At 72.4% G+C, this 56,509-nt stretch carries 58 protein-coding genes and 1 tRNA gene (1 of these 59 only partly in view); 34 read left to right on the top strand and 25 right to left on the bottom strand.

Annotated features, from left to right (window positions below; all coding sequences use genetic code 11):
• From glgA to DEI84_RS04750, 3 genes are all read left to right on the top strand, one after another.
• On the top strand, nt 1-1,176 hold a 1,176-nt coding region (gene glgA, locus DEI84_RS04760), incomplete at its 5' end, for a glycogen synthase (RefSeq protein WP_258371696.1).
• A 125-nt stretch (nt 1,177-1,301) separates the two neighbouring features.
• Nucleotides 1,302-2,084: an ABC transporter ATP-binding protein gene (locus tag DEI84_RS04755; RefSeq protein ID WP_110889851.1), complete on the top strand. Its 783-nt coding sequence runs from the start codon at nt 1,302-1,304 to the stop codon at nt 2,082-2,084.
• 110 nt (nt 2,085-2,194) lie between these two features.
• Nucleotides 2,195-2,443, top strand: a complete 249-nt coding sequence (locus DEI84_RS04750; protein ID WP_017887280.1) for a type B 50S ribosomal protein L31 — start codon at nt 2,195-2,197, stop codon at nt 2,441-2,443.
• 114 nt (nt 2,444-2,557) lie between these two features.
• Here DEI84_RS04750 and DEI84_RS04745 read toward each other — a convergent pair whose 3' ends face one another.
• From DEI84_RS04745 to DEI84_RS04690, 12 genes are all read right to left on the bottom strand, one after another.
• Entirely contained in the window at nt 2,558-3,379 is an 822-nt protein-coding gene (locus tag DEI84_RS04745) for an HAD family hydrolase (RefSeq protein WP_110889850.1), read from the bottom strand.
• Nucleotides 3,376-6,045 (bottom strand): phosphoribosyltransferase domain-containing protein, encoded by a 2,670-nt coding sequence (locus DEI84_RS04740; protein WP_181420348.1) that lies wholly within the window; start codon nt 6,043-6,045, stop codon nt 3,376-3,378. The genes DEI84_RS04745 and DEI84_RS04740 overlap by 4 nt, the downstream gene beginning before the upstream one ends.
• Complete coding sequence (locus tag DEI84_RS04735) at nt 6,042-7,208, bottom strand: HpcH/HpaI aldolase/citrate lyase family protein (protein WP_110824998.1); 1,167 nt, start codon at nt 7,206-7,208, stop codon at nt 6,042-6,044. Before DEI84_RS04735 ends, DEI84_RS04740 begins: the two co-directional genes overlap by 4 nt.
• Before the next feature lie 3 nt (nt 7,209-7,211).
• Nucleotides 7,212-7,874, bottom strand: a complete 663-nt coding sequence (locus DEI84_RS04730) for a hypothetical protein (RefSeq protein ID WP_146236308.1) — start codon at nt 7,872-7,874, stop codon at nt 7,212-7,214.
• Nucleotides 7,875-8,125: 251 nt separating this feature from the next.
• Entirely contained in the window at nt 8,126-8,686 is a 561-nt protein-coding gene (locus DEI84_RS04725) for a TerD family protein (RefSeq protein ID WP_110889847.1), read from the bottom strand.
• The gene (locus tag DEI84_RS04720; RefSeq protein ID WP_110889846.1) at nt 8,683-9,255 is read right to left on the bottom strand and encodes a hypothetical protein; all 573 of its coding nucleotides are present in this window, start codon (nt 9,253-9,255) and stop codon (nt 8,683-8,685) included. The genes DEI84_RS04725 and DEI84_RS04720 overlap by 4 nt, the downstream gene beginning before the upstream one ends.
• A gap of 18 nt (nt 9,256-9,273) precedes the next feature.
• The gene (locus tag DEI84_RS04715; RefSeq protein ID WP_110824994.1) at nt 9,274-10,494 is read right to left on the bottom strand and encodes a toxic anion resistance protein; all 1,221 of its coding nucleotides are present in this window, start codon (nt 10,492-10,494) and stop codon (nt 9,274-9,276) included.
• Between the two features lie 69 nt (nt 10,495-10,563).
• Nucleotides 10,564-11,142 (bottom strand): TerD family protein, encoded by a 579-nt coding sequence (locus DEI84_RS04710; protein WP_110824993.1) that lies wholly within the window; start codon nt 11,140-11,142, stop codon nt 10,564-10,566.
• Nucleotides 11,143-11,171: 29 nt separating this feature from the next.
• Nucleotides 11,172-11,753, bottom strand: coding sequence for a TerD family protein (locus DEI84_RS04705; protein ID WP_110824992.1), 582 nt, complete (start codon nt 11,751-11,753; stop codon nt 11,172-11,174).
• A gap of 43 nt (nt 11,754-11,796) precedes the next feature.
• Nucleotides 11,797-12,381, bottom strand: coding sequence for a TerD family protein (locus DEI84_RS04700; protein ID WP_110824991.1), 585 nt, complete (start codon nt 12,379-12,381; stop codon nt 11,797-11,799).
• A gap of 48 nt (nt 12,382-12,429) precedes the next feature.
• Nucleotides 12,430-13,560 (bottom strand): DUF475 domain-containing protein, encoded by a 1,131-nt coding sequence (locus tag DEI84_RS04695; RefSeq protein ID WP_110889845.1) that lies wholly within the window; start codon nt 13,558-13,560, stop codon nt 12,430-12,432.
• A gap of 74 nt (nt 13,561-13,634) precedes the next feature.
• Nucleotides 13,635-14,393: a 3'-5' exonuclease gene (locus DEI84_RS04690; protein ID WP_375342308.1), complete on the bottom strand. Its 759-nt coding sequence runs from the start codon at nt 14,391-14,393 to the stop codon at nt 13,635-13,637.
• A gap of 88 nt (nt 14,394-14,481) precedes the next feature.
• Between DEI84_RS04690 and DEI84_RS04685 the strand changes: the two genes are divergently transcribed.
• Together DEI84_RS04685 and DEI84_RS04680 are read left to right on the top strand one after the other, a co-directional pair.
• Nucleotides 14,482-15,567 carry an alpha/beta fold hydrolase gene (locus DEI84_RS04685; protein ID WP_110889844.1) on the top strand — a complete coding sequence of 362 codons (1,086 nt, stop codon included), beginning with the start codon at nt 14,482-14,484 and terminating at the stop codon, nt 15,565-15,567.
• Between the two features lie 5 nt (nt 15,568-15,572).
• Nucleotides 15,573-16,655, top strand: coding sequence for a glycosyltransferase family 1 protein (locus tag DEI84_RS04680; RefSeq protein ID WP_110825211.1), 1,083 nt, complete (start codon nt 15,573-15,575; stop codon nt 16,653-16,655).
• An 83-nt stretch (nt 16,656-16,738) separates the two neighbouring features.
• Here the strand turns inward: DEI84_RS04680 and DEI84_RS04675 are convergent, their stop codons facing one another.
• From DEI84_RS04675 to DEI84_RS04665, 3 genes are all read right to left on the bottom strand, one after another.
• A complete protein-coding gene (locus DEI84_RS04675) occupies nt 16,739-17,503 on the bottom strand; it encodes a hypothetical protein (protein WP_146236307.1) in 765 nt (254 codons plus the stop codon).
• Nucleotides 17,504-17,595: 92 nt separating this feature from the next.
• The gene (locus tag DEI84_RS04670; protein WP_110824987.1) at nt 17,596-18,234 is read right to left on the bottom strand and encodes a histidine phosphatase family protein; all 639 of its coding nucleotides are present in this window, start codon (nt 18,232-18,234) and stop codon (nt 17,596-17,598) included.
• Nucleotides 18,231-19,157, bottom strand: a complete 927-nt coding sequence (locus DEI84_RS04665; protein ID WP_110824986.1) for an NAD-dependent protein deacetylase — start codon at nt 19,155-19,157, stop codon at nt 18,231-18,233. The genes DEI84_RS04670 and DEI84_RS04665 overlap by 4 nt, the downstream gene beginning before the upstream one ends.
• 128 nt (nt 19,158-19,285) lie before the next feature.
• Between DEI84_RS04665 and DEI84_RS04660 the strand changes: the two genes are divergently transcribed.
• Both DEI84_RS04660 and DEI84_RS04655 read left to right on the top strand, forming a co-directional pair.
• The gene (locus DEI84_RS04660; protein WP_110889842.1) at nt 19,286-20,101 is read left to right on the top strand and encodes an RNA methyltransferase; all 816 of its coding nucleotides are present in this window, start codon (nt 19,286-19,288) and stop codon (nt 20,099-20,101) included.
• A gap of 112 nt (nt 20,102-20,213) precedes the next feature.
• Entirely contained in the window at nt 20,214-21,473 is a 1,260-nt protein-coding gene (locus tag DEI84_RS04655) for a D-alanyl-D-alanine carboxypeptidase family protein (RefSeq protein ID WP_146236306.1), read from the top strand.
• Nucleotides 21,474-21,511: 38 nt separating this feature from the next.
• Here DEI84_RS04655 and DEI84_RS04650 read toward each other — a convergent pair whose 3' ends face one another.
• Nucleotides 21,512-22,297 carry an SGNH/GDSL hydrolase family protein gene (locus tag DEI84_RS04650; protein ID WP_110889840.1) on the bottom strand — a complete coding sequence of 262 codons (786 nt, stop codon included), beginning with the start codon at nt 22,295-22,297 and terminating at the stop codon, nt 21,512-21,514.
• Nucleotides 22,298-22,321: 24 nt separating this feature from the next.
• Here DEI84_RS04650 and DEI84_RS04645 point away from each other — a divergent pair, with 24 nt between their 5' ends.
• The 7 genes from DEI84_RS04645 (at nt 22,322) to DEI84_RS04615 (ending at nt 30,262) form a co-directional block, all read left to right on the top strand.
• A complete protein-coding gene (locus DEI84_RS04645) occupies nt 22,322-23,488 on the top strand; it encodes an acyl-CoA dehydrogenase family protein (protein WP_110889839.1) in 1,167 nt (388 codons plus the stop codon).
• A gap of 42 nt (nt 23,489-23,530) precedes the next feature.
• A complete protein-coding gene (dinB, locus tag DEI84_RS04640; RefSeq protein ID WP_110889838.1) occupies nt 23,531-24,793 on the top strand; it encodes a DNA polymerase IV in 1,263 nt (420 codons plus the stop codon).
• A gap of 96 nt (nt 24,794-24,889) precedes the next feature.
• Entirely contained in the window at nt 24,890-26,719 is a 1,830-nt protein-coding gene (locus DEI84_RS04635) for a DEAD/DEAH box helicase (protein WP_181420355.1), read from the top strand.
• A gap of 7 nt (nt 26,720-26,726) precedes the next feature.
• Nucleotides 26,727-26,933, top strand: a complete 207-nt coding sequence (locus DEI84_RS04630; protein ID WP_110824978.1) for a hypothetical protein — start codon at nt 26,727-26,729, stop codon at nt 26,931-26,933.
• A gap of 87 nt (nt 26,934-27,020) precedes the next feature.
• Complete coding sequence (locus tag DEI84_RS04625) at nt 27,021-28,349, top strand: NAD(P)/FAD-dependent oxidoreductase (protein ID WP_110824977.1); 1,329 nt, start codon at nt 27,021-27,023, stop codon at nt 28,347-28,349.
• A 147-nt stretch (nt 28,350-28,496) separates the two neighbouring features.
• Nucleotides 28,497-29,636: a zinc-dependent alcohol dehydrogenase gene (locus DEI84_RS04620; protein ID WP_110824976.1), complete on the top strand. Its 1,140-nt coding sequence runs from the start codon at nt 28,497-28,499 to the stop codon at nt 29,634-29,636.
• 20 nt (nt 29,637-29,656) lie between these two features.
• Nucleotides 29,657-30,262 (top strand): hypothetical protein, encoded by a 606-nt coding sequence (locus DEI84_RS04615; protein ID WP_258371695.1) that lies wholly within the window; start codon nt 29,657-29,659, stop codon nt 30,260-30,262.
• A gap of 118 nt (nt 30,263-30,380) precedes the next feature.
• Here DEI84_RS04615 and DEI84_RS04610 read toward each other — a convergent pair.
• Nucleotides 30,381-30,466 (bottom strand) — tRNA-Leu (locus DEI84_RS04610).
• Nucleotides 30,467-30,631: 165 nt separating this feature from the next.
• Here DEI84_RS04610 and DEI84_RS04605 point away from each other — a divergent pair.
• The 3 genes from DEI84_RS04605 (at nt 30,632) to mshC (ending at nt 34,058) form a co-directional block, all read left to right on the top strand.
• Nucleotides 30,632-31,930, top strand: coding sequence for a M20/M25/M40 family metallo-hydrolase (locus DEI84_RS04605; RefSeq protein WP_110889837.1), 1,299 nt, complete (start codon nt 30,632-30,634; stop codon nt 31,928-31,930).
• 62 nt (nt 31,931-31,992) lie between these two features.
• The gene (locus DEI84_RS04600; RefSeq protein ID WP_110825208.1) at nt 31,993-32,820 is read left to right on the top strand and encodes an undecaprenyl-diphosphate phosphatase; all 828 of its coding nucleotides are present in this window, start codon (nt 31,993-31,995) and stop codon (nt 32,818-32,820) included.
• Nucleotides 32,817-34,058 (top strand): cysteine--1-D-myo-inosityl 2-amino-2-deoxy-alpha-D-glucopyranoside ligase, encoded by a 1,242-nt coding sequence (mshC, locus tag DEI84_RS04595; protein WP_110889836.1) that lies wholly within the window; start codon nt 32,817-32,819, stop codon nt 34,056-34,058. The genes DEI84_RS04600 and mshC overlap by 4 nt, the downstream gene beginning before the upstream one ends.
• A 90-nt stretch (nt 34,059-34,148) precedes the next feature.
• On the opposite strand, the gene DEI84_RS04590 is transcribed toward mshC, so the two are convergent.
• Nucleotides 34,149-35,081, bottom strand: coding sequence for a proteasome assembly chaperone family protein (locus tag DEI84_RS04590; protein WP_110825207.1), 933 nt, complete (start codon nt 35,079-35,081; stop codon nt 34,149-34,151).
• Between the two features lie 152 nt (nt 35,082-35,233).
• On the opposite strand from DEI84_RS04590, the gene DEI84_RS04585 reads away from it, so the two are divergent.
• The 9 genes from DEI84_RS04585 to DEI84_RS04545 all read left to right on the top strand — a co-directional run bounded on the left by DEI84_RS04585 (nt 35,234) and on the right by DEI84_RS04545 (nt 45,510).
• Nucleotides 35,234-36,007, top strand: a complete 774-nt coding sequence (locus DEI84_RS04585) for an HAD family phosphatase (RefSeq protein WP_258371694.1) — start codon at nt 35,234-35,236, stop codon at nt 36,005-36,007.
• A complete protein-coding gene (locus DEI84_RS04580; protein WP_258371693.1) occupies nt 36,004-37,122 on the top strand; it encodes a tRNA (adenine-N1)-methyltransferase in 1,119 nt (372 codons plus the stop codon). Before DEI84_RS04585 ends, DEI84_RS04580 begins: the two co-directional genes overlap by 4 nt.
• Nucleotides 37,123-37,165: 43 nt before the next feature.
• A complete protein-coding gene (locus tag DEI84_RS04575) occupies nt 37,166-38,083 on the top strand; it encodes an FKBP-type peptidyl-prolyl cis-trans isomerase (RefSeq protein ID WP_110889835.1) in 918 nt (305 codons plus the stop codon).
• A 24-nt stretch (nt 38,084-38,107) separates the two neighbouring features.
• Nucleotides 38,108-39,208 (top strand): YafY family protein, encoded by a 1,101-nt coding sequence (locus tag DEI84_RS04570; protein WP_110889834.1) that lies wholly within the window; start codon nt 38,108-38,110, stop codon nt 39,206-39,208.
• The gene (locus tag DEI84_RS04565) at nt 39,201-40,172 is read left to right on the top strand and encodes a YafY family protein (protein WP_110889833.1); all 972 of its coding nucleotides are present in this window, start codon (nt 39,201-39,203) and stop codon (nt 40,170-40,172) included. The genes DEI84_RS04570 and DEI84_RS04565 overlap by 8 nt, the downstream gene beginning before the upstream one ends.
• Nucleotides 40,173-40,266: 94 nt before the next feature.
• Nucleotides 40,267-41,019 carry a twin-arginine translocase subunit TatC gene (gene tatC, locus DEI84_RS04560; RefSeq protein ID WP_110824970.1) on the top strand — a complete coding sequence of 251 codons (753 nt, stop codon included), beginning with the start codon at nt 40,267-40,269 and terminating at the stop codon, nt 41,017-41,019.
• Nucleotides 41,016-43,454: an RNA helicase gene (locus DEI84_RS04555; RefSeq protein ID WP_110824969.1), complete on the top strand. Its 2,439-nt coding sequence runs from the start codon at nt 41,016-41,018 to the stop codon at nt 43,452-43,454. Before tatC ends, DEI84_RS04555 begins: the two co-directional genes overlap by 4 nt.
• Nucleotides 43,455-43,465: 11 nt before the next feature.
• Entirely contained in the window at nt 43,466-45,046 is a 1,581-nt protein-coding gene (lnt, locus tag DEI84_RS04550) for an apolipoprotein N-acyltransferase (protein WP_258371692.1), read from the top strand.
• Between the two features lie 113 nt (nt 45,047-45,159).
• Nucleotides 45,160-45,510, top strand: coding sequence for an RNA polymerase-binding protein RbpA (locus DEI84_RS04545; RefSeq protein WP_110824968.1), 351 nt, complete (start codon nt 45,160-45,162; stop codon nt 45,508-45,510).
• Nucleotides 45,511-45,574: 64 nt separating this feature from the next.
• Here the strand turns inward: DEI84_RS04545 and DEI84_RS04540 are convergent, their stop codons facing one another.
• Together DEI84_RS04540 and DEI84_RS04535 are read right to left on the bottom strand one after the other, a co-directional pair.
• Nucleotides 45,575-46,780, bottom strand: coding sequence for an SPFH domain-containing protein (locus DEI84_RS04540; protein WP_110889832.1), 1,206 nt, complete (start codon nt 46,778-46,780; stop codon nt 45,575-45,577).
• The gene (locus tag DEI84_RS04535; protein WP_181420347.1) at nt 46,777-47,250 is read right to left on the bottom strand and encodes an NfeD family protein; all 474 of its coding nucleotides are present in this window, start codon (nt 47,248-47,250) and stop codon (nt 46,777-46,779) included. Before DEI84_RS04535 ends, DEI84_RS04540 begins: the two co-directional genes overlap by 4 nt.
• Nucleotides 47,251-47,457: 207 nt before the next feature.
• On the opposite strand from DEI84_RS04535, the gene DEI84_RS04530 reads away from it, so the two are divergent.
• The 4 genes from DEI84_RS04530 (at nt 47,458) to DEI84_RS15595 (ending at nt 49,454) form a co-directional block, all read left to right on the top strand.
• Nucleotides 47,458-48,219, top strand: coding sequence for an SDR family oxidoreductase (locus DEI84_RS04530; protein ID WP_110889830.1), 762 nt, complete (start codon nt 47,458-47,460; stop codon nt 48,217-48,219).
• Nucleotides 48,220-48,279: 60 nt separating this feature from the next.
• Nucleotides 48,280-48,732: an NUDIX hydrolase gene (locus DEI84_RS04525; RefSeq protein WP_110889829.1), complete on the top strand. Its 453-nt coding sequence runs from the start codon at nt 48,280-48,282 to the stop codon at nt 48,730-48,732.
• Between the two features lie 167 nt (nt 48,733-48,899).
• Entirely contained in the window at nt 48,900-49,178 is a 279-nt protein-coding gene (locus DEI84_RS04520) for a DUF4190 domain-containing protein (protein WP_110824963.1), read from the top strand.
• Between the two features lie 114 nt (nt 49,179-49,292).
• Entirely contained in the window at nt 49,293-49,454 is a 162-nt protein-coding gene (locus DEI84_RS15595; RefSeq protein WP_181419537.1) for a hypothetical protein, read from the top strand.
• A 33-nt stretch (nt 49,455-49,487) separates the two neighbouring features.
• Here DEI84_RS15595 and DEI84_RS04515 read toward each other — a convergent pair whose 3' ends face one another.
• Nucleotides 49,488-49,901 (bottom strand): arsenate reductase ArsC, encoded by a 414-nt coding sequence (locus tag DEI84_RS04515; protein ID WP_110889828.1) that lies wholly within the window; start codon nt 49,899-49,901, stop codon nt 49,488-49,490.
• A gap of 147 nt (nt 49,902-50,048) precedes the next feature.
• On the opposite strand from DEI84_RS04515, the gene DEI84_RS04510 reads away from it, so the two are divergent.
• Nucleotides 50,049-50,480: a MauE/DoxX family redox-associated membrane protein gene (locus tag DEI84_RS04510; RefSeq protein ID WP_110889827.1), complete on the top strand. Its 432-nt coding sequence runs from the start codon at nt 50,049-50,051 to the stop codon at nt 50,478-50,480.
• A gap of 46 nt (nt 50,481-50,526) precedes the next feature.
• On the top strand, nt 50,527-51,402 hold the full coding sequence (locus tag DEI84_RS04505; RefSeq protein ID WP_110889826.1) for a pentapeptide repeat-containing protein: 876 nt from the start codon (nt 50,527-50,529) through the stop codon (nt 51,400-51,402).
• A gap of 102 nt (nt 51,403-51,504) precedes the next feature.
• Here the strand turns inward: DEI84_RS04505 and DEI84_RS04500 are convergent, their stop codons facing one another.
• The gene (locus tag DEI84_RS04500) at nt 51,505-52,185 is read right to left on the bottom strand and encodes an SDR family NAD(P)-dependent oxidoreductase (protein WP_110889825.1); all 681 of its coding nucleotides are present in this window, start codon (nt 52,183-52,185) and stop codon (nt 51,505-51,507) included.
• 117 nt (nt 52,186-52,302) lie between these two features.
• Here DEI84_RS04500 and DEI84_RS04495 point away from each other — a divergent pair, with 117 nt between their 5' ends.
• Complete coding sequence (locus tag DEI84_RS04495) at nt 52,303-53,139, top strand: helix-turn-helix transcriptional regulator (protein ID WP_110889824.1); 837 nt, start codon at nt 52,303-52,305, stop codon at nt 53,137-53,139.
• Nucleotides 53,140-53,216: 77 nt separating this feature from the next.
• Here the strand turns inward: DEI84_RS04495 and dhaM are convergent, their stop codons facing one another.
• The 3 genes from dhaM to dhaK all read right to left on the bottom strand — a co-directional run bounded on the left by dhaM (nt 53,217) and on the right by dhaK (nt 55,664).
• Entirely contained in the window at nt 53,217-53,960 is a 744-nt protein-coding gene (gene dhaM / locus DEI84_RS04490) for a dihydroxyacetone kinase phosphoryl donor subunit DhaM (protein ID WP_110889823.1), read from the bottom strand.
• Nucleotides 53,957-54,583, bottom strand: coding sequence for a dihydroxyacetone kinase subunit DhaL (dhaL, locus tag DEI84_RS04485; RefSeq protein ID WP_110889822.1), 627 nt, complete (start codon nt 54,581-54,583; stop codon nt 53,957-53,959). Before dhaL ends, dhaM begins: the two co-directional genes overlap by 4 nt.
• 79 nt (nt 54,584-54,662) lie before the next feature.
• Nucleotides 54,663-55,664, bottom strand: coding sequence for a dihydroxyacetone kinase subunit DhaK (gene dhaK / locus DEI84_RS04480; RefSeq protein ID WP_110889821.1), 1,002 nt, complete (start codon nt 55,662-55,664; stop codon nt 54,663-54,665).
• 344 nt (nt 55,665-56,008) lie between these two features.
• Between dhaK and DEI84_RS04475 the strand changes: the two genes are divergently transcribed.
• A protein-coding gene (locus tag DEI84_RS04475; protein ID WP_110824953.1) for an MIP/aquaporin family protein crosses the window boundary here: on the top strand, nt 56,009-56,509 show its 5' portion. Its footprint extends 225 nt past the window's final position; the window shows 501 of its 726 coding nt (coding positions 1-501); its start codon is at nt 56,009-56,011; its stop codon lies off the right edge, out of view.

The raw sequence follows: 56,509 nt of genomic DNA, 5'->3' as shown, positions 1-56,509 counted from the left end.
AGGGAGTATCCGCCAGAGGTGTACGGCGGAGCCGGTGTCCACGTTGCCCAGCTGACCGCGGCGCTGCGGTCCGGGACGGACACCGACGTCCGTGTCCGGGCGTTCGGCGGGTTCCGCGACGAGGAGGGCGTGTGGGCGTACCGCACCCCTGCAGGGCTCGAACAGGCGAACGGCGCGCTCCAGGCGCTCGGCACCGACGTGCAGATCGCGGCGGACGTCGAGGGTGCGGACCTCGTGCACTCCCACACCTGGTACGCGAACTCCGCGGGCCGGTTGGCGCAGTTGACGCACGGCATCCCGCACGTCGTGACCGCGCACAGCCTGGAGCCGCTCCGCCCGTGGAAGGCCGAGCAGCTCGGCGGCGGGTACCGCCTGTCGAGCTGGATGGAGCGCGAGGCGTTCACGAACGCCGACGGCGTCGTCGCGGTGTCGAAGGCGATGCGCGCGGACATCCTCCGCTCGTACCCGTCGATCGACCCGGACCGCGTCAAGGTCGTCTACAACGGCATCGACATCGACGACTGGAAGCCCGAACGCGACGACGACGCCGTCCGCGCGCTCGGCATCGACCCGGACCGCCCGAGCGTCGTCTTCGTCGGCCGCATCACCCGGCAGAAGGGCCTGCCGTACCTGCTCCGCGCGGTGGCCTCGCTGCCCGAGGACGTCCAAGTCGTGCTCTGTGCCGGCGCGCCCGACACACCCGAGATCCTCGCCGAGGTCACCGGACTCGTCGAGGACCTCCGGACCCGTCGCAGCGGCGTCGTCTGGATCGACCGGATGCTCGAGCACCGCGAGATCGTGCACGTGCTGTCGAGCGCGACGGTGTTCGTCTGCCCGTCGATCTACGAACCGCTCGGGATCGTCAACCTCGAGGCCATGGCATGCGGCATCCCCGTCGTCGGCACGAAGACCGGCGGGATCCCCGAGGTCGTCGCCGACAGGCTGACCGGTCGGATCGTGCCGATCGACCAGGCGACCGACGGCACCGGCACCCCGACCGACCCGGATCGGTACGTCGCGGACCTCGCCGCGACCCTCAACGAGGTGCTCGGCGACCTCGGGCTCGCGAAGCTCATGGGCCGCGCCGGTCGCCTGCGGGTCGAGAGCGAGTTCACCTGGGGCGCCATCGCCACGAAGACGCGCGCGGTCTACGACCAGGTCCTCGCCGGACGCTGACGCGCCGGCCTGGAGGCCCGGCGCCGGTCCCCGTGACCGGCACCGGGCCTCCCGTCCGTCGCGGCTCCTGCCCGTCGAGCGCGGCGCTGACGGGGGAGCGGAGCCCGCTCGCGTAGGCTGGGTGCATGCCCTCGGTCGTGCGCTTGTCAGACGTCTCCGTGGTCCGCAACGGGGCCACCATCCTCGACGGGATCTCGTGGGAGGTGCGGGACGACGAGCGCTGGGTGGTGCTCGGTGCGAACGGTGCCGGCAAGACCACGCTGCTGCAGGTCGCCGGCGCGCAGACCTTCCCGACGTCGGGTGACGTCGAGGTCCTCGGCACCGAGCTCGGCGGCGCCGACCTGTTCGACCTCCGCCCGCGGATCGGCTTCGCGTCGACCGCCCTGGCGCGCCGCATTCCGGTGACGGAGAAGGTCATCGACGTCGTGCTCACCGCCGCGTACTCGGTCACGGGCCGCTGGAACGAGGAGTACGAGGAGCTCGACGTCCGTCGTGCGCAGCGCGTGCTCGAGGAGTGGGGCCTCGGCGCCTTCACCGACCGGACCTTCGGCGAGCTGAGCGACGGCGAGCAGAAGCGGGTCCAGATCGCCCGCGCCGTGATGACCGACCCCGAGGTGCTGTTCCTCGACGAGCCGGCCGCTTCGCTCGACCTCGGGGCCCGCGAGAGCCTCGTGCGCACCCTCGGCGGCTACGCGCAGAGCGAGGACTCGCCGGCGATCGTCATCGTCACCCACCACGTCGAGGAGATCCCGGCGGGCTTCACGCGCGCCCTGGTCCTGTCGGACGGTCACGTGCAAGCCGCGGGCCCGATCGACGAGGTCCTGACCGCCGACACGCTGACCACCGCGTTCGGCGTCGAGCTCACCGTCTCGAAGGACGCCGGGCGCTGGACCGCCCGCGCGGTCTGACACACCCGACGGCGGCGCTCCCGATCCGTCCCGCGTTCTGGTAACGTGGACGGCTGGCGTCCGCCAACGACTTCCCATCTTCCGTCATCGCGATCCACCGAGGAATCCCCATGAAGACCGACACCCACCCCGAGTACCGCGCCATCGTCTTCCGTGACCTGGCTTCCGGTGAGACGTTCCTGACGCGTTCGACCGCGAACAGCGACAAGACCATCGAGCTCGACGGTGCGACCTACCCGGTCATCGACGTCGAGATCTCGTCCGCCTCGCACCCGTTCTACACGGGCAAGCAGCGCATCCTCGACTCGGCCGGCCGCGTCGAGAAGTTCAACCAGCGCTTCAAGGGCTTCAGCAAGTAAGCAGCCTCCCAGCGACGGACGGGCGGTCCTCCTCAGGGAGGGCCGCCCGTTCGTCGTCCGGGGCGGACACAGCAGGGGCTGACGCAGCAGAGGCGGACGCGGACGGACGCGGCCTCAGACGGACGCCGGCACGTCCGCCACCGCCGCAGCCGCGAGCCCGATGAGCTCCTCGCCCGCGAGCACGCCCTGCGCCGCGGTGACGACGAGGTTCGGCGCCGACCAACCGACGGCGTGCAGTTCGCCGTGTGCGGGGCGGATCGCGACGTCCGCCCAGGCGAGCATCTCCCGGTCGAGGAGCGAGTCCCCGGCGGCGACGGTCCGGGTCGCACCGATCCGCTCGGCGACGGCGGCCAGGGCTCGTTCCTTCCGGATCGGCGCCGGGACCGCGTAGAGCTTCCGGCCCTGCACCGACACCCGCCAGCCCAGCTCGGCGAGGTCACCGGCGAACGACTCGACCGCCGCGTCCGGCAGCTCCGAGCGCTCGACGATGGCGTACACGAACAGGTCCTCGGCGCGACGGGTGCGGAGGACCGCGCCGGTCGGCAGATCGGTCGCGAGGCGCTGCTCGACCTCCGGCAGCGGCGCCGACGTCGCTGCCATCTCACCGCGGAGCGTCTCGGTCCACGCCGGGTCCGGCTCGCCGTCGTGCAGGACGACCGCGCCGTTCGTGGTGACCGCCCAGCCCGAGGGCGGCAGCGGCAGGCGGATCCGCCGGTACTGCGCGACCGTCCGGGTGGTCACCGGCACGACGACGGCGGCCGCGGCGAGCTCCGACAGGGCACGCTCCGCCGCGCGGGTCATGAAGGACAGCGGCAGGCCCTGGTACACCTCGGTGACGACGAGGGAGGGTGCCGCCTCGTCCGGACCGTCGAGCATCAGCGCGGCGGACGAGTAGACCACGGTGCGGTCGAGGTCGAACCCGACGAGGGCGGTCATGCGTCGGCTCCCGCGGTCGTGGCGGCGGACCCGGTCACGCGGCTGCCGAGCGGGTGGATGAGCCCGACGCAGCTGTAGGAGAGGTCGGGCCGGGTCACGACCGGGACGCCGCGCTCCCGGGCGAGGGCGACGACGTGCGCGATGTCGACGTCGTCGGGATCGCGCACGAGCACCTGCCACGGCACCCGCCGGAGCAGGACGCGGGTGGTCTCGCCGACGCCGGGCTTGACGAGGTGCAGGTCCTCGATGCCGTACTCGGCGCCGATCGCCTCGACCGTCCGCATGCCGCGCCAGTCGACGGCACGGGCCGTCGGTCCGCCGTCCGCGGCCACGGCCGCGTCCACCCGGGAGCGGACCGCAGCGAACCGGGCGGCGATCGTCGCGACGAAGGACCGGGAGTGGTCACGGCCGGCGAGCTCGCGGTACTGCTTCGCACCGTGCAGCGTCCCCTCGGGCGTCCAGGACCGGTTGAACACGGTCCGGGACACGAGTCCGGAGACCGTCGAGTTGAGACACGCGGAGGGCACGAGGTAGTCGTCACGGGTCCCGTGCAGCGGGGTGCACCCGGCCGGGTCGGCGAGGACGGCCAGCTCGTCGCCGAACCGCACGCCGTCGGTCGCCGCGAACCGGTCGAGCGCGTCCGTGAGTTCGCGCGTGATGGCGCCCTTCCCGGTCCACCCGTCGACGAAGACGACCTGCGCCGGGTCGTGGTGCGCCGCGAGCCAGCGGAGCGCGGTCTCGTCGATGCCGACCCCGCGGACGATGCTCGCGGTGTAGTGCTGGAGCCGGAGACCGCGCTGTTCTGCGGCCCACCGGCGCATGAGGATCCCGACCGGGGTGCCGGCGCGCGCGAGGGACACGAGCACGGCGTGCGGCCGGTCGCGGAGCACGAGGTCGGTGACGATGCCGACCGCTTCCGCGATGCGGTCGGCCGAGCGGTCGAGGGCGTCGCGGTACAGCTCCTCGTACGCCTCGGTCGGCACGTACTCGACCGGCAACGACTCGGCGTAGTTCGCGCCCTCGAGCTGGATCGCACGCTCCCGGTCGGCGGTGTCCGCCTCGAGGGCGGCGTCCGCCAGGTCCTGCAGCAGCCAGGTGACGTCGTCGGGCTCGTAGGAGCCGAAGGACGGTCCGGTGAGCGGGCGGGGAGGTGTCCCACCGTCGCGCTGCGCTCGGTCGTCGGCGTCCGCGAGCGCGCTCGTCACGAGCACGACGCGGGGGGTCACGGCGGCGAGGGCCGGGAGCAGCCCGTCCGGACCCTCCAACCGGGCCGGGTCGGTGCCCGGCTCCGGCACCACGACGACCGCGTCGAACCCGAGCACGTTGTACGCACAGCGCTCACCGGGACCGTCGACGGTGTCGTCGTGCGAGCGGTGGCGGATCCCGGACCGGATGGGCCACGCGGGGTCGTCGAGGACGGCGACGGGGGAGCGGGTGCTCGTGGAGGACAGGACGTCGGCACCCGTCCGACGGCGGAGGGCATCGGCCACCGCGAGCGGGGTCGCCATGTGCTCTTCGGTGCCGAGCACGAGGACCCGGCCCGGCGCCTCGCCGAGGACGGTCGCGAGGTCGGCGGCGGTGCCTTCGACGTCGGTGCGCGGGGTGCGGACGCGGGACGCGGGCGTGCCGGTCCGGTCGACCGCGGTGGGCGCGGCGGTCACCACGGTGACCGCGCCGGGACGGGAGGCGCGTGCCGGGTCCGGGACGGGCCTCCCGTCCGCGGTCCCGCCGCCATCCGGCGCGACGTCGCGGCCATCCGGGCTGCCGGCGCCGAGTGGACCGGGTGCGCCGAGCGGGGTGGCGAGGGCCGCGACGATCTCCGCGGCCGTCGCGGGGAGGTCCGCCGGGAGCGTCACGTGCCCGCGACCGAGCGCGACCACGGCCACGGGGGCACCGAGCTCCACGGCGAGGGCCTCGGTCGCGGCGACGTCGGCGTCGGAACGGAGGTCGACGAGTGCGGCCACCACCCACTGCCGCTGCGGTGCGAGGGCGTGCAGGGCGCGGATGGTGGCGCGCGCCGTCGCCCCTGTGCTGAGCTCGTCGTCGACGAGGACGACCGTGCCGTCGGTCGGCAACCAGTCGTCGTGCGCCGGGAGCAGCCGGTGTGCGGTGGCGTGCGAGTGCGCCTCGTCGAAGCCCGCTGCCGCGGCCACACCGGGGAGCTCGTGCCGGGTGGAGTGCAGGGTCGCGGCCCCGAGCGACTCGGCGACCATGGCGCCGAGCGCGGTCGCGGTCTCCGCGAAGCCGAGGACCAGGGCCTCGGGGTGGGTCGGACGGGAGGCCGCGAGGTCCGTCCGCAGCGTCGTCGCGGTCCGGTGGAGCGCGTCGTGTGCTGCGGCGTCGCCCGCCGAGGCCTGCGCGTCGAGCACCGCGCGGAAGCGGCCCGCGGCGCCGGCGTCGAAGCGCGCGCCGCCGTCGAGCACGTCGGCCACGCGTGCGCCGAGCGCCTCGCCGGCCAGGAGCGCGACCGCCGGCACCGTCGGGACGTGCTTCGCGAGCACCGTCGAGACGAGCAGGTGCGCCCGCTTCGGGTTGCGGCGGAGCGCGAGCCGCACGAGCGACGACAGCGGGACGGTCGTGTCGCCCGGGGCCGTCCGGTCGTCGACGAGCTCGACACCGAGGTCGGCGGGGGTCGGCAGCGTGGTCGGCAGCGTGGTCGTGGTCACGGGAGGCTCCGCTCGAGCAGGTCGACGTAGGTCACGTCCGGCGTGGTCACACCGAACGCCCGGGCCCGCAGCATGGTGCGTTCCGCCCAGGCGTGGTGCGGCTTCATCTCGTTCATCTTGTTGCCGTACCTCGACGCGGCGACCCCGCCCGAAGCGTTCGCGAGCACGTCCGATGCGTCGGAGAACTCCTCGTCGCTGACCACCGACATGGCGTGCACGAGCGGCACGTGCCTCGGATGGATGACGGTCTTGCCGGTGAGGCCGTTCGCCTGGTCGAGGGTGACCTCGCGGAGGAGCCCGTCGAACCCCTCGAGGAGCAGCTGCCGGCGGAGCGCCAGGTCGCCGGCCTCCTGGAACGGCGACGCTCGGAGCTGCGTGCGGAACACGCGGTCGGAGTCCGGGTAGTGCTCCCACACCGGCCCGGCGACGACGAAGCCGTCCCGCGCGCGGCCGAGGACGTTCACCACGTCGCCGATCACGGACGCGAGCACTTGCACGTCGTACACGGTCAGGTGCGAGGGGCGCCGGAGGCCGTACACGCTCGACAGGTCGGTGGCGCCGATGCGCACGGCGAGCACGTCCCGGCGGCGGGCGAGCAGGAGGTCGTGCACGTCGGCGAGGGCGTCCGTCCGGGACTCGCGGTGCATGATCGCCGGCGACTCCAGGATCGGCATGACGAGCAACCGACGGTCGGACCCGCGCCCGGCGTTCGCCGCGTCGAGCACGTCGAACCACCGGGCTCCGACGCCGTCGCTGTTCTCGAACTTCGGCAGGACGATGCCGCTGAGCACGTCGAGCGCACGGTCGCCGAGCCGGTCCACGAGCCGGGTGAGGTGTTCGGGTGTCCGGACGCGCAGGAACAGCTGCGGCAGCGTGGCCGGGTCGGCGTCCTCGGTCAGGGTCCGGAGTGCCGCCTCCACGTTCGCCTCGGCGCGCGGCAGGTCGTCGTCGCCGACGGAGTCCTCGAGGCAGAGCACGATCGACCCGGCACCGAGCTCGGTCTGCCGGCGGACGTCGCGGACGAGGTCGGGGCGGATCCCCGGCGTGTACAGCGTCGCACCGAGGGCCACCGCGCGGAGGTCCTGGTCGCTGTCCCGGGTGACGTCCTCGGGCGGGCGGAGGAACAGCTGTTCCTGGTCGGGAACGGCGGCGAAGTGGCGCACGGATCAGACTCCGACTGTCGGGGCGGACAGGACGAACCCGAACGCGGCGAAGACGTCCCCGTCGTGGGACGCCCGGGGGAACGGCTCGGCGCGGAGCTCGAGTTCACCGTCGATGACGGAGAGCGCCAGGATCACCGTGGTGTCGGCGTCGCCGGGGTCGACGGCCAGGGTCGTGCCGTCCTGCAGGGCGACGAGACGCTCCTGACCCCGGCACATCACGAGGGCACGCCGGAGATCGCGGACGTGCCGGAGGGAGACGAGGACGTCGCGCCCGTCGTACCCGACGAGCGGTCGGTTGCCGGACGTCTGCACAGCCCGTCCGGCGGTGGCGCCGTCCACCGTGGTGGCGCCGACGACGCGGTCGACGGACTCCCAGGCGACGCTCGTGGACCCGGTGATGCGCAGCGCCCCCACGGCCGACCGGCGACGGTCGATGCGGGCGACGGGCTCGTCCGGTCCGAGGACGCGGACGTCACGGGGGTCCGGTGCCGGGAAGGGACGGATCCGGGAGGCGCGCTCGGCCAGGCGACGGGCGACACGGTCCGAGCGGGTCGTACCGGACACCGGGGTGGAGGCGTGCGTGAACCGGGTCGACGGGGCGGCCGTCGTCGCCGAACCGGGAACCGAGTGGCCGGTCGTCGGCGGGGCGGAAGCCGCATGCCCCACACCGGACGTCGGTGCCGGTCGGCCGAAGGACAGGCTGAGCCCGGAACCGGAACCGCTCGCCTGCGACTGCCCGCTCGACGCCGGGGACACGTGTGGCGGCGGGGCCGGCGGCCGTCCGACGGGAGAGCCGGTGCCCGCGGTGCCGAGAGCGGGCGACGCATGCGACGCACCAGGCGTTGCGGCGCCGGGACGGGCCTCCTGGCCGGGCGGGGTGGGACGGACGCGCCGGCGGAGGAACGGGTGCCCTGCCGTCATCGCGAGCGGCCGATGCCGTGGTCGGCGCGCAGCCCCGTCAGCCCCGTCGTGTACCCCTGGCCGACGGCGCGGAACTTCCACTCCGACCGGTGGCGGTACAGCTCGCCGAGGATGACCGCGTCGATCATGTGGTTGCGTTCGGACGGCAGCGGGAAGACGAGGAGTTCCCGACCGTCCGGTGTGCTCACCCGGACGGACATCGAGCGCACCGAGCCGAGGTCCTTCGGTGACCGCGGGTCCGGGTCGAGGTAGACCGCGAAGACGATCTTGTCGACCGTGTCCGGGACCGAGGCGAAGTCGACGTCGATCTCCTCCTGGTCGGACTCGTCGAGGTACCGCACCGAGGCGTCCGCGTTCTCGAGCTGGTTGAAGAACACCAGGTCGTCGTCCGACAGCACCCGTCCGTCGGGCCCGCACACGATCGCGACCGGGACGAGTTCCGCGGACGGGCCGCGGCTCGCGATCTGGTCCCACGAGACGCCGACGACCACGGCCGTGAGCCCGGGGTTCTCAGCCGTGACGGCGGCGTTCGCTCCCGGGACGAGCCGCCCGCTCACGAGTCCGCTCCACGCAGACGCAGACCCTCGTCACCGTCACCGAGGCGGTCCCGGAGGAACCGGCCGTGCGAGGAGAGTTCGGCGATCGCGCCGCTCCTGATCTGTTCGTGCATGTCCTCCACCGTCTCCGCGACGACGTCGAGTTGGCCGGCGAGGGTCGCCGTGGCGGTGCTGTCCGGGGTGCGGTCCGACGGGGGCAGGGACCGGTACGTGCGGACGGGCGTGGGCAGGTAGTCGTCGACGACGGCCTGGAACAGGTACCGCTGCTCCGTCGACGCGCCCCGGGCGATCACGGTCCCGGCGGCGTCGCGCAGCAGGTCCTCCACGTGGCGCACCCGCGAGGACACGACGGTCGGGAGGTCGGCCCCGGCGGCGCGCACGAAGGCACGGAGGTCGTCGAGGCCGGCAGCCGCGGTCGCGTCGTCGGCGGCCCCACCCGATCCGCGGACGTCGATGCGTGCGGCAGCAGCGGCCGCCGCCGACGCGGGTGTCTCGGCATCGGGTTCGGCGACACGGCGGTCCGGGTCGTCGTCGTCGCGGCCGAACAGTGCGCGGAGACGGTCACGCACGGGAGTCGACCGCGGTCGTCATCGCGTGACCGATCGCTGGTCGTCGTCGCCCTGGCGGGCCCGCTCCAGGTACGGCTTCGCGCGCTGGATGCCCGACTCGAGCGCCGAGACCGTCGACGACATGTTCTGCGCGGCCTGCGAGCGGAACGAGTCGATCGCGTCCATGGTCTGGAACACGTTGTCGAACGCCTTCTGCAGCGTCTCGACGCTCACACCGGAGTTCGTCGCCTGCTCGTGGATCCGCGTGGTCTGGTCACGGAGCATCTCGCTGGTCTGCAGGATCATCGCGTTCGTGGTGTTGTTCACCGCGTCGATCTGGTCGAGCACCATCTTCTGGTTCGCGAGGGCCTGCGCCACGACGACGGCCGTGCGGAGCGCCGCGATGGTCGTGGTGCGGGCGCGCTCGACGCCCTTGATGAGCTCCGTGTTGTTCTTCCGCACGAGGTCCATGGCCAGGTAGCCCTGCACGGACACGGCGAGCTGCGTCAGGATGTCCTGGTGCCGCTGGCGCACGGGGAACAGCACGTCGGACTCGAGCTTCTGCGCCTCGTCGACCCGACCGCCGTTCCGCAGGCTCTCGATCTTCGACACGGTGGCCGCGTCGAGGGCCTTCGCGAACACGGCGTACTCGCTCAGCTGCTGCATGGTCTCCCACAGCTGGACCTTCTCGTCAGCGAGGGTCGCGTTGTCCTTGCGGAGTTCGTCCTGCCCCGCCATGAGCGACTTGATGATCTTGTCGAGCTGGGTCTGCGCCGACTCGTAGCGCTGGAAGTACTTCGCCAGCTTGTTGCCGCCGGGGATCATGCCGAGGATCTTCCGGCCCGTGCTGAGGTCGGCCTGGTTCGGCGTGAGGTCCTCGACGGTGGAGCGCAGGTCACCGAGGGTCGTCGCGACCTTCACCTGGGCGCCGTCGCCGGTGCGCTTGGCGCCCGCCACCGAGGACTGCGAGCGCTCCAGCATGCGGGACGAGAAGCCACCCGACCGGGCGATCTCCGAGCTCGCGATGGCGTTGATGCCGTCGACCTTCTCGGTGAACGCCGGCGACCGCGGGTCGAGGCCCGCGACCTCGTCCACGAACTCACGGGCCTGGGCCGCGATCTGCGCCTGACGACCGGCGTCCACCGGCACCATCCCCGGAGCATCATCCGGCGTGACGACCTCGGCGGCGTCGGCAGCGCGGAGGACGAGTGCGTCCTGGGACGGGTCGGTGGGCTCCGGCGGAGCGAGCGGTCCGGGCATCGGTGGTCTCCTGTGACGTGGTGGGAGGACGGGGTGGTGCGGAGCGGGCGAGTGTGGTGGCCCGGCGGGTCAGCTGAGGTTGACGCCGAAGTCGGTCGCGACGCCGGCGAGCCCGGACTGGTAGCCCTGGCCGACCGCACGGAACTTCCACTCGGCGCCGTTGCGGTAGATCTCCGAGAAGATCATCGCGGTCTCCGGAGCGGCGTCCTCGGACAGGTCGAAGCGCACGATCTCCGTGCCGTCCTGGTCGAGCACCCGTGAGTAGGCGCTGCGCACCTGTCCGAAGTTCTGGCGGCGGGCCTCACCCTGGTCGATCGACACCACGACGACCACGCGGTCGACGTCGGCCGGCAGGCTCTGCAGGTCGATGACGATCTGCTCGTCGTCACCGTCGCCCTGGCCGGTGCGGTTGTCGCCCTTGTGCTCGACGGAACCGTCCGCGCTGCGGGGCTGGTTGTAGAAGATGAAGTCGGCGTCCGAGCGCACCTTGCCGTCGGCGCCGACGAGCAGGGCCGAGGCGTCGAGGTCGAAGGCCTCGCCGGCGGTGGTGCGCGGGTCCCAGCCGAGGCCGACGGTGGCGACGGTGAGTCCCGGGCTCGTCTTCGTGAGGGAGAGGTTGCCGCCCTTGCTGAGGGAGAGTCCGGCCATGATCGGTCCTTTCGGGTTGGAGGGGAGCGTCAGTCGAGCACGACGCCGTAGTCGGTCGCGACGCCGCGGAGTCCGGTGGCGTAGCCCTGGCCGACGGCGCGGAACTTCCACTCGCCGTCGTACCGGTAGATCTCGGCGAAGATCATGCCGGTCTCCGAGGCCGCGTCCTCGGTGAGGTCGAAGCGGACGACCTCGTTGCCGGTCTCGTCGTTCACCACGCGGCAGAACGCACCACGGACCTGCCCGAAGTTCTGGTGCCGGGCGTCGGCCTGGTCGATGGTGACGACGATGACGACGCGCGCGACGTCCGCGGCCACGAGGTCGAGGTCGATGAGGATCTGCTCGTCGTCCCCGTCGCCCTCACCGGTGCGGTTGTCGCCCTGGTGCACCACGGAGCCGTCGACCGACTGCAGCTGGTTGTAGAAGATGAAGTCGTCGTTCGAGCGGACCTTGCCGTTCGCGCCGACGAGCAGGGCGGAAGCGTCGAGGTCGAACTGCTCGCCCGCGGTCGTGCGCGGGTCCCAGCCGAGCCCGATCATCGCCCGGCGCAGGCCCGGGTCGGTCTTGGTCAGCGAGAGGTTGTTGCCCTTCGAGAGCGAGAGGGTCGCCATCGATCGTCCTTCCGTCGGTGCGGTGCTGCGGTGTCCGGGCGGGTCAGAGTGCGGCTGCCGCCGGACCGACGAGGTCCTGCACGGTCCGGCCGTCGGCCCGCTCACCGATCGCGGTGAAGGTCCATCCTGCTCCCGTGCGGGACACCTTCGCCATGACCATCGCGGTGTGCTGCCCGGAGTCGGTGAGCTGGTAGCGGGCGACCTCGGGAGCGCCGGCCGTCGAGTCGTCGACCACCCGGCAGAACGCGTTCTGCACGTTGTCGAACGTCTGCCGGCTGTAGCTGCTGATCACGAACACGATCTGCTGGACGGCACCGTGCACCGCGCTGAGGTCGATCCGGATGACCTCGTCGTCGCCGTCACCGTCGCCGGTCAGGTTGTCGCCGGTGTGCTGCGCGGAGCCGTCCTTGCTCCGGAGCTGGTTGAACCACACGTAGTCCACCGGCTGGCCGTCGGCACCGAAGAAGATCGCAGAGGCGTCGAGGTCGACGTCGGCTGCCTTGCGACCGAACAGGCCGCGCTTGGTCGTGACGGCGTCCCACCCGAGACCGAGCCGGACGCGGGTCAGTGCGCTCCCGTCGTTCTTCGTGAGCGAGAGCGCTTGGCCCTTCTGGAGGCTGAGACCCATGGCGGTGAACCCTTCGTCGTGGTTGCGGTGGAGCGGTCGCCCCTGGTGTCAGGAGGCGACGGTGACGTGCTGGTCGGCGGGCTGGTGCTCGCCGGTCTTGTGCTTGTTGCGGACCACCGAGGAGATGAACGCGGCGATGATGAACACGACGCCGATCAGGCCGGTGACCACCTCGTTCACCTCGGTGGTGATCGTGATGAGCAGGATCGCCGCGAGGGCACCGATCGCCCAGTGCGCACCGTGGTCGAGGTACTCGAACTCGTCCAGCGTGCCCTGTCGGACCAGGAAGACGGTGAGAGACCGGACGAACAGGGCACCGATGAGGCCGAGGCCGAGCGCGATGATGATCGGGTCGGCGGTGATCGCGAAGGCGCCGATGACGCCGTCGAACGAGAACGACGCGTCGATGACCTCGAGGTAGAGGAACAGCAGGAACGCGGCCTTGCCGGCGACTGTGCCGACCTTGCGCTTGCCGCTGATCCGGTTCGCCTCGGCCACCATCTCGCCGGTGTTCTCGAACGAGTTGCCGTCGTCCTCCGGGTCGCCGACGTCGAACAGCCCGCCGAGACCGGTCACGAGGAAGTAGGTGACGAGTCCGGCGATCCCGGAGACGAGGACGATCGACTGGTGGTCGCCGGCGGTGGTGCCCGCGATCGCGAGGACCACGAGGGCCACGACGACGTTGACCATCGGGAGCTTGCCGATGAAGAGCAGCGGCGCCTCGAGCCACTTCAGCCACAGGATCTCGCGCTCCTCGAACATGAAGTCGAGGAAGATCATGAGCAGGAACATGCCACCGAAGGCGGCGATCTGCGGGTGTGCCTCGTGCAGCAGGTACGCGTACGTGCCGGGCTCGTCGATCGGGCCCTTCTCGAGCGCGAGCTGGACGGCCTCGACGGGGTTGAGCGACGCCGTGACCCCGACGATGAGCAGCGGGAAGAGCACGCGCATGCCGAAGACGGCGATGACGATGCCCACGGTGAGGAACATCTTCTGCCAGAACGGGTTCATCCGCTCGAGGATGCGGGCGTTGACGACCGCGTTGTCGAAGCTGAGGCTGATCTCGAGCACGCCGAGGATGGCGGTGATGATGACCGCGCTCCACCCGCCGTACACGAGCGCCACGGCCAGGGCGATCACGGTGATGGCCAGGGACCACCCGAAGGTCTTCAGGAACACGTGCGCGGATCTCCCCGTGGTGTGTGGTGCGTCGTCAGGGGGACGGCACGGTCGAGCACGCCCCGTTCGGAATGCTACATGCCCAGGGCCGAGTGGCGACGGGGCCACCGGCCGTCCGCGGTGAACGTCGGGTCACGCTTCGCCCGCATGTACTCCTGGAACGAGGTCGCCTGCTCCGAGCACCAGGCGACCTGCTTGCGGTGGAGCTCCTCGGCGCTGATCGCGAGGTCGTCGGGGTACTTCGCGGCGATGGCCTGCGCGACCCGTCCGGCGGCGATGGCGTCCGCGCCGGCGTCGTGCGCGTCGTCGAGCCGGACCCCGTAGCACGCCGACGCGGCCTCGAGCGTGCGCTTGCCCTTGCGGTAGGTGTCGAGCGCCTTGTCCATGACGAGCGGGTCGACGACGTTGCCGATCACGGGGGAGGCGATGCCGTGCCGTTTCGCCTCCCGGTCGAGGACGGTGAGGTCGTACGGGGCGTTGTAGATGACCAGGGGGATCCCGCGGGCGAACACGGCCTCGACCGCGGCGACGATCTCGGCGACGACCTCGCCGGCCGGTCGGCCCTCTGCCCGTGCACGTTCGGTCGTGATCCCGTGCACCGCGGACGCCTGCTCCGGGATCGCGACACCGGGGTCGGCGAGCCACGCACCCTCGACGATGGAGCGCCCGGTCATGTCGATCAGCCCGACGTGGGCGGTGACGATGCGGGCGGTCTCGACGTCGATGCCGGTCGTCTCGAGGTCGAAGACGCCCAGCGCGTGCCACCACGGTCGGGTCGTCAGGTCCTGCGGGGGCCGGGTCGACGGGTCGACGGCGGCAGCGGGGGAGGTCACGCGGCCAGGCTAGCCAACCGCACCGACACGGCGGGACCCGCAGGACGGGTCACGGCGCACGCCGGAGGGCTTCCCTAGACTGGCGCGGATGCAACCGCCCGTGCTGTCCCCGTACCAGTCGCTCCTGGCGGCGACCCCCGTCGTGCACCGCGCGGTCCAGGTCGACGGCCGGACCACGCACTACTGGGAGTACGGGCCGGCGGTCGGCGCCGAGGGCCGTGCCCGCAACGCACCTCCGGCGACCGTGCTCGCGGTGCACGGCTTCCGTGGGGACCACCACGGGCTCGAGTCCGTCGCGGCGCACCTCGTGGCCGGGCACCCGTCGGGCGTTCGCGTCATCGTGCCCGACCTGCCCGGCTTCGGCACGTCGGACCCGCACCCGACCGCGGACCTCGACGCGTACGTCGCCTGGCTCGACGGCTTCCACTCCGCGCTCGGACTCGACCGCGACACCGTCGTCCTCGGGCACTCGTTCGGCTCGATCGTCGTCGCCGCGTCGGTGGCCGCCGGGCTCGACACGCGCCTGCTCGTCCTCGTCAACCCCATCGCCGCCCCGGCCCTGCAGGGTCCACGGGCGATCGGTACGGCCGTCGCGATCGCGTACTACCGGCTCGGCGCCCGGCTGCCCCGCGCGCTCGGCCTCGGGCTGCTGCGCAACCGCGGGATCGTCCGCGCGATGAGCATCGCGATGCTGAAGTCCGCCGACCCGACGGTCCGCCGCTGGGTGCACGACCAGCACGACCGGTACTTCTCGGCGTTCGCGAACCGGACCAGCGTCCTCGAGGCGTTCCGGACCTCGGTCACCTCCGACGTCTCGCAGTTCGCCGACCGGATCGCGGTGCCGGTGCTCATGGTCGCCGCCGAGCGTGACGACATCACGGCCGTGCCGGAGCAGCGTGCCCTCGCGTCGCGACTCCGCGACGCCGAGCTCGTCGTCGTGCCGGAGGTCGGTCACCTCGTGCACTACGAGACGCCGGCCGCGGCGGCCGCGGCGGTCCTGCGCCGGATGGCGGACCCCGCCCCGGGCGCTCCCGGCCGACGGAAGCGGGCGAGCACCCCACGCCGGGCGAGCGCCACGCGCCGACCGACCGCGCCGGAGGGACCGAACGCTCCCGAGGGACCGACCGGTGGCGCTGCGGACCGCACTCGCCGGACGGGAGGCGACCCCTCGTGACGCGCCTGCGCATCGGCATCGACTGCCGGTACGTCCGGATCGGTCGACACGACGGGATCAGCCGCTTCACCGCGGGGATCGCCGCGCACCTGCCCGACCGACACGACCACGTCCTGCTCGTGTCCGACGAACGCCAGCTGGCCTCGCTGCCCGGGGGAGTGCCGTGGGAACGCATCCCGGCGCCGACCGACCCCGGCGAGCCCCTCGTCGCGCGGCACGTCAACCGGCTCGGCCTCGACGCGGTCTTCTCGCCGATGCAGACGATGGGCTCACGCGGGCGCCGGTACGCGCTCGTGCTGACCCTGCACGACCTCATCTACTACCGGAACCGGACGCCACCGCGGGAGTTCGCGTGGCCGCTGCGTCTCGGCTGGCGGGCGTTCCACCTGGCGTGGTGGCCGCAGCGCCTCCTGCTGAACGGGGCCGACGGTGTCGTGACCGTCTCCGGGACGACGGCGGGCCTCATCGCCGAGCACCGTCTCACGACCCGCCCGGTCACCGTCGCGTACAACGCGGCCGACCCGGCCGAGCCACGGGCCGCCGACGGTGGACGGACGAAGTCGCTCGTGTACATGGGCTCGTTCATGCCGTACAAGAACGTCGAGACGCTCGCCGCGGCGCTGCCCCTGCTCGGTCCGGACTGGACGCTGCACTGCATGTCCCGTGTCACCGCCGCCGACCGCACGCGGTTGCAGCGGCTCGCGCCCGCCGGCGCGCTCGTGTTCCACGACGGAGCGACCGACGACGAGTACCTCGCCGTCCTCCGCTCCGCCACGGCGCTCGCGACCGCCTCGTTCGACGAGGGGTTCGGCATCCCGCTCGTCGAGGCGATGGGCGTCGGCACACCGGTCGTCGTCAGCGACGTCCCGATCTTCCGCGAGATCGGCGGCGACGCGGCGGAGTACTTCGACCCGTCGTCACCGTCCGCCGTCGCGGCCGCCGTCCGCCGCCTGGAGGCCCGCTGGGACGCGGCGTCGTCGGCCTCCGTCGCGCAGGCTTCCCGGTTCCGGTGGCAGGACTCCGCCGAGCGCGTCACGCAGGCGGTCGAGCGGGCCGTGGCCGACCGGTCGCGGCGTCGGCGGAGCTGAGGGCGCGGCCGGACCGCTAGCGGCACGCCGGACGGCACGGCGGAGCGGACGGGACGGCGGAGGAGACCGGACGGTCCGACCTGTCAGGGATGACGGGTGCGGACCTGGACGCCCGGGAACACGTCGTCCCCGACCGCCTCGGCAGCGGCGGCGACCGCCGCGAAGCCCACGCCCTGGCCGTGCGTGGTGACGACCACGTCCTGTGCGGCGGGTGCGTCCGACCGACCGTCGGTCGCGTCGGCGAAGACGCAGGTCACCGTGAGCACGCCGCCGATCGCCGCGAGGCCGTCGGCGAGCTCGAGTCGCCGTTGGCTCGTCTCGGGGGAGTCCGAGACCCCGACCCGCACGGCACCGAGGTCGAGCGTCGCCCAGATGCGGACGCCCGAGCCGGAGGAGTCGGCGGACGCGGTGCTCAGGGCGGTCACGAGCGCCCGTCGGTCGGTGGCGGGGAGGTCGGGCTCGGCGTGCACCGCCGCGGTGACGTCGTAGCCCGCGAACGAGGTCTTCTCCGTCCGGGGCGCGTCCACGGCGGCGACGCCCGGCAGCGCGGCGGCAGCGGTCACGAAGCGGCGCCCGTCCGCGTCGGGCTGCGGGAACACGCCGCCGACCCCACGCTGGACCTGGCCGAGGATGACCCCGAGCACCAGGACGAGGACCGCGGCCACCACGACCACGCCGACGACGACCAGGGTCCCGGCCCGGAGCCGTTCGCCGCCCGTGCGGGTCCGGACGGAGGCCGTGTCCGGCCCGAACGTGGCATCGAGGTCGTCGTCGTCGCCCCACGGATCGCGACGGAGGGCGTCGCCCTCCCGGGAGCGGTCGCCGGCATGCCGTCCACCTGCGTTCACTGCCTCACCTCGCAGCGGCGTCCCGGTCGTCGGGCCGCCGTGCACCGGAGGCTAGTCCGACGCTGCCCGGCACGCTCCCCGGATGGGCGGCGTCAGCCTCGGCGCTCGAGCGGGTTCTGGTACTCGAACGCGTACCGGCCCGGGGCGTCCGACAGGTCGTCGATGGGGTCGTCGGAGCGGACCAGTTCGGCACGGAAGCGCTCGGGGTCCCACCGGAAGGTGTGCACCGACCCGTTGCGGATCGGGACCGTCGACCGCTCGACCGTCCCGGGTGCGGCGGCGTCGACGACGGTCCGGATCACCGCGCCGTGGGTCGCGACGACGACCGCGCCGCCGTCGTAGCGCACGGCGATCTCGGCGAGCGTCTCGGTCACCCGGTCGAGGAGCGCCGCGCGGGACTCGCGCCCGGGGACGGCGTCGTGCGGCCAGCGCTCCGCGATCTCGACGTGGGTCAGACCCTCCGCCTCGCCGTAGGAGCGTTCCCGGAGACCGTCGTACGCCGCCGGGGCGGCCAACCCGAGGTGGTCGGCGATGATCGTCCCGGTCTCGAGGGCCCGGGACAGGGGCGACGAGACGACGGCGTCGAACGACCGGCGTGCCAGGAGCGCGGCGGTCTCGGCCGCCTGCCGTCGCCCGGTGTCGTTGAGGGGCACGTCCGTCGACCCCTGGATGCGCCGTTGCCGGTTCCAGTCGGTCTCGCCGTGTCGGACCAGGCAGAGGAGGGTCGTCACCCGTCGATCATCGCAGACGCGGTGAGCCGGGCCGCGAGCTCGACGAGGGTCTCGGTCGTCCCGGCGTCGAGCTTCACCGCGGCACGACGGTCGCTCCGCGTGGCGCCCCGGTTGACGATGACGACCGGTCGCCTGCGCCGCGTCGCGTGGTCCAGGAGCCGGACGCCGGAGTTCACGGTGAGCGACGACCCGACGACGAGGAGCGCGTCCGCCTCGGCGACGATGGACACGGCCTCGCGGAACTTCTCGGCGGGCACGAACTCGCCGAAGAACACCACGTCGGGCTTCAGCACGCCGCCGCACACCGTGCAGTCCGGCACGCGGAACCGCTCGACGTCGGTGATCTCGACGTCCCCGTCCGGCTGCAGCTGCACCGTCCCGGGCTCGTCGATCCAGGGGTTGTCACGGTCGAGCACCGCGGCGAGGTCGGCGCGGGAGAAGACCTGCCCGCACGTCAGGCACACCGCCCGGTCCATCGAGCCGTGCACCTCGACCACCCGACGCGATCCGGCGCGCAGGTGCAGCCCGTCGACGTTCTGGGTGACGATGCCGCTCACCACGCCGGCCTGTTCGAGCTCCGCGAGCGCGCGGTGCCCGTCGTTCGGGCGTGCCGCGGCGAAGGTCCGCCAGCCGAGGTGCGACCCGGCCCAGTAGCGCTGCCGCTTGGCGGGGTCGGCGAGGAACTCCTGGAAGGTCATCGGCTTGCGGACCACCCGGCCTGCTCCGCGGTAGTCCGGGATCCCGGAGTCGGTGCTGACACCCGCGCCGGTGAGCACGGCGATGCGCTTGCCCTGCAGGACCGCGACCGCCTGCTCGAACGCGGCAGCGGTCGCACCGGTCGTCGCGGTGTCGTCCGTCGCGCTGTCGTCCGTCGCGGTGTCGTCCCCCGCGGTGTCGTCCGCAGTGCCGTCGCTCGTCGCCATCGTGTCCACGGTACCCTCAACCGCCGAGCGTCCCCGGGCCTTCCCCGTGCGGGCGCCGCCCCGGACCGGGACCCGCGCCGCCGCGCCCGAGCCGGACCACCACCGCCCTCCCGACCGGAACGAGCACCGTGCACCCCGTCCGCATCGACTCCCTCGACGACCCGCGCCTCGACGACTTCGCGCGCCTGACCGACGTCGCGCTCCGACGGGTCACCGAGCCCGAGGGTGGCCTGTACATCGCCGAGTCGAACACCGTCATCGAGCGCGCGGTCCGGGCCGGTCACGTCCCGCGGAGCGTGCTCGTACAGGAGAAGTGGCTCGACAGCGTCCTGCCCCTGGTCGACGGGCACGACGGCCCGGTGTTCGTCGGGTCGGACGCCCTCCTCGAGGAGCTGACCGGCTTCCGGATGCACCGCGGGGCGATCGCCGCGATGCACCGCCCTTCGCTGCCGTCCGTGGCCGACGTCGTCCGCGACGCACGCCTCGTGGTGGTCCTCGAGGACGTCGTCGACCACACGAACGTCGGCGCGGTGTTCCGCAGCGTCGCCGGGCTCGGTGCCGACGCGGTGCTCGTCAGCCCGCGGTGCGCCGACCCCCTGTACCGGCGGAGCGTCCGGGTGAGCATGGGCACCGTGCTGCAGGTGCCGTGGACACGCATCGGGGAGTGGCCGGCGGCGGGCGAGGACCTCCGCGCCCAGGGTTTCCACGTGGCCGCGATGGCGCTCACCGACCACTCCGTCGACCTGGAGGCCTTCGTCGCGGACGTCCCCGAGCGCGTCGCGCTCGTGATGGGCACGGAGGGCCAGGGCCTGACGCCCGCGGCGGTCGCCGCCGCGGACACCACCGTGCGGATCCCGATGCACCACGGGGTGGACTCGTTGAACGTGGCCGCGGCGAGCGCCGTCGGTCTCTGGGCGGTCGCGCACGCGCAGCGCTCGCGCTGACCGGTGCGGTCCGTCGGCCGACCCGACAGGCGACCGGAGGGCCCGAGGCGCCACGCGCCGACGGCGGCGGGTCCCAGGGACGCGCCCCGGGCCTCCAGTACGATCCGGTCTCGTGCCGAACGTCGTCCGCCGCCCCCGCTCCGCGCTCCGGAGGCCCGTGACGCTCGGCGTGGTCGCCGTCCTCCTGCTGGCCGCCGCGTTCCTGGCCGCGGCCGCCCTCGTGCCGTTCGCCCCGGCCACGGCGAGCACCGCGACCTACGAGGCACCCAGGGTGCGCGCGCCGGAGCTCCGGTTCCCGGACTACGGTGCCACCGCTGTCGAGGCCGAGGGGTTCCCGGAGAGCCTCACGACCAGCGGGGACCGGCACCAGCGGTCGATCGCGAGCATCTCGAAGATCGTGACGGCGCTCGTCGTGCTCGAGCAGAAGCCCCTCCCGGTCGGGAAGCAGGGGCCGTCGGTCCGGTTCACGCCGGCGATGGAGGCGTTGTACGCGGAGTACGCGGCGCTGAACGGTGAGGTCGCCCCGCTGCCGGCCGACGGGCGGATGTCCGAGTACCGGGTGCTGCAGGTGGCGCTCATGGAGTCGGCGAACAACTACGCGGGGTCACTCGCCCTCTGGGCGTTCGGGTCGATGGACGCCTACCGCGCCGCAGCCGCGACGTGGCTCGACGACCACGGGCTGGACGACACCACGATCGTCGAACCGACCGGCCTCGACCCACGGAACCGGTCGACGGCGACCGACCTGGTGGACCTCGGGCAGCTCGCGCTCGCGGAGCCGGTGGTCAAGGAGGTCGTCGGCACGGCGTCGGTGACGGTCCCGGGCGTCGGCGAGATCGAGAACTCGAACAAGCTGCTCGGCATGGACGGTGTCGAGGGGATCAAGACCGGCACCCTCGACGAAGCGGGTGCGTGCCTGCTCTTCGCCGCCACTTACGAGCGTGGCGGCCGACCGGTGACCGTCGTCGGCGCCATGCTCGGCGGGGTCGACCACGACGCGCTCGACGCTGACGTCCGTCGGCTGCTGCACTCGGTCGCGGACGACTTCCACGTGGTGACCCTGACGAACGAGGGACAGACGTTCGGCACGTACACGGCACCGTGGCAGGACGAGGTCGACGCGACCGCGAGCCGGGCGGCGTCCGTCCTGGTGTGGGGGAGCACGACCGTCTCGGCGGAGACGACGCTCGAGCCGGTGACGCTCGGTGCGGCGGGCGAGCGCGTCGGCCGCGTGCGGTTCACCGTCGAGCACCACGACCCGGTCACGGTGCCGCTCGAGCTCGACGGGTCGATCGATGACCCCGGCGTCTGGTGGCGGTGGACGAACCCGTTCCGCGGCGTGGAGCTCGACCCGGGCGCCCTGGTCGGCTAGCGAGCGGCGCTCGCTCCGGGTCCCGCCCTCGGCCGTGCTCAGTCGCGCCGGGTCACCGGCTGCAGGGTGGTCCGCTTCGCCGTGACGCCGTCACCGGAGGACGTCCCGCGCACGCGTCGCACGACCCAGGGCACGAGGTACTCCTTCGCCCAACCCAGGTCTTCGACCCGCGCCTCCCGCCACGGTCGGGCGGCGAGCGGCTCCGGCACCGACGGTCCGAGTGCGTGCGGGACACCGAGCGTGTCGAGCACGGCGGCCGCGACGGTCGCGTGCCCGAGCGGCGAGTGGTGCAGCCGGTCCGGCGCCCACATCCGCGGGTCCCGGAGGACCCGGAGCGCCCAGAGGTTCGTCACGAGTGCGCCGTGCTTGAGTGCGATGGCGTGCAGGTGCTCGTTGTAGACCGCGGTCTTCCCGCGGACCATGCCGAGCACCGGCGTGGTCCCGACGTCCGGTCCGGTGAAGAGCACCACGGTCGCACCGTCCCGGCGGAGCTGCTCCACCATCCCGTCGTACCGTTCGGCGAGCTCGTCCGGGTCGGAACCGGGACGGATGACGTCGTTCCCGCCCGCGGACACCGTGACGAGGTCCGGTCCGAGGGCGAGGGCCGCCTCCACCTGCTCGTCGACGATCTGTCGGAGCAGGCGCCCCCGCACCGCGAGGTTGGCGTACGCGAAGTCCTCGTCCGTGCCGTCCGCGAGCGCGTCCGCCACGCGGTCGGCCCACCCGCGGTGCCCGCCGACGGACGTCGGGTCCGGGTCGCCGATGCCCTCGGTGAAGGAGTCACCGATCGCGACGAACCTGGTCCAGGGATGACGGTCTGACACGCCTGGCGACCGTACTCTCGTCCCATGACCTCGTCCACCCCGCTCGAGCAGCGTCCCTGGTCCGTGCCGGACGAGCTCCTCGCCCGCATCGCCGACCGTGCTCCCCGGTACGACGCGGACAACGCGTTCTGCGTCGAGGACCTCGACGAACTCCGACGGGCCGGCTACCTGCGGATCGGCGTGCCCGTCCGGGACGGAGGCTCGGGGCTGGGTCTCCGGGCGACCGCAGCGGTCCAGCGGACGCTCGCCGAGGCGGCACCGGCGACGGCCCTCGGGCTCGGGATGCACCAGGTGTGGGTGCAGGCCGCCCGCGCCGTGTCCGCCAGGGGCGGGTCGTTCCTCGACACCGTCACCGACGCCGCTGCAGCGGACCGACTCCTCGCGTTCGGCGTGAGCGAGCCCGGCAACGACGCGGTCCTGTTCGACTCGCGCACCGTGGCCGAGCCGGACGGCGCCGGCGGCTACCGCTTCACCGGCACGAAGGTCTCGACGTCCCTGGCGCCCGCGTGGGACGTGCTGAGCGTGTTCGGCAAGGACACGTCCGGCCCGGAGCCCCGGCTCGTGCACGGCTTCGCGCTGCGCGGCGACGGTGGCGTGCGGCACCTCGACGACTGGGACACCCTCGGCATGCGGGCCACGCAGAGCCGGACGACCCTGCTCGGGGGGCTGCACGTCCCCGCCGACCGGATCGTGCGCGTCCTACCCGTCGGACCCGTGGCCGATCCGCTGGTCTTCGGTGTCTTCGCCGCGTTCGAGCTGCTCGTCGCGTCCGTATACGTCGGCATCGCCTCGCGTGCGGTGACGCTCGCGGTCGAGCGGGTGGCCGCCCGCACCGCGGCGGACGGGACGGCCCGCTCTGCCGACCCGGACGTCCGTCGTGCCGTGGCCGCGATGCGGAGCGCGACCGACGCCGTGCACCTGCAGGTCGACGCACTGGCGCGCGACGTCGACGACCTGGTGGACTCCGACCGCTGGTTCCCGCTGCTCGTCGGGACGAAGGCCCGTGCCGTGGACACCGCGCAGCACGTGGTGGACGAGGCGATGCGCGTCGTCGGCGGGTCGGCCTTCCGGTCGACCGACGAACTCGCCCGCCTGGCCCGGGACGTCCGCGCCGGCCAGTACCACCCGTCGACACGGGACTCGGCGATGCGGACGATCGCGGCGGCCGAACTCGGTCCGCTGCCGCGGTGAACCGGCAGCTGCGGTGTCGGCGGTCCGTGCGACCATGACCCGGTGAGCAAGCAGGACGGACGCAACCGGATCGTCTCCGACACGCCCGTCGACGACCGCTCGGCGACGGTCCTGCACGTCGACATGGACGCCTTCTTCGCCTCCGTCGAACTGCTCGACCGCCCGGACCTCGTCGGCCTGCCGGTGATCGTCGGGCACGACTCCGACCGCTCCGTCGTCACGGCCGCCACCTACGAGGCCCGCCGGTACGGCATCAACTCGGCGATGCCGATGGCGGTCGCGAAACGGCGGTGTCCCGCCGCCGTCATCGTCGAGCCGCACTTCGAGAAGTACAGCGCCCGCTCCGCGCAGGTCATGCGGATCTTCGACCGCTTCACCCCGCGGGTCGAGCGGCTCGGCATCGACGAGGCGTTCCTGGACGTCGCCGGGGCCCTCCGCCTGTACGGCACGCCGTGGCAGATCGGCGCCGAGATCCGCCGCACCGTGTTCGCCGAGACGGGCCTGCACTGCTCGGTGGGTGCCGCGTCGACGAAGTTCGTCGCGAAGCTCGCCTCGAGCCGCGCCAAGCCGGACGGCCTGCTCGTCGTCCCGCACGCCGACACCGTCGCCTTCCTGCACCCGCAGCCGGTCTCGGCCCTGTGGGGCGTCGGGGGCAAGACGCAGGAGACGCTCGAGCGTCGGGGGATCCACACCGTGCGGGACCTCGCGACGACCCCGCTGCCGTCCCTGGTGTCGCTGCTCGGTCCGGCCGGTGGACAGCGGTTGCACGACCTGGCGTGGGGCCGGGACCCGCGCACGGTGGAGGCCGGGGTCGGTGAGAAGTCGATCGGGCACGAGGTCACGTTCGGCCGTGACCTCACCGAGCGGGACGACGTGGCGCGGGAACTCCTCCGACTCGCCGAGAAGGTCGCGGTCCGGCTCCGACGCGCCGAGGTCCAGGCCCGGACCGTCGCGCTCAAGGTGCGGTACACCGACTTCACGACGCTCACCCGCTCCCGCACCCTCGCCGAGCCGAGCGACGTCGCCAAGCGGATCCACCGGGAGGCCGTCGAGCTGTACGACGTCCTGCACCGTCCGGGCAACCGGATCCGGCTCATCGGCGTCCGCGGCGAGAACCTCGTGCCGGCGGCCGCGAGCAACGCGCTGTGGGACGACGACGCGCCGTGGCGTGAGACCGAGACGACCGTCGACGCGGTCACCGCGCGCTTCGGTGCCGGTGTCCTGCGTCCCGCGTCCCTCGTGCGCGGGTCCGGCGGCGGTCCCGGCCCGAGCACGCCGCGGGCGCCGCACGCCCGGCAGGACTGACACGTGTCGGGCGACCGCGTGCCGGTACACTCGGGTGGAGTGAGCGCAGCGGAGAACATCGAGCACCAGGAACCCGCCGAACTCCCGATCGACGGGCTGTCCGACGACCACCGCCCCACCGGACCGGCGGCGATCGCCGAGGTCGCGGGCAACGCGGCGGCCGAGCACCTGTCGCCCGCCTTCCCCGAACGTGCCGCATGGGGCACCGCCTCGAAGCTCCGCGCCTGGCAGGTCGAAGCGCTCACGAAGTACTTCGAGAAGGAACCGCGCGACTTCCTCGCCGCGGCGACCCCCGGCGCCGGCAAGACCACCTTCGCGCTGCGCCTGGCGACCGAGCTCCTCGCCCGCGGCACCGTCGACCGCCTGGTCGTCGTCGCGCCCACCGAGCACCTGAAGCGGCAGTGGGCCGACGCCGCCGACCGCGTGAACATCCGGCTCGACCCGATGTTCAAGAACGGCGACGGCATGTTCGGCCGGCACTACCAGGGCGTCGCGATCACCTACGCGCAGGTCGGCATGAACCCCGAGGTGCACGAGCGGATCACCGCGGGCGGCAAGACCCTCGTGATCCTCGACGAGGTGCACCACGGCGGCGACGCGCTGACGTGGGGCGACGGCATCCGGCAGGCGTTCACGAAGGCCACGCGCCGACTGTCGCTGTCCGGCACGCCGTTCCGGTCGGACACGGCGCCGATCCCGTTCGTCCAGTACGCCCCGGACGAGCAGGGGGTCCGCACCTCGATCTCGGACTACAACTACGGCTACGGCCGGGCACTCAAGGACGGCGTCGTCCGCCCGGTGCTGTTCATGGCCTACGCCGGGCAGATGCGCTGGAAGACCCGGATGGGCGACGAGATGGCCGCCTCGCTCGGCGACCCCGTCACGAAGGACATCACCGCGCAGGCCTGGCGCACCGCGCTGTCGCCGGAGGGCGAGTGGATGCCCGCCGTGCTCTCGGCGGCGGACAAGCGCCTCACCGAGGTGCGCCGTGGCGTGCCGGACGCAGGCGGGCTGGTGATCGCGACCGACACCACGACCGCCCGGGCGTACGCGCGGATCCTGCAGCGCATCACGGGGGAGCGGCCGACCGTGGTCCTGTCCGACGAGGCCGCCGGGTCGAGCCGGATCCAGTCCTTCGCCGAGGACACCTCGCGGTGGATGGTCGCCGTCCGGATGGTGTCCGAGGGCGTCGACGTGCCGCGGCTCTGCGTCGGCGTCTACGCCACGAGCGCGAGCACGCCGCTGTTCTTCGCCCAGGTCATCGGCCGCTTCGTGCGCGCCCGACGCCGCGGCGAGACCGCGTCGGTCTTCCTGCCGAGCGTGCCCGGGCTGATGGCGCTGGCCGCCAGCCTCGAGCTGGAGCGCGACCACGCCCTCGACCGCCCGAAGGACGCCGAGGACGGCATGTACAACCCCGAGGACGCCATGGTGGCGGAGGCGAACAAGGAGGACCGGGCCTCCGAGAGCCTGCTCGACGTGCAGCCGTTCGAGGCGCTCGACTCGCAGGCGTCGTTCGACCGGGTCCTCTATGACGGCGGCGAGTTCGGCACCGGCGGCGAGGTCGGGTCGCTCGAGGAACTCGACTTCATCGGCATCCCCGGGCTGCTCGAGCCCGACCAGGTGCGGGACCTCCTCCGCGCCCGGCAGGCGACCCAGGCCAAGCGCTCGAAGGGCCGCGTCCCGAAGGACGGGACGCCCAAGGCGCCCGAGCCGGTGGACCGGCCGATGTACATGACGATCAAGGAGCAGCGGTCGGAACTGCAGCGCCTCGTCTCGATCTGGTCCCGGCACGCGAACGAACCGCACGGGTCGATCCACGCCGAGCTCCGTCGGATCAGCGGTGGTCCGCCCGTCGCGCAGGCGAGCATCGAGCAGATCCAGAAGCGCATCGACATCCTCCGCTCCCGCATCGGCGGCCGACGGTGACCCGCGCGTGATCGAGCCGGTCGACGACGACCGCACCTGGTACGTCAAGCGCGACGCGGACTCCTCACCCGAGGCGATCATCGACCGCTTCGGGGGCGGCTACCGGCTCCGGCGGTTCTCCCTGCACGAGTCCCGTCGCACGCAGCACGGCGTGTACACCGGCCGCGAGGTCGCCGAGACGGCGTGGTGGCGCCTCCGCGACGGCCGCAGCTGACCCGTGGACGATCCAGATCGGGACCGGATCGGCCGCACAGGTGCGGCGCTGATGACGGGGAGGGGCCGGATCGGGTAGACCGGAGGAATGGCAGACTCCATCCCCCACGTCCTCGTCCTCGGCGGCGGCTCGGCCGGCTACACCGCGGTCAAGCAGCTCCAGAAGCACGCCGCCTCGGTGCCCATGCGCATCACCCTCGTGGACCAGAACACGTACTACACGTACCTGCCGTTCCTGCCCGAGGTCGCCGGCGGTCACATCGCCCCGAAGGACGTCACCGTCGAACTCCGACGTGCGCTCCGCAAGACCCGGGTCATCCAGGGCAAGGTCACCGGGATCTCCTCGGCCGACAAGACGGTCTCCGTCGCGACGGCCGGTGGTGACGACCGGTCCTTCGAGTACGACCACCTCGTGGTGGCACTCGGCTCGGTCACCCGTACCTTCCCGACGCCCGGCCTCGACGAGGTCGGCGTCGGCTTCAAGACGGTCGAGGAGGCCGCGTACGTCCGCGCCAAGCTCCTCGACAACATCGCGAAGGCCGCCGCCACGCGCGACGAGGACGAGCGTCGTCGCCTGCTCACGAGCATCTTCATCGGCGGCGGCTACACCGGCGTCGAGGCGATCGGTGAGCTGTTCGACGTCTCCCAGGCCGCGATCGCCACGTACCCGTCGCTCGCCGGCGAACAGCCGCGCTGGGTGCTCATCGACGCCCTCGACCGGGTCGCCCCCGAGGTCGGCCCCGAGCTGTCGAAGTGGACCCTCGAGTCCCTCCGTGCCCGCGGCATCGACGTCCGCCTCAAGACCACCATGCCGAGCTGCGAGGGCGGGATCGTCAAGCTCTCCGACGGTGACGAGTTCGCCACCGGCCTGCTCGTCTGGACGGCCGGCGTCAAGCCGAACCCGCTCCTCGACGCCACCGACCTGCCGCGCGGGCCGAAGGGGCACCTCGCCGCCAACGCGAAGCTCCAGGTCGAGTCCGAGGACACGCACGAGGTCGTCCCGGGCGTCTGGGGCCTCGGCGACGTCGCCCAGGTCCCGGACCTGACGGCCGAGAAGCAGCCGGCGTACTACCCGCCGAACGCCCAGAACGCCGTCCGGCAGGCCGTCGTCGTAGCGGACAACATCGTCGCCTCGATCACGGGCAAGCCCCTCGTGGAGTACCGCCACCCGTCCATCGGCACGGTCGCCTCGTACGGTGTCGCCAAGGGCGCGGCGAACATCAAGGGCATCAAGATGACGAACCTGCTGGCGTGGATGGCGCACCGCTCGTACCACGTGTACGCGATGCCGACGTTGAACCGCAAGGCGCGCATCGTCATCGGCTGGGTGACCGGTGCGGTCTCCGGCCGCGACGCGACCTCCCTCATCAAGGAGACCGACCCGCGGCAGAACTTCGTGGACGCCGCGAAGAGCTAGCACGCGACTGCCTGCAGACGGGAGGCCCGGTACCAGCTGGTACCGGGCCTCCCGTCCGTCCGCGTGGCGGCTGTGCGTCGAACGCGAGCCTGGGCCGCCTCCCATCCGCCGTCCGTCAGCGTGGACGGTACGAGCGAGAGGAGCGCCATGCGCGCCATGACCTACCGCGGCCCCTACCGGGTCCGCGTCGAGGACAAGCCCGACCCCCGGATCGAGCACCCGAACGACGCGGTCATCCGTGTCGAACGCGCCGCGATCTGCGGGTCGGACCTGCACCTGTACCACGGCATGATGCCGGACACCCGCGTCGGCCACACCTTCGGTCACGAGTTCATCGGCGTCGTCGAGGAGGTCGGGTCGTCCGTCGAGACGCTCAGCGTCGGCGACCGGGTGATGGTCCCGTTCCACATCTCCTGCGGCACCTGCTGGTTCTGCGCCCGCGGCCTGTTCACGAACTGCCACAACGTCAACCCGAACGCGACCGCGGTCGGCGGCATCTTCGGGTACTCGCACACCACCGGCGGCTACGACGGCGGGCAGGCGGAGCGCGTCCGCGTCCCGTTCGCCGACGTCGGCCCGCAGGTCATCCCGGACTGGCTCGACGCCGAGGACGCCCTGATGATGACGGATGCACTCGGCACCGGGTACTTCGGTGCCCAGCTCGCGTCGATCCGCGAAGGCGACACCGTCGTGGTGCTCGGCGCCGGCCCGGTCGGCCTGTACGCGGCGAAGTCCGCGTGGTTCATGGGCGCCGGCCGTGTGATCGTCGTCGACCAGCTCGAGTACCGGTTGGCGAAGGCGCGCGAGTTCGCCCAGGCCGAGACGATCAACTTCGCCGAGGTGGACGACATCGTCGTCGAGATGAAGAAGCAGACCGACTTCCTGGGTGCCGACAGCGTCATCGACGCGGTCGGGGCCGAGGCCGACGGCAACTACCTGCAGCACGTGACGAGCTCGAAGCTCAAGCTGCAGGGCGGCTCGCCGATCGCGCTCAACTGGGCCATCGACGGTGTCCGCAAGGGCGGCACGGTGTCGGTGATGGGCGCCTACGGCCCGATCCCGAGCGCCGTCAAGTTCGGCGATGCGCTCAACAAGGGCGTCACCATCCACATGAACCAGGCACCGGTGAAGCGCCAGTGGCCGCGGCTCCTCGAGCACATCCAGGCCGGGCACCTCAAGCCGAGCGACGTCATCACGCACCGGATCCCGCTCGAGCACATCGACGAGGCGTACCACCTGTTCTCGGCGAAGCTCGACGGCTGCATCAAGCCGGTGATCGTGCCGTGAGCGAGAACGGAGACCAGAGCATGCGCACCACACCGGACGGACACGGCGCCGACGACCACATCGCGTACGTGGCGGACAAGCCGCGCGACCTGCCGTCCGCGGACGAACTCCGCGCGCGGATCCCCGGATGGGGGAGCGACCTGGACCTCGCCGACCGGCCGAGCGTCCCGAAGCTGTCCCGCGAGGCCGGCTCGGCGACGAACGCGCACTGGGACCGACCGGAGCAGCAGCCCGGTGGGGAGGGCCGCGAGCGGTCGATCGAGCACGCGCACGTCACGCCGGTGTTCGGCACCGCGCAGCCCCTGTCCGGCATCGCCGGCGTCGTGAAGCGGTACGCCTACCGCCGCTTCAGCGAGGGCCGCCTGGCGCACTGGATGCTCCTCGTCGTGGGCGACCGCCTCGACGTCGCCACCCACCGCGTCACCGACGCGCTCCGCGGTCGCCCGGACCGGTTGGTCGAGGAGACCGGCATCGCCGCCGAGCGTGCGGACGACCCGGTCGGCGCCCGCCTCGGGTCGACGCGACGGGACTGGCGGCACGGTGTGCTCGACCCCGTCGTCGCGACGTGGCCGTACCTGCTCATCGGCGGCGTGGCCGTCTGGGTGGTGCGGCGCGCCCGGCGCTGACCGAGAACCGCACCGCGCTCTGGGCGCGGAAAAACGAACGGCCCTCCCGGAGGAGGGCCGTTCGCCGCTTGTCTCAACACAAGTGTCCGAGCACGTGGTCCGGAGACCAGGTACTGCGTGTCCGAGGGGGGACTTGAACCCCCACGCCCTAATACGGGCACTAGCACCTCAAGCTAGCGCGTCTACCAATTCCGCCACCCGGACTGGGTGTGGTGCTCTAGCACCGGGCTGTCCGACCGGATTTCCCCGGCCTTCCTGCCGAGAGAAGACACTAGCACGGCTGTGAACGCACGCTGAACACGGGTGCGCATCCCGGGCGCGGCGCGACCGGATCGCGGTGCTCGGTGGTGTCGCCGGTAGCGTTGTCGCATGACGTCCGAGCTGGAACGCACCGCGGCGATCGCGCGGGACCTCATCCGGATCGACACCACGAACTGGGGTGAGGGGAAGTCCCGGGGTGAGACCGAGGCAGCGCACTACGTCGAGGCAGCGCTGCAGGACCTGGGCCTGACCCCGCAGCTGTTCGAGTCCGAGCCGGACCGGGTCAGCGTCGTCGCCCGCGTCCCCGGCCGGGACCGCAGCAAGCCGGGCCTCGTCGTGCACGGGCACCTCGACGTCGTACCGGCCGACCCGGCGAACTGGTCCGTCGACCCGTTCGGCGGCGAGGTGCGCGACGGGTCGCTCTGGGGTCGTGGCGCCGTGGACATGAAGAACATGGACGCGATGATGCTCACGGCGTTGGCCGACGTGGTCGAACGCCAGGGCGCTCCCGAGCGCGACCTCGTCATCGCGTACTTCGCGGACGAGGAGGCCGGGGGCATCCTCGGCGCCCACCACGTCGTGGACACGCATCCCGAGGTCTTCGCCGGGGCGACCGCTGCCATCAGCGAGGTCGGCGGCTACTCGATCACGCTCGGCGACCGTCGCGCCTACCTGCTCCAGACCGGTGAGAAGGCGCTCATGTGGGTGAAGCTGACCGCCCACGGGACCGCGGCGCACGGCTCGCACGTCATCCGCGACAACGCCGTCACGAAGCTCGCCGCCGCCGTCGGCCGGATCGGCGGCGAGGAGTGGCCGGTCCGGCTCTCGGACACGACCGAGGCGATGGTCGCCGAGGTCGCCCGCTTCCTCGGCGTCGACCCGGTCGCCACCGGTCCGGACGAGGTCGCCCTGGCCACCGGCTCCGCGGCGCGGTTCATCCACGCGGCGTTGCACACCACCACGAACCCGACCGTCCTGAGCGCCGGGTACAAGCACAACGTGATCCCGGACGAGGCCACCGCGCTCGTCGACATCCGCTGCCTGCCCGGTGACGAGGAGACCGTCCTGGCCCGCGTGCGGGAACTCGCCGGCGAGGACGTCGAGGTCACCATGACGCACCAGGACGTCGGCCTCGAGCAGGACTTCGGCGGTCCGCTCGTCGACGCCGTCCGGGACGTCCTCGAGCGGCACGACCCGGGCGCCCCGGTCCTGCCGTACCTGCTCTCCGGCGGCACCGACAACAAGGCGCTGTCCCGTCTCGGCATCGCCGGGTACGGCTTCGTGCCACTGCAGCTGCCCGCCGGGGTGGACTTCCCCGCGATGTTCCACGGCGTCGACGAGCGGGTCCCGCTCGAGTCGCTGGCGTTCGGCCGCCGCGTCCTCGGAGACCTCTTCGCGACCTACTGATACCGTGCATGGTCGTCGTCGGGAACGGCGACCGAGTCCAGCACCGGCGAAAGGCCGCACACGTGCACATCTTCGAGGCGATCTTCCTCGGCTTCGTCCAGGGTCTGACCGAGTTCCTGCCGGTCTCCTCCAGCGCGCACCTGCGCATCGTCGGGCTGTTCCTGCCGGATGCGGAGGACCCCGGTGCGGCCTTCACCGCGGTGACGCAGCTCGGCACCGAGACCGCCGTGCTCATCTACTTCTGGAAGGACATCACCCGGATCATCGGGCGGTGGTTCGGCGCGCTCGGTGGCAAGGTCCCGCGGAACGACCCGGACGTCCGCCTCGGGTGGCTCGTCATCCTCGGCACGATCCCGATCGGCGTGGTCGGCCTGCTGCTCCAGGACAGCATCGAGACCACGTTCCGGTCGCTCTGGATCGTGGCGATCGTGCTCATCGTCTTCGGCGTCGTCCTGGGCGTGCTCGACCGGGTCGGACGGAAGGTCCGGCGGATCGAGCACATGACCTTCAAGGGCGGCATCCTCATCGGGCTCGCGCAGGTCCTCGCGCTCGTCCCGGGCGTCTCCCGGTCCGGCGCGACGGTCTCGATGGGGCTCGCCCTCGGGTACACCCGTCCGGCGGCCGCGCGGTTCGCCTTCCTCCTCGCGATCCCCGCGGTGTTCCTGTCCGGGCTGTACGAGGCCGCGACGAGCCTCGGCGACACCGGAGCGCCGTTCGGTGTGGCGGACACCCTGATCGCGACCGTCGTGGCCTTCGTCGTCGGGTTCGTCGTCATCGCCGCGTTCATGAACTACATCAGCAAGCGGAGCTTCATGCCGTTCGTGGTCTACCGCATCCTCCTCGGTGTCGTCCTCATCGTGCTGCTCTCCCTCGGGGTGGTCGAGCCGTGAGGGCCTGGCAGGCACCGAGCGTCCCCGAGGTCCCGGGGGCCGGCCCCCGTCCGCTCGTCCACGACACCGCGACCGGCAAGCCCGTCGACCCGACGCGTGGTAACGACGACGCGTCGCTCTACGTCTGCGGGATCACCCCGTACGACGCCACACACCTCGGGCACGCCGCGACGTACCTGGCCTTCGATACGCTCGGCCGGGCGTGGCGGGACGCCGGGTTGCCGGTGCGGTACGCGCAGAACACGACCGACGTCGACGACCCGCTCCTCGAGCGGGCGACGCGTGACGGCGTGGACTGGCGGGAGCTCGCCGCCTCGCAGATCGACCTGTTCCGCCGCGACATGGAGGCCCTGCGCGTCCTGCCGCCGGACGACTACGTGGCCGTCACCGACGAGGTCGAGCGCGTCGCCGAGGCCGTGGCCTACCTGGAGGAGACGGGCTACGCCTACACGGTGCCGACGCCGGACTCCGACGGCGAGGACCTCTACTTCGACGTCAGCCGCCCGAGCGACGCCTGGACGCTCGGCGACGAGAGTCGTCTCGACCGCGAGACGATGCTCGCCCTCTCCGCCGAGCGCGGCGGCGACCCCGACCGGCCCGGCAAGCGCGACCGGCTCGACCCGCTGCTCTGGCGTGCCGAGCGCGAGGGCGAACCGAGCTGGGACACCGAGATCGGCCCCGGACGCCCGGGCTGGCACATCGAGTGCAGCGTCATCGCCGGCGACAAGCTCGGCCTGCCGATCAGCGTGCAGGGCGGTGGCAGCGACCTCGTCTTCCCGCACCACGAGATGAGCGCCGGGCACGCCGCGGCCCTGGCCTCCCAGCCGCTGGCGAACGCCTTCGTGCACACCGGGATGGTCGCCTACCAGGGGGCGAAGATCTCCAAGTCGCTCGGCAACCTGGTGACGGTGCGCGGGCTCCTCGACCGTGGCGCCGATCCGCGCGCCATCCGCCTGGCCCTGCTCTCGCACCGGTACTCCGACGACTGGGAGTGGACCGACGGCGACCTCGACGACGCGGGCCGCCGCCTCGCTGCCTGGGACACGTGGGTGCGCTCCGGCTCCGGCTCCGAGCAGGACGCCGACGCCGTCGTGGCGCGGCTCCGGGCCCGGGTCGCGGACGACCTCGACACGCCGGGCGCGGTCGCGGTGGTCGACACCGCGATCGCCGGCGGGACGGCGGCGACCCCCGAGCTCGTCGACCTCGTCGACGCCCTGCTCGGCATCCGCATCGCCTGACCGCCGTGGCGGCGGACGCTGCCACCCCGAGACGAACGGGAGGTCCGGTACCAGCTGGTACCGGACCTCCCGTCCGTCACGCGCCCGCGTCTACTGCGGCGGCTGCGGCGGCCGCCACGGGCCCTCGCCCGCCGCCCCGCCGCCGTCCTTGCCGTCCTTGTGTTCCCGGCGCCGCAGGTACTGCTCGAACTCCTGCGCGATGGCGTCGCCGGAGGCCTCGGGGGAGTCGACCGTGTCGCGCGCCTGTTCCAGCTGGCCGATGTAGGACGCCATGTCCTCGTCGTCCGCGGCGAGGGCGTCGATGCCCTCCTCCCACTGCGCGGCATCGTCGAGCAGGGTGCCGCGCGGCACGGTGACGTCCGTCAGCTCCTCCATCTTGTCGAGCAGCGACAGGGTGGCCTTCGGCGACGGGGCGTTGTGCACGTAGTGCGGCACGGACGCCCAGAGCGACAGCGTGGTCAGCCCGGCCTTGTCCATCGCGTCGGCGAGGACCCCGAGGATGCCCGTCGGGCCCTCGTACGTCGACTTGTCCACGTCGAACGCCGCACGCACGCCGGCGTTCTCGCTCGACACGAAGACCGAGATGGGCCGGGTGTGCGGGACATCGGCGAGCATCGCCCCGACGAAGACCACGGCGTCGATCGAGTACACGTCCGCCAGGTCGATGACCTCGGCGCAGAAGGCGCGCCAGGTCCGCGACGGCTCGGGGCCGACGAGCACGAACACGTCCCGCTCGGTCGGTGCGCCGGTCGCCCCGATCACCGGTCGGCCCTCGGCACTCGGGCCGTGCAGGACGATGCGCGGCCAGGTGACGGCCCGCTCGCCCTCGTCGTCGAAGCCGACCTCGGGACGGTTGAACTGGTAGTCGACGTACCGCTCCCCGTCGATCTCGCGGAGTTCATCGAGCTCGAGGGCGTCGACGATGCGACGAGCGAGTCCGCTCGCGGCCTCGCCGGCGTCGTTCCAGCCCTCGAACGCGACGACGAGGAGTCGTCCGTCGCTGAAGGGGGAGTGCTGTGGCACGGCAGGGGCCTCCTGGTTGTGGAGCGGGTCGACGCACCCGCGGTCGCGCGCGTCGGACCGGAGCACGATCAGGCATCCACGATAGACCCGCTGCCCCCGGGCGGGCGTCCCCGGCCCGGGGGTCGCCGACGCCGCCGGTAGACTCGTCGCCCGTGACCGCGCAACCCCCCACCACCGTCCGGCCCGACCCGGTGCTGCCCGCAGCCGTGCTGTGGGACATGGACGGCACGATCATCGACACCGAGCCCATGTGGCAGGAGTCGCAGGTCGTGCTCACCGCGCGCTTCGGCGCCGAGTGGACGCACGAGGACGGCCTGTCGCTCGTCGGCAGCGGCCTCGAGCGGTCCGGCGAGATCCTCCGTGCCAAGGGCGTCGACATGGAGGTCGAGCAGATCGTCGCGTGGATGACCGACTTCGTGGTCGAGCGCCTGCACGGGGACGACCTGCCGTGGCGTCCCGGTGCCCGTGAGCTCGTCGAGGAACTGCACGACCGCGGGGTCCCGACCGCACTCGTCACGATGTCGCGCCGCACGATGGCCCTGGTCACCGCCGAGGCGTTCGGCGCACGCGGCTTCCGGGTCGTCGTCGCCGGTGACGACGTCGAGCGCCCGAAGCCGTACCCGGACGCCTACCTGAGCGCGGCCGCGCAGCTCGGGGTCGACCCGACCACGTGCATCGCGATCGAGGACTCCGCGACCGGCGTCGCCTCGGCGGTCGCGTCCGGCGCGGTGACGGTGGGCGTCGAGCACATCGTCCCGCTCGCCGAGGGTGCCTGCGACGTCCTCCTCGACACCCTGGACGGCGTGACCGTCGACCGCCTGCTCGAACTCACCGGCCCGGCCCTGGCGGCCCGTGCCACCGACCGCCAGGGAGGCCCGGCCTCCGTCCCGGCGTCGGCCCCCGTCACCGAAGGGGACGCGCGATGAGCGACGCCACGACCGACGAGCCCACCACCCCCGGCGAGCCGACCGCGCAGGACGCGGTGGAGCTGCCGCACACGGTCGGGGGTGCGCCGCACACCCCGCCGCGCGGACCGTTCCGTGCCGGCGACCGCGTCCAGCTCACGGGCCCGAAGGGGAAGCTCACCACGCTGTCGCTCGAGCGCGGCGTGGTCTACCACACGCACCGCGGCATGCTCGCGCACGACGACGTCATCGGGCAGGCGGACGGCTCGGTCATCCGGGCGAGCTCCGGGGACGAGTACCTGGCGCTGCGGCCCCTGCTCAACGACTACGTCATGTCGATGCCGCGCGGTGCCGCGATCGTGTACCCGAAGGACGCGGCCCAGATCGTCGCGTTCGCGGACGTCTTCCCGGGCGCGCGGGTCGTCGAGGCCGGGGTCGGTTCCGGCGCACTCTCGCTGTGGCTCCTCCGGGCGATCGGCCCGACCGGCAGCCTGCAGTCGTTCGAGCGCCGCGACGAGTTCGCGGCGATCGCCCGCGGCAACGTCGGCACCTTCCTCGGGGCGGTCCCGGACAACTGGTCCGTGACCGTGGGGGACCTCGTCGAGGAGCTCCCGCAGGCCGTCGAGCCGCAGAGCATCGACCGCGTGGTGCTCGACATGCTGGCCCCGTGGGAGTGCGTCGACGAGGCCGCCGACGCCCTCGTGCCCGGCGGGCTCATCGTCTGCTACGTCGCGACGGTCACGCAGCTGTCGCGCACGGCCGAGGCCCTCCGTGACACCGGGCGCTTCACGGACCCGCAGTCGAGCGAGACGCTCGTGCGTACGTGGCACGTGGAGGGGCTCGCCGTGCGTCCGGACCACCGGATGGTGGCGCACACCGGCTTCCTGATCACCGCACGTCGCCTGGCGGACGGGGTCGTCCTGCCGAACCTGAAGCGTCGTGCCGGCAAGGCGGAGTTCTCGGACGAGGACGTCGAGGCCTGGACCCCCGGCGCCGTCGGCGAGCGTGGCGCCAGCGACAAGAAGCTCCGCAAGGTCGCGCGTCAGGCGGCCGCCCAGGCCCGCAAGGTCGCGGCGGCCGAGGCGGGCGAGGACGGTGGCTGGGCGGCGTCCGGACCCGACGACGACGCCCACTAAGCTGACCTCCGTGCCCGTCCTGCATCGAACGGAAAGAGGATCCGTGCGCACCATCCCCGCACTCGTGGTCACCATCGGTCTCGTCGCGTCGCTGACGGCGTGCGCCGCTCCCGGTGCGGGATCGTCGAGCACGTGCGCGCCGTCCGGAGCCGCGTCGGAGGCCGTCTCGGCCAGGGGCGCGTTCGGTGCGCAGCCGGACGTCACGGTGCCCGCCGGTCTCACCGCCACCGGCACCCAGGTCTCCGTCCTCCGCCAGGGCGACGGCCGCACGATCGGGGACGGCACACCGGTCGTCCTCGAGTACACGCTCGTCGACGGCGCGACCGGCGAGGTCGCCCAGACCAGCGGCTACACCGGTTCCTCGAACCCGATCACGGCCGGTTCGACCAACGCCGGTGCGCTCGGCGAGGCCCTCGAGTGCGCCCAGGTCGGCGACCGACTCGCCGTCGCGATGCCCAAGTCGGCACTCTCGGGGACCGCCCCCTCCCGCTCGACGGGGAAGGCCGAGGACGCGGCCGTCTTCGTCGTCGACGTGCAGCGTGCGTTCGCCGCCCGCGCCACCGGCACGCCCCAGCTCGCGGGCGACGGCATGCCCGCCGTCGTGCTCGCACCGGACGGTGCACCCGGCATCACCATCCCCTCGTGGCCGGCGCCGGAGAAGGACGAGCAGCACCTGCTCCGCAAGGGCGACGGCGGGACGCTGACCGCGGAGGACACCGCGGTCGTCAAGTACACCGCCGTCACGTGGGGGAGCAGCACGACCGACTCCACCGTCGCGGGCTCGAGCTGGACCGACGGGTCCGGCGCGCAGCCGCTCCCGCTGGCCGAGGGCCAGGTCGTCGACGGCATCCGGAACGCCCTGATCGGCCGGCACGTCGGGGACCAGGTCCTCGCGATCGTCCACCAGCAGGGTGCCGCGTACGCGTACGTCATCGACGTGCTCGGCGCGATGCCGCGCTGACCCGCGGCTGCGTAGGATCGGCACGTGCCCACCACCCGTGCTCCCCGTGTGCCCGCCGAGGAACGGCTGTTCAGCCTCGTGCTCGCACTGCTCTCGACGGAGTCCGGGCTGACGAAGTCCGAGATCCTGGCGAACGTCCAGGGGTACCGGCAGCGGTACGCGCCCGGCGGTGACAACGCCTCGCTCGAGCGGCAGTTCGAGCGCGACAAGGACGACGTCCGCGAGCTCGGGATCCCGCTCGAGACGATCGAGACGCCGGGTGCCGCGGGGAACAACCAGACGCTGCGCTACCGGATCCCGAAGGGCGAGTACGACCTGCCGCTCGACGTCCGGTTCACGCCCGACGAGTCCGCCCTGCTGTCGCTCGCCGCGATGGCGTGGCGCGAGGGCGCCCTGTCGGCCGACTCCAGGCGCGGACTGCTCAAGGTGCGGTCCGCCGGGTCCGAGGACGACGGCTCGGAGCACGAGAGCGGCGACGGTGCGACCGCGATCGGTGCCTACGCCCCGCGGTTGCGCACCCGGGACACCGCGTTCGAACCCCTGCGGTCGGCCCTCGACCGGGGCGCCGCCGTCCGGTTCGCGTACATCACGCCGGGCCACCACGAGGCCCGCGTCCGCGAGCTCGCGCCGCTCGCGCTCGTCCAGCACGGCGGCCGGTGGATGCTCGCCGCGCACGAGTTCGCGACGCGGTCGGAGAAGAACTACCTGCTGTCCCGGATCGTCGGTCCGGTGACCCTGTTCGAGGTCGGTCAGCACCCGGCACCGGCGGACGCGGGGGAGCGGGCGCTGGCCGGCCTGGACCGGGTCTGGGCGGAGCGCACCGCGACCGTGCACGTCGTCCCGGGGTCGGACGCCGAACGCCGTCTGGCCCGTCGGCGGGACACCACCGCGACGACGGACGGCGAACTGGTGGTCCACCACGTCGACCCGCAGATCCTGGCCGAGGAACTCGCCGCGTTCGGCCCCGAGGTGCGGGTCGTCGAACCGGAGGACCTGCGGCAGCGCGTGGTCGACCGCCTCCGCGTGCTCGTCGCCGACCACTCCGGGCCGCCCGAACGGACCGCCGACCACCGCGGCGCCGAGGACGGTCGCCGCCTGCCCGAGGACGGACCCGACCGTGGCTGACGCCCAGCCCCTGCAAGCGCAGGACAAGCTCGCCTTCCTGCTGGCACTCGTGCCGTACCTCATCGACCGGGAACGCGTCTCCGTCGCCGAGGCCGCCCGGCACTTCGGGGTCCCCGAGTCCCGCATCCGGCGTGCCGTCGAGCTCATCGCGGTGTCCGGCGTCCCGGGCGAGACCATGCAGTACCAGCACGGCGACCTGTTCGACATCGCCTGGGACGACTTCGACCAGAACGACATGATCGTGCTGACGAACCTCGTGGCGATCGACGACGCCCCGCGGCTGTCGGCGCGCGAGGCGTCGGCACTCATCGCGGGCCTCCAGTACCTGTCCGCCCTGCCCGAGGCCGCCGACACCGACGCCATCCGGGCACTGATGGCGAAACTGTCGCGCGGTGCGGGTGGCGCCGCGGGGAACGTGGCCGTCGGCCAGGACCTGCACGACGCGTCCCTGACCGTCATCCGTCAGGCGATGTCCGAGCGACGTGGACTCCTGTTCGAGTACGCGGGACCGCGGACGCAGGGCGGCACGCGTCGCGTCGACCCGCTCCGCGTCGAGTCGATCGACGCCGACTGGTACCTGCGCGCCTGGGACCTCGACCGCGCGGCGATCCGCACCTTCCGCCTCGACCGGATGTCCGGCGTGCGCGTGGACGACCGGCCCGCCGAACGGACCATCGAGGACGTCGTCCTGCCCGACACGCTGTTCCAGCAGAGCGCCCAGGACGTCATCGTCACGGTCGAGCTCGACGCCTCGTCCCTGCCGCTCGTCGCCGACTTCCTCGCCGACACCGCGGATGCGCCGGACACCGACGGGCGGGTGCGCATCCGGCTCGCGGCGTCGGCCGGGTTCGACGGGGTCGTCCGGCTCGTCGCCGGGCTGCCCGGCCGCGCCGTGGTGATCGACCCACCCGCCGCCCGGGAGGCCGTGCGCGCGTTCGCGGCGGCCGCTCTCGACGTCCACTGAGAGACCGCTGCCGTAGGATCGGTGCATGGCTTCGACGACCGCGGGCGGGCGAGAGAAGCGGCACGGGCGCCGACCGAAGGAACCCGAAGGCCGCATGTCCCTCGGTCAACACTTGATCGAGCTGCGCAACCGCCTGTTCAAGGCCGTCGTCGCGGTCCTGGTGGCGGCGGTCGGCGGCTGGTTCCTCACACCGTTCGTGCTCGACGCGCTCCGCTCCCCGGTCACGCAGCTGGCCCGGGTCGGCGGGCACACCGCGGAGCTGAACTTCCCGATGATCACGGGGGCGTTCGACCTCCGCCTGCAGATCGCGGTCACGATCGGCGTCGTCATCGCGAGCCCGGTCTGGCTGTACCAGATCTGGGCCTTCATCGTCCCGGCCCTGGTCCGTCGCGAGAAGCAGTACGTGTGGGGCTTCCTCGGTTCGGCGATCCCGCTGTTCTTCGCCGGATGCGCCTTCGGGTGGTACGTCCTGCCGCACGTCGTCGGCATCCTCGGCAGCTTCGTCTCGGCGCAGGACACGTCGATCGTCGACGCGAAGGCGTACTACGACTTCGTCATCAAGCTCATCGTCGCGGTCGGCATCGCCTTCGTGCTGCCGGTCTTCCTCGTCCTGCTCAACTTCGTCGGGGTCCTGACGGCCGCGGCGATCGTCCGGTCGTGGCGGGTCGCGATCGTGCTGATCCTCGTCTTCACCGCGCTCGTCACGCCGTCGGCGGACGTGCTGTCCATGTTCATCCTGGCCATCCCGATGGTCGTGCTCTACTTCGCCGCCTGCCTGGTGACGTGGGTGCACGACCGCCGTCTGGCGAAGCGCCAGGCGAAGCTCGACGAGGAGTACGGCCTGTGACCGAGACCAGCCTGAGCCCCGCCGAGCGGTTCGCCGCCGCGAAGGTCCGCCGTCGCTCGCGGAACCTCGAGTTGTTCCGGACCGACCTCCGCTTCGACCTCGACCCGTTCCAGTTCGCGGCCTGTGACGCGGTCGACCGCGGCAACAGCGTGCTCGTGGCCGCACCGACCGGCGCCGGCAAGACGATCGTGGCCGAGTTCGCGATCTGGCTGGCGATGCGACAGCCGACCGCGAAGGTGTTCTACACGACGCCGATGAAGGCGCTGAGCAACCAGAAGTACGCCGAGCTCGTGCAGGCGTACGGCGAGACCGAGGTCGGGCTGCTCACCGGCGACACGAACGTCAACCCCCGGGCCCGCGTCGTCGTGATGACGACCGAGGTCCTGCGGAACATGATCTACGCCGACTCGGACCTGCTCGACGACCTGGCGTGGGTGGTGCTCGACGAGGTGCACTACCTCGCCGACCGGTTCCGTGGCGCGGTCTGGGAAGAGGTCATCCTGCACCTCCCGACCGAGGTCCGGCTGGTGTCGCTCTCCGCGACCGTCAGCAACGCCGAGGAGTTCGGCGACTGGCTGCAGACGGTGCGCGGCGACACCGACGTCATCGTCTCCGAGGACCGCCCGGTCCCGCTCGAGCAGCACGTGCTCGTCGGGAACAAGATGGTCGACCTCTTCGACTCGTCCGGTGCCGCGGCGACGAACCGCGTCAACCCCGAGCTCCTCCGGCTCGTCGGCGGCGCCAACCGTCACGGCACGAACGGTCCGCGCGGCCGTCGCGGGCGCCCGGTGTACCCGGACCGCCGTGGTCCCCGTGCGGAGAAGGCCCACCGCGAGCAGATCGCGAAGATGCTCGACGAGCGCATGCTCCTGCCCGCGATCTTCTTCGTCTTCAGCCGGAACGGCTGCGACCAGGGCGTCCGGCACGTCGTGCGCTCGGGGCTGTCGCTGACGACCGCGGACGAGCGGCGTGAGATCCGCGAGACGGCCGAGTACCACTGCCGCACCCTCCTCGACGAGGACCTCGCCGTCCTCGGGTACTGGGAGTGGTTGGAGGGGCTCGAGCGCGGGGTCGCCGCACACCACGCCGGGCTGTTGCCCGCGTTCAAGGAGGTCGTCGAGGACCTGTTCCAGCGCAAGCTCCTCAAGGTCGTCTTCGCCACCGAGACCCTGGCCCTCGGGGTGAACATGCCGGCGCGCACCGTCGTCCTCGAGAAGCTCGAGAAGTTCAACGGCGAGGCCCGGGTCCCGATCACGCCGGGGGAGTACACGCAGCTCACGGGTCGTGCCGGTCGTCGGGGGATCGACGTCGAGGGCCACTCGGTCGTGCAGTGGTCGGACGGCCTCGAGCCGCAGGCCGTCGCGTCGCTCGCGAGCCGTCGGACCTACCCGCTCAACTCGTCGTTCAAGCCGACCTACAACATGGCCGTGAACCTCATCGAGCAGTTCGGCCGCGACCGCACGCGCGAGGTGCTCGAGACCTCGTTCGCGCAGTTCCAGGCGGACCGGTCCGTCGTCGACCTCGCCCGCAAGGTCCGGTCGCAGCAGGAGTCCCTGGACGGCTACCAGAACGCCATGCAGTGCCACCTCGGCGACTTCACGGAGTACGCGGCACTCCGCCGGCGGCTGTCGGACCTCGAGCGCTCGAACGTGCCCGGCGGCCGCGAGGCCTCGCACGGGGCCCGCCAGGACCGCCAGTCCGCGATCACCGAGGTCCGCCGACAGCTCCAGCGGCACCCGTGCCACGCCTGCCCGGACCGCGAGGCCCACGCACGCTGGGCGGAGCGCTGGTACAAGCTCAAGCGCAGCAACGACAAGCTCGTGCAGCAGATCCGGTCCCGAACGGGCGCGGTCGCGACGACGTTCGACCGCGTGACCGACGTGCTGCTCGCACTCGGGTACCTGGTGCAGGACGACTCCGGAGACGTCACGGTGGCGGCCGGCGGTCGGCGGCTGCAGCGCATCTACGGGGACCGCGACCTGCTCGTCGCCGAGTGCCTCGAGGCCGGCGTGTGGAAGGAACTCACACCCGCGCAGCTCGCCGGGATGGCGGCGACCATCGTCTACCAGCCCCGTCGCGAGGACGCGCCGGGCACCGAGCACGCCGTGCCCCGCGGCGCCTTCCGGCCGGCTCTGGACGAGACGCTCACGATCTGGGCCCGCCTGGACGACGTCGAGCGCGACGCCCGGCTCGCCGGTTCCGAGCCGCCGACACCGGCGATCGCGCTCGGGATGTTCCGGTGGGCCTCCGGGTCGCCGCTCGACGACGTCCTGCGGTCGCTCGACCTCGCCGCGGGCGACTTCGTCCGGTGGTCGAAGCAGGTCATCGACCTCCTCGACCAGATCCGCAACGCGGGCGACGAGGACCTCGCCCGCACGGCCCGTCGAGCGACGGACGCGGTGCGCCGCGGCATCGTCGCCTACGCGACGGTCTGACGGGAGGCCCGGTGACGGTCCTCGCCACACCCGTACGTCCGGTGCGCGCGTCCGCCGGGCGGTGGCGGCCCGGGACGGCGGGCGACGCGCTGACCGCGGCCCTGCCCCTCGCACAGGCGCTGCCGCTGTCGGTCGTCGGCGGACTGCTGTTCGCCCTGTCGTTCCCGTCCCCGGGCTGGTGGTTCCTCGCGTACCCGGCGGTCGCGTGCCTCCTGCTCGCCGCGATCGGGCAGCGGGCCCGCCGCGCCTCCTGGCTCGGCTTCGTCGCCGGCGTGGCGTTCTGGGTGCCGGTGATCTCGTGGGCCGGACGGTACCTCGGACCGGTGCCGTGGTTCGCGCTCGCGCTGCTCGAGGCGGCGCTCTTCGCCGTCGGCACGGTGGCGATCGCGCTCGCGTACCGGTGGGTGGGGCGCGTCGTGACCTCGACCGCCGGACGCGTGTGGGGCCTCCCGGCGGTGGTCGCTGCGCTTTGGACCGGACGCGAATGGCTCTCCGGCAGCTGGCCGTACGGCGGGTTCGCCTGGGGTCGGGTGGGCCTGTCCCAGTCCCAGGGGCCGTTCACGCACCTCGCCGCGTACGTCGGCGTCCTCGGACTGAGCTTCGTCGTCGTCTACTGCGTCGCCGTCGTGGTCTCCCTCGGACTCGTCGGCGGGCTCCGCCTGTCGGTCCGGGTGGCGACGGCCGGGCTGCTCGTCTCGGTGGTCCTGGCGGTGCCCGCGTGGCCGACGGCGGTCGACGGCACGGTGCGGGTCGAGGCCGTCCAGGGCAACGGGCCCGCCGGCTACTTCGACGGCGCCGAACCCGGCGACGTCCTCCGGTCGCAGGTCGCGGCCACCGACGTCGAGGCCCGCGGCGTCGACCTGGTCGTGTGGCCGGAGGCGGCGGCGGAGTACGACCCCCGTCGCGAACCGGTCATCGCGTCCGCGCTCGACGCCGTCGTGCGGAGCGTCGGGGCCCCGCTGGTCGCAGGCGGCGTGACGCAGACCGCGTCCGGAGTCCTGCACAACACCTCGTTCGTGTGGGACGACGACGGCTGGGGGGCCTCGTACGACAAGAAGCGGCCGGTCCCGTTCGGGGAGTACGTCCCGGACCGCTGGTTCTACTCGAAGCTCGCCCCGTCGCTGATCGGGCTCCTGCAGCGCGACTACACCCCGGGGACGAAGCCGAACGTGCTGCCGGTCGCCGGCATCCGCGCCGGCGTGATGATCTGCTTCGACGTGGTGGACGACGGCCTGACGGCGGACTTGGCGGACGGGGGAGCGCAGGTGATCCTGGCGCAGACGAACAACGCCGACTTCGACGGGACCGACGAGAACCTCCAGCAGCTCGAGATCGCCCGGATGCGGGCCGTCGAGACCGGACGGTCGCTCGTGAACATCTCCACCGTCGGCGCATCCCAGGTCATCGACCCGAGCGGTCGGACCATCGACCGGGTCCCGGCGTACACCGCGAGTTCGATGGTGACGGACGTCCCGCTCGGCACGTCGACCACGCCGGCGACCGTCGCATCGGGGAACATCACGCTCGCGCTGTCGCTCGGCGGTCTGCTCGTCCTGCTCGCCTGCGCTCCGTGGGGACACCGCCGCCGCTGACCTGCCACCCAGGGCCGCGCCGTGCACTGGGAACCGACTGTGAATGCCACCCCTCCGGAACGAAAGGCGGGTGGTGTGGGTTGGACCGGAGGAACGAGCGAGAGGAGTCGGACATGGCTGATCGGAGTCTCCGAGGCATGCGGCTCGGGAGCCAGAGCCTCCAGAGCGAGGACGGTGTCGAGCTCTCCGAGCGGAAGCGTGCCGTCTACCAGGCGGTCTCGGGAGAGACCTTCGACATCGTCTTCTCCGCCGAGGCAGAGGTCCCGGCCGTCTGGTCGGACCCGCGCACCGGGATGGAAGGACGACTGCTCGGCGATGACGGCACCCCCGTCGAGGTCGCCGCAGAGGACGTCAAGGCGCCGCGGACGCACTGGGACATGCTGCTCGAACGGCGCTCCAGGGAAGAACTCGAGGAGCTGCTGCAGGAACGCCTGCAGGTGCTCCGTGCCCGCCGCGGCGCGTAGGCGTCGCGCGACACACACGACGACGGCCCGCTCCCTGTGGGAGCGGGCCGTCGTCGTCTGTCGGTCAGACCGCGGGGGAGCGGTCCTCGCCCTGCGCCTGCCCGTCGGTCGAGCCGGCTTGCTCGTCCGTCCGGAACTGGGCGCGGGTCGCGTCGGCGGCGGCCGCGAGCTTCTCGTCGACGCTCCGGTCCGACTCGGCGAGGCGGTCCGCCAGCGCGGACTCCGGCACGATGTCCGCCGCGGTGGCGTCCGCGCTCCGGGCCGCGGTGCCGCTCCCGGTCGTCGCGGCGGTGGTGGTCACGAGGCTCTCGCCCGCGAGCTTGGAGATCTTCTCGAGGAAGTCGCCGCTGCCCGCCGGGCCGGCTGCGGGCGCACCGCCGGTCCGCGTGGCGCTGAAGCCCTTCGCGATGCCGGAGAGCGCCTCGGTGAACTCGCTCGGGATCATCCAGAGCTTGTTCGACGTGCCCTCGGCGATCTTCGGCAGCATCTGGAGGTACTGGTAGGACAGCAGCTTCTCGTCCGGGTCGCCGGTGTGGATGGCGTCGAACACCGTCGCGATCGCCTGCGCCTCACCCTCGGCGCGGAGGACCTGGGCCTTCGCGTCACCCTCCGCCGCGAGGATCGCCGCCTGCCGCTGGCCCTCGGCCTCGAGGATCTGGGACTGCTTCGTGCCCTCGGCCTGCAGGATCGCGGCACGACGGCTCCGCTCGGCACGCAGCTGCTGCTCCATCGCGTCCTGGATGGACACGGGCGGCTCGATGGCCTTCAGCTCGACACGGCCGACGCGGATGCCCCACTTGCCGGTCGCCTCGTCGAGCACGACGCGGAGCTGCCCGTTGATGTTGTCGCGGCTGGTCAGGGCCTCTTCGAGGTTGAGCCCACCGACGACGTTGCGGAGCGTGGTCGTGGTGAGCTGCTCGACGGCGCCGAGGTAGTTCGCGATCTCGTACGTGGCGGCGCGGGCGTCGGTGACCTGGAAGTACACGACGGTGTCGATCGAGACGACGAGGTTGTCCTCGGTGATCACCGGCTGGGGCGGGAACGAGACGACCTGCTCGCGCATGTCGAGCAGCGGCCGGAGACGGTCGATGAACGGCACGAGCAGGTTCAACCCCGGGCTGAGGGTCTTGTGGTACTTGCCGAGCCGTTCGACGATGCCGGCGGTGGCCTGGGGGACGATCCGGATGGCCTTGGCGAGGACGACGATCACGAAGACGACGACGACGGCGATGAGGACGATCAGGACGACCGTCCCGGTGGACAGGGTCATTGGCCAGCCTTCTGTTCGGTGCGGACGACGGCTGTGGAGCCCTCGATGGACTCGACGACCACGCGGGTGCCGAGTGGTGGTGTGCGGTCGGTGGTGCCGGGAGCGAAGCGCGCGCTCCAGGTCTCCCCGTTGGCCAGGCGGACCTGACCGGGACCGGAGGACGTGAACGCGAGCGCGACCGTGCCGCTCATCCCGACCAGACCATCGATGCCGGTCCGGTGCGGGTCGGCACCGCGGTTCAGCGCTCGGAGCACCCGAGGACGCACGACGGCGAGCAGCAGCAGCGCGAGCACTGCGGCGATGAGCGTCGACAGCCACCACTCGGCGCCGAGCAGTGCCGCGACCAGGCCGCCGGCTGCCCCGGCAGCGAGCATGATGAAGACGAAGTCGAGGGTGAACACCTCGACCACCCCCAGGACGAGCACAAGTGCGATCCACACGATCACCTGCGTCCATTCCGTGACGTCCACGCGATCTCCCTCCCCGTACATCGCGCGCGGCGGTCGCTGCGTCGCGACGTCCGGTCTTGTCCGACCAACGTACCAGCGCCCTCCGGCGAGGCGACTGGTGGCCCCTACGGCGGCGCGGGTACCGGGCTGGCCGCGCCGCGCCTTGGTAGGCTCGATGCCGCCCGGGACGACCAGGACCGGCGCCGCCCCACGACAGGAGACACCACTGTGAGCAGCCCCCTCGCCCCCGGATCCCTCGACGGCACGCGCGCCCTCGTCACCGGGTCCTCCCGCGGCATCGGAGCGGACACGGTCGGGTACCTGGCAGAGGCCGGCGCCAAGGTCGTCGTGAACTACCGCAACAAAGCACGTCGTGCCGAGCAGATCGCGGAGAAGATCGTCGCGGCCGGGGGAGCGGCGCTCGCCCTCGGGGCCGACCTCACCGACCACGACTCCGTGCAGGCGATGGTCGACGCGGTCGTGCAGGAGTGGGGCGGCATCGACCTGCTCGTGCTCAACGCCTCCGGCGGCATGGAGTCCGGCATGGGCGACGACTACGCGCTGCGACTCAACCGCGACGCGCAGGTCGACATGCTGCAGACCGCCGTGCCGCACATGCCCGCCGGGTCCCGCGTCGTCTTCGTCACGAGCCACCAGGCCCACTTCGTCGAGACCGCCGAGACGCTGCCCGAGTACGTCCCGGTCGCGAAGAGCAAGCGTGCCGGTGAACTCGCCCTGCGCGAACTGCTGCCGCAGCTCGAGGCCGCGGGCATCGAGTTCGTCACCGTCTCCGGCGACATGATCGAGGGCACCATCACGGCGACCCTGCTCAACCGCATCAACCCCGGCGCCATCGAGGGTCGCCGCGAGGCCGTCGGCAAGCTCTACAGCGTGTCCGAGTTCGCCGCCGAGATCGCCCTCGCCGCGGTGGAGCCGATCCCCGCCGACCACACGAAGCTCGTCGGGGACGTCAGCTCCTTCACGGACTGAGCCGTCGGCCCTCGCCGCCGCGCGGCGCGGGCGCCGCACCCGGCGGCTAGCGTCGGTGCCGTGACTGCTGCACACGGCCTGCGCCGGACCTCCCGGATCCTCCTGCTCGACCCCGACGGACGCGTGTTCCTCATGGACACGAAGGCGCCGTCCTCCGACGGCGCGCACCGGTGGATCACCCCCGGCGGCGGCGTCGACCCGGGGGAGTCGCACCGGGACGCGGCGGTCCGGGAACTCCGCGAGGAGACCGGCATCGTCATCACCGACCCGGGGGAGCCGGTGTGGTCCTGGGACTTCGCGGTCACGTGGGACCAGGCCGACCACGACCGCGGGCACGCGGAGTTCTACGTCGTCCGGACGGCGGGCTTCACGTTGTCCGACGCCGAGTGGACGGACGACGAACGTGTCGACATCCTGGCGGTCCGGTGGTGGACGGCGGACGAGCTCGAGGCGACGGACGAGCCGTTCGAGCCGGCGGAGCTCCCGGAACTGGTGCGCCGGTACGTGCGCTGACGCAGCGCTCGGTGCTGATGCATCGCTCGGTGCCGCCGCTCGCACGATCGGTCTGTCCCCAGTTCGCGGGTGCCTGCGCCGCTTTCCGGACACCGGTCCACCGTGTCAGTACGTTCAGAGTCGACCATTCGTCAGCGACCTGACGTCATCCTCGCACCGGAGTCATCATGACCAACACCACCAACCCGTACCAGAGCACGGCGCAGAGCAGCCAGAAGTTCAGCACGCTCGCGATCGTCGGCTTCGTGCTCGCCTTCGTCATCAACATCGCGGGCCTCGTCGTCAGCCTCATCGCCCTGTCGCAGATCAAGCGCACGGGGGAGCGCGGCCGTGGCCTGGCGATCGCCGGCGTCATCATCTCCGTCCTGTCGCTCGTCATCGGCATCTTCTCGTCGATCGCGTTCTTCAACGCGGCGGCGAACATGAACACCGCGCTGGGCTTCTGACCACTGCGATCGAACGACGGGAGGCCCGTGGCGGAACTCGCCACGGGCCTCCCGTCTGTCCGGGAACGAGCGGGCCCTGCGACCATCGAGCGACCGCGGCGTAGCGTCACAGACATGACGTACAGCCAGCCGGACCCGGCAGAAGAGACCACGCAGGCCGACGAGCCCCAGCAGCCCGACACGGACCACACCGTCGAGGAGCAGGGCGAGGAGAACGCAGCCCTCGAGATCGACAGCTCGGACGTGCCGACCTCGTCCGACGACTCGTCGAACTAGGGCAGCACACCCGCGGACGCCTGGGAGCGGCGCTCAGACGAGCGTCGCCACCAGGCGTTCGACGCGTCCGCGGACGTCGTCGCGGATCGGTCGGACGTCCTCGATCGGCAGGCCGGCCGGGTCGCTGAGCTCCCAGTCCTCGTACCGTTTGCCGGGGAACACCGGACAGGCATCCCCGCAGCCCATGGTGACGACGACGTCGGCGTTCCGGACCGCGTCGGTCGTCAGGATCGCCGGCGTCTGACCGACGATGTCGATGCCGACCTCGTGCATGGCGGCGACGGCGACCTGGTTCACCTGGTCCGCCGGCTCGGACCCGGCGGAGAAGACGTCGATGCGGTCGCCGGCGATCGCACGCAGGAACCCCGCGGCCATCTGCGACCGCCCGGCGTTGTGCACGCAGACGAACAGGACGGCGGGCTTCTGGTCGGGCGTTCCGGTGCTCATGCGGTGATTGTGCCGCACTCGGCTTGCCGGTGACTGCGCGCCGATAATGCATATTATGTCAGGTCGGACCGACCGAGGCGCAGGCGTGATGAATTCACCTCCCTCGGCTCCCCTGCCGTCGGAGCTCCGTGTTAGGTTGTGCACAACATGACTGTCCGAGAGATCGACCGCCGCCGTCCCGTCCACTCCACCGTGCCTCGCACGGTCGTCCGCATCCTGCTCGGTGCGGCCATGACGTGGGCGGGCATCAGTCACCTCACCGTCGCCCGCCAGGAGTTCCGGGCGCAGGTCCCGGAGTTCGTGCCGCTCGACCCGGACGTCACCGTCCTGGCGTCCGGCGTCGCGGAGATCTCCCTCGGCGCCGCGCTCATGCTGCTCGTCCGCCGGCAGGCGACGGTCGGCTGGGTGGCCGCGGTCTTCTTCACCGCCGTCTTCCCCGGCAACATCGCGCAGTGGCTGCACCACCGGGACGGCTTCGGGCTGGACACCGACACGAAGCGGTTCGTCCGACTCCTCTTCCAGCCCGTGCTGATCGCCGTCGCGCTCTGGGCGACGAACGCGCTCCGGACGCGGCGCTGACCACCGCGGACGGCGCCGCTCACGTCGCTGTGGAGCCTCGACGCTGATGACGACACGCACCCGGGTGACCCTCGGCCGCCGCGAGGACCTCGGTGCCGACTGCGCGAACTGCTTCGGCCTCTGCTGCGTCGCGTTGGCCTTCACCCGGTCCGTCGACTTCCCCGTCGACAAACCCGCCGGCGACCCGTGCACGAAGCTCGACGGCGCCGACGCCTGCACGATCCATCCGCGCCTCCGGGCCGAGGGGTTCCGCGGCTGCACGGTCTTCGACTGCTCCGGCGCCGGGCAGAAGGTCTCGCGGCACACCTTCGCGGGTCGGTCCTGGCGGGACGACGACGCCACCCGCCAGGCGATGTTCGCGACGTTCCCGGTCGTGCGGCGGCTGCACGAACTGCTCCGGTACCTCGACGAGGCCATCACGATCACCCCTGCCGACACGGACGCCGAACGGCTGACACGGGACTTCGAGCGCGTCCGTGCGCTCAGTGACGCCGACCCGGACACGATCCTCGGCATCGACGTCGACGCGGAGTACGACGCCGCACGACCGCTGTTGCTCGCGGCGAGCCGGAACGCGCGGGCCCTGGTCCGCGGCGGGGACAGCCGCGACACCCGGGCTGACGAGCGTCGCGTCGGCCGCTTCCAGGTCGGCCCCGGCGCCGACCTGGTGGGCGCCGACCTGCGGCGGGCGGACCTGCGGGGCGCGAGCCTCCGCGGCGCGCTGCTCATCGGGGCCGACCTCACCGGCGCGGAGCTCCGCTCGTGTGAGTGCATCGGTGCCGACCTCCGGGACGCCGACCTGTCCGGTGCGGACCTCCGCGGGGCGGTCTTCCTCACCCAGATGCAGGTGAACGCGGCACGAGGTGACGCCGACACCCGGCTCGACGACGGCTTCCAGCGGCCGACCCACTGGGGCGGCTGAGGGCGCCGTCCGGTCCGACACGTCCCGCTGGACCGACAACGGACGGGAGGCGCGCGGTCGAGCCCGCCACGCGCCTCCCGTCCGTCCAGCCCAGCGTCGACGTCAGTAGTCGATGCGCCCGTGCCGGTTGTGGAACTCCCCCGTCGGGCCGTCCGGGCCGACGAGCGCCAGCGCGACGGTCGCGTCGGTGCCCTCGGTGACCGTCTGGTGGCCGGAGTGACCGTTGAAGTCGGTCGCCGTGTAGCCCGGGTCGCTGACGTTGACCCGGAAGGTCGGCAGGTTCTTCGCGTACTGCACGGTCAGGGCGATGACGGCCGCCTTCGAGGCCGCGTACGGGATCATCGGCACCGGGAACTCGTCGTGGCCGGGCGTGCTGAGGAACCGCGGCCAGCCGACGCCGGAGGCGACGTTGACGACGACGGGGTGCTCGGACGCGCGGAGCAGCGGCAGGGCGGCCTGGGTGACGCGGACGATGCCGGTGACGTTCGCCTCGAGGACGGCCGTCATCGCCTCGGCGGTCAGGTCGTCGACTCCGTACGAGGTGCCGCTGATCCCGGCGTTGTTGACGAGGACGTCGAGGGCGGGGACGGACGCGAACGCGGCGTCGACGCTCGCCTGGTCGGTGACGTCGAGCTGGACGACGGAGGCACCGAGGGAGCGGACGGCGTCGGCGTCGTCGGGGTCGCGGACGCCGGCGATCACGGTGTGGCCGGCCTCGATGAGGCGGCGGGCGGTCTCGAGTCCGAGGCTGCGGTTCGCCCCGGTGATGAGTGTGGTGGTCATGGGTCCATCCTGCGCGCTGCCGGTCCGCTCCCCCAGGCACCCCTCGACGTGCTGCCTGGCCGACGGGAGGACTGCGAGTACCACGGTCGGGCCGTCGATCGGCGCGAGGATGGACGCATGAGCGAGTTCTCCGACGTCCTGCGGTCCTGGCGCGACCGGGTGAGCCCGGCCGAGGTCGGTCTGCCCGCCGGTCCGGGGCGGCGGGCGGCGGGCCTCCGGCGCGAGGAGCTCGCGGCACTCGCCGGTGTCAGCGTCGACTACGTCGTACGGCTCGAGCAGGGGCGGGCACTGAACCCGTCGCCGCAACTCCTCTCCGCGCTGGCCACCGCGCTCCGGCTGACCGAGCAGGAGCGCGACCACCTGTTCCGCGTCGCCGGGGCAGCTCCCCCGTCGCGCGGCGTCGTTCCGCGGCACATCACACCCGGTGTGCAGCGGATCGTCGACCGGCTGGCCGACGTGCCGCTCGCCGTCTTCACCGCGAGCCATGACCTGCTGTACCGGAACGACCTCTGGGCTGCGGCATCCGGTGACGGCGACCGGTGGCAGGGGCGGTCGGCGAACCTCGTCTGGCAGTTCTTCACCGACGGCCACGAGGGCGTCGACTTCGACGACGAGCACGGCGAGGCCTTCGCGTCCGACCTGGCAGCCGACCTGCGCGGTGCGCTCGGGCGGTACCCGGACGACCGGCGCCTCGCTGAACTGGTCCGGGACCTCCGCGCGACGAGCCCGGAGTTCGAGCGCCGCTGGGGCGAGGCCCGGATCGCCGAGCACCGGACGAGCCGGAAGACCCTGCTGACGCCGGTCGGCCCGATCGAGGTCGACTGCGACACGCTCTCGGTGCCGGGCAGCGACCTGCGGATCGTCGTCTACACGGTCGTGCCCGGCAGCGAGGACGCGTCGCGGCTCGACCTGCTGCGCGTCACCGGACTGCAGTCCGTCGTCACGAGCGACTGACCGGCCCGCCCTGCCGCCGCACCGCCCGGTCTTGCCGCCGCACCGGCCGGTCCTGCCGCCGCACCGGCCGGTCGGGGCTACTCGCCGAAGCCCGAGCGGACGAGCGCGACGAGTTCGTCGACCGCGTCCTGCGCGTCCGCCCCGGACGCCTCGACCGTGACCGAGGCCCCCTTCGGCAGCGCGAGCGCCATGATCGCGAGGAGACTCTTCGCGTCGACGCCGTTCACCCGGACCACGGCTTCGTGCCGAGCGGCCGCCTTCACGAACTCGGCGGCGGGGCGCGCGTGCAGGCCGGACTCGTTGACGAGCTCGGCGGTCGCGGTGGCGGTGGCGACCGCCCCGTCCGCGTCGCCGCTGTCGGCGGCCGGTCCCGCGCCTCCCGGCCGGGAGGCTCCCCCGCCGCCCGCCGCGTCGGTGCGGTCGGCAGGACCAGCCGTCCCGGTACCACCGGCGGTGGACGCCGCATCGAGCACGGCCGTGACGTCACCACCGGTCTGCGCTGCGACGGCCGCGGCCACGGTCCCCTCCACCAGCGGCGCGTCGGAGACGTGCACGCGTGCCCGGAGGTCTTCGTCGAGGAAGTCGAGGGCCGTGTCGGTCGTCAGGTAGGCGGAGCCGAGGTCGCACAGGACCACGACGGCGTCGGCGGCGGCGAGTTCCTCGATCCCGGCCGAGATCGCCTCGAACGAGGTGCCGATCCCGCCGTCGTCGGTGCCGCCCGCCGCGACGAGCCGGACGTCACCGGCCATCTGCCGGGCGATGTCGACCGTGCCCTGCGCGACGGCGGCACTGTGCGAGACGACCAGGATCCCGACGCTCATGCCGCGTCCACCGCGGCGCGCAGGACGTAGGCGCTCGACTGGGCGCCGGGGTCGCGGTGCCCGACGGCACGCTCGCCGAGGTAGCTCGCGCGGCCCTTCCGCGCGACGAGGGCGTCGGTCGACTCGGCGCCGGTGGCCGCGGCGTCGGCGGCGGCGGCCAGGACCTGCTCGGGCGTCTCCCCCGCGGCTGCCGATGCTGCGGCGGCGTCGACGGCCGGCGTCCAGGCGTCCACCATCGTCTTGTCGCCGACCTCGGCCTTGCCACGGGAGACCACGCCGTCGCGGGCCGCCGTGAGCACGGCCACCAGGGTGTCCGCGTCGAGTTCGGCCGCGTCCCCGGCTGCCTGGGCCGCCTTGAGGTACGCGGTGCCGAACAGCGGACCGGCGGCACCGCCGACGGTCGAGATGAGCTTCGTCGCGACGAGCTTGAACACCGCCCCCGGTGTCTCCGGGGCTGCGGTGTCGAGCGACTCGACGACCGCGCGGAACCCACGGTCGAGGTTCTCGCCGTGGTCACCGTCACCGATCTCGCGGTCCAGCGTGACGAGCTCCGCTCGGTGCTGGTCGATCGTGGCGGCGGTGCGGCGGACCCAGTCGATGGCCCATGCGGTGTCGAGCGACAAGGTGTGTCCCTTCGTGCGGCCGAGCAGGTCGGCGTCGTGAGCGGTGTCGTCGTGCTGGTGGTGTCGTGCGGTCCCGGTGTCAGCGACCCCAGCGCAGTGCCGGGGTCTCGACCGGTGCGTCCCAGAGGGCGATCAGGTCGTCGTCGAGCACCGTGACGGTGATCGAGAACCCCTGCATCTCGAGGGAGGTGACGTAGTTGCCGACCAAGCTACGCGCGACCTCGTGGCCGCGATCCGTGAGCACCTCCGCGGCGCGCCGGTAGGCGATGTAGAGCTCGGACTGCGGGGTGCCGCCCATCCCGTTGACGAACAAGAGCAGCCGCGAGCCGGCCGGAGCGGCGAGGTCGGTGAGGATCGGCTCGAGGACCCGGTCGACGAGCTCGTCCGCGGGTGCCATCGCGATCCGTTCGCGTCCGGGCTCGCCGTGGATGCCGATGCCGAGCTCGACCTCGTCGTCGGCCAGGGTGAACGACGGCTCACCGGCGTGCGGGACGGTGCCGGAGGCGAGCGCGAGGCCCATCGAGCGCGTGACCTCGTTGACGTGCCGGGCCACGGCGGTGACGGCGTCCAGGTCGTCACCGCGCTCGGCCGCCGCGCCCGCGCACTTCTCGACGACCACGGTGCCGGCGACGCCGCGTCGGCCCGCCGTGAACAGCGAGTCCTGGACGGCGACGTCGTCGTCGACCACGACGCTCTCGACGCGGATGTCCTCCATGGCGGCGAGTTCGGCCGCGGTCTCGAAGTTGAGGACGTCCCCGGTGTAGTTCTTCACGATGTGCAGCACGCCTGCTCCCCCGTCCACCGCCTTGGTGGCGGCGACGATGGGGTCCGGGGTCGGGCTCGTGAAGACCGGGCCCGGGACGGCGGCGTCGAGCATGCCGGGTCCGACGAAACCGGCGTGCAGCGGTTCGTGCCCGCTGCCGCCGCCGCTCACGATGCCCACCTTGCCGCGGACGGGGGCGTCGCGGCAGACCACGTGGACCGGGTCCTCCACGAGCACGACGTGCTCGGAGTGGGCGAGGGCGAACCCGCGGACGGTCTCGATGACCACGGCCTGCGGGTCGTTGATGAGCTTCTTCATGCTGCGCCTCCACGGTGTGACACGGGTGAGAGACCGGTCCGCAGCCGTCCACCGCCGACGTCGTCCGGAGTCGGCTCACTGTACCGCCGGGAGGTGCGCGCACCAGGGGCACGGCCGCGCACCCGTGCCGTTCCGGTGCACATCCGTTCACGGTGCGGGGCCCCGTCGCTGCTCCGCGCGGACCCGGGTGACCAGGGTGCGTGCACGTCCTCTCACTTTCGCGGCAGCAGCCTCGCTGTCCCCCACATCGGGCAAACGCCCAGCACTATGCTCGGGCTCAAACACTCAACGGGGAGTGCCGGTGCTCAGGCCGGGCCCCCGAACACAGCTAATCGGAGGTACCGATGGACGGCATCGGCGTCAATTTCATGTCTGAGCTCGTCGGGACGGCGATGCTCATCATCCTGGGTGGCGGTGTCGTCGCCGCGGTCTCGCTCACCAAGTCCAAGGGCTTCGGGGCCGGCTTCCTGATGGTCACGATCGGTTGGGGCTTCGCGGTCTTCGCCGGTGTCACGGTCTCCTACAAGTCGGGCGGCCAGCTGAACCCCGCGGTCAGCCTCGCGCAGGCGATCCTCGGCAACATCACGGTCGGCGAGATGTTCCTCTACTGGCTCGCCCAGCTCATCGGTGCGGTCATCGGTGCCGTGATCGTCTGGCTCGCCTACAAGCAGCACTTCGACGCCGAGCCCGACGCCGCCGCCAAGCTCGGCGTCTTCTCCACCGGTCCGGCGATCCGCAGCTACGGCTGGAACGTCGTCACGGAGATCATCGGCACGTTCGTCCTCGTCTTCGTCGTCATCGCGTTCACGAACGGCCAGACCCCGGCCGAGCTCGGCGCGATCCCC

It is taken from the genome of Curtobacterium sp. MCBD17_023 (genome assembly GCF_003224415.1).
GTDB lineage: Bacteria > Actinomycetota > Actinomycetes > Actinomycetales > Microbacteriaceae > Curtobacterium.
This window is presented reverse-complemented; position numbering and strand designations above follow the sequence as displayed.

Bases quoted from the DNA above. Each gene is read 5' to 3' on its own strand.
- DEI84_RS04755 (WP_110889851.1), top strand. From the start codon at position 1,302: ATGCCCTCGGTCGTGCGCTTGTCAGACGTCTCCGTGGTCCGCAACGGG.
- DEI84_RS04750 (WP_017887280.1), top strand. From the start codon at position 2,195: ATGAAGACCGACACCCACCCCGAGTACCGCGCCATCGTCTTCCGTGAC.
- DEI84_RS04745 (WP_110889850.1), bottom strand. From the start codon at position 3,379: ATGACCGCCCTCGTCGGGTTCGACCTCGACCGCACCGTGGTCTACTCG.
- DEI84_RS04715 (WP_110824994.1), bottom strand. From the start codon at position 10,494: ATGCCCGGACCGCTCGCTCCGCCGGAGCCCACCGACCCGTCCCAGGAC.
- DEI84_RS04710 (WP_110824993.1), bottom strand. From the start codon at position 11,142: ATGGCCGGACTCTCCCTCAGCAAGGGCGGCAACCTCTCCCTCACGAAG.
- DEI84_RS04705 (WP_110824992.1), bottom strand. From the start codon at position 11,753: ATGGCGACCCTCTCGCTCTCGAAGGGCAACAACCTCTCGCTGACCAAG.
- DEI84_RS04700 (WP_110824991.1), bottom strand. From the start codon at position 12,381: ATGGGTCTCAGCCTCCAGAAGGGCCAAGCGCTCTCGCTCACGAAGAAC.
- DEI84_RS04685 (WP_110889844.1), top strand. From the start codon at position 14,482: ATGCAACCGCCCGTGCTGTCCCCGTACCAGTCGCTCCTGGCGGCGACC.
- DEI84_RS04665 (WP_110824986.1), bottom strand. From the start codon at position 19,157: ATGGCGACGAGCGACGGCACTGCGGACGACACCGCGGGGGACGACACC.
- DEI84_RS04645 (WP_110889839.1), top strand. From the start codon at position 22,322: ATGACCTCGTCCACCCCGCTCGAGCAGCGTCCCTGGTCCGTGCCGGAC.
- DEI84_RS04625 (WP_110824977.1), top strand. From the start codon at position 27,021: ATGGCAGACTCCATCCCCCACGTCCTCGTCCTCGGCGGCGGCTCGGCC.
- DEI84_RS04620 (WP_110824976.1), top strand. From the start codon at position 28,497: ATGCGCGCCATGACCTACCGCGGCCCCTACCGGGTCCGCGTCGAGGAC.
- DEI84_RS04615 (WP_258371695.1), top strand. From the start codon at position 29,657: ATGCGCACCACACCGGACGGACACGGCGCCGACGACCACATCGCGTAC.
- DEI84_RS04605 (WP_110889837.1), top strand. From the start codon at position 30,632: ATGACGTCCGAGCTGGAACGCACCGCGGCGATCGCGCGGGACCTCATC.
- DEI84_RS04580 (WP_258371693.1), top strand. From the start codon at position 36,004: ATGAGCGACGCCACGACCGACGAGCCCACCACCCCCGGCGAGCCGACC.
- tatC (WP_110824970.1), top strand. From the start codon at position 40,267: ATGTCCCTCGGTCAACACTTGATCGAGCTGCGCAACCGCCTGTTCAAG.
- DEI84_RS04545 (WP_110824968.1), top strand. From the start codon at position 45,160: ATGGCTGATCGGAGTCTCCGAGGCATGCGGCTCGGGAGCCAGAGCCTC.
- DEI84_RS04540 (WP_110889832.1), bottom strand. From the start codon at position 46,780: ATGACCCTGTCCACCGGGACGGTCGTCCTGATCGTCCTCATCGCCGTC.
- DEI84_RS04520 (WP_110824963.1), top strand. From the start codon at position 48,900: ATGACCAACACCACCAACCCGTACCAGAGCACGGCGCAGAGCAGCCAG.
- DEI84_RS15595 (WP_181419537.1), top strand. From the start codon at position 49,293: ATGACGTACAGCCAGCCGGACCCGGCAGAAGAGACCACGCAGGCCGAC.
- DEI84_RS04515 (WP_110889828.1), bottom strand. From the start codon at position 49,901: ATGAGCACCGGAACGCCCGACCAGAAGCCCGCCGTCCTGTTCGTCTGC.
- DEI84_RS04510 (WP_110889827.1), top strand. From the start codon at position 50,049: ATGACTGTCCGAGAGATCGACCGCCGCCGTCCCGTCCACTCCACCGTG.
- DEI84_RS04505 (WP_110889826.1), top strand. From the start codon at position 50,527: ATGACGACACGCACCCGGGTGACCCTCGGCCGCCGCGAGGACCTCGGT.
- DEI84_RS04500 (WP_110889825.1), bottom strand. From the start codon at position 52,185: ATGACCACCACACTCATCACCGGGGCGAACCGCAGCCTCGGACTCGAG.
- DEI84_RS04495 (WP_110889824.1), top strand. From the start codon at position 52,303: ATGAGCGAGTTCTCCGACGTCCTGCGGTCCTGGCGCGACCGGGTGAGC.
- dhaM (WP_110889823.1), bottom strand. From the start codon at position 53,960: ATGAGCGTCGGGATCCTGGTCGTCTCGCACAGTGCCGCCGTCGCGCAG.
- dhaK (WP_110889821.1), bottom strand. From the start codon at position 55,664: ATGAAGAAGCTCATCAACGACCCGCAGGCCGTGGTCATCGAGACCGTC.